The 55532-nt window shown below is 73.7% G+C and carries 54 protein-coding genes (1 of these 54 running past the window's edge); 32 read left to right on the top strand and 22 right to left on the bottom strand.

What is annotated here, in order from left to right:
- Positions 1-315: 315 nt before the first annotated feature.
- The gene (locus tag QMF80_RS04075) at positions 316-537 is read right to left on the bottom strand and encodes a hypothetical protein (RefSeq protein ID WP_283449495.1); all 222 of its coding nucleotides are present in this window, start codon (positions 535-537) and stop codon (positions 316-318) included.
- Between the two features lie 1271 nt (positions 538-1808).
- On the opposite strand from QMF80_RS04075, the gene QMF80_RS04070 reads away from it, so the two are divergent.
- Complete coding sequence (locus tag QMF80_RS04070; RefSeq protein ID WP_283449493.1) at positions 1809-2876, top strand: RNA ligase (ATP); 1068 nt, start codon at positions 1809-1811, stop codon at positions 2874-2876.
- A gap of 73 nt (positions 2877-2949) precedes the next feature.
- Here QMF80_RS04070 and QMF80_RS04065 read toward each other — a convergent pair whose 3' ends face one another.
- A complete protein-coding gene (locus tag QMF80_RS04065; protein WP_283449491.1) occupies positions 2950-3627 on the bottom strand; it encodes an AfsR/SARP family transcriptional regulator in 678 nt (225 codons plus the stop codon).
- 302 nt (positions 3628-3929) lie between these two features.
- On the opposite strand from QMF80_RS04065, the gene QMF80_RS04060 reads away from it, so the two are divergent.
- Both QMF80_RS04060 and QMF80_RS04055 read left to right on the top strand, forming a co-directional pair.
- Complete coding sequence (locus QMF80_RS04060; protein WP_283449489.1) at positions 3930-4328, top strand: hypothetical protein; 399 nt, start codon at positions 3930-3932, stop codon at positions 4326-4328.
- A 21-nt stretch (positions 4329-4349) separates the two neighbouring features.
- Positions 4350-4901, top strand: coding sequence for a hypothetical protein (locus QMF80_RS04055; protein ID WP_283449487.1), 552 nt, complete (start codon positions 4350-4352; stop codon positions 4899-4901).
- Positions 4902-5099: 198 nt separating this feature from the next.
- Here the strand turns inward: QMF80_RS04055 and QMF80_RS04050 are convergent, their stop codons facing one another.
- Positions 5100-6014: a phosphatase domain-containing protein gene (locus tag QMF80_RS04050; RefSeq protein WP_283449486.1), complete on the bottom strand. Its 915-nt coding sequence runs from the start codon at positions 6012-6014 to the stop codon at positions 5100-5102.
- A 3-nt stretch (positions 6015-6017) separates the two neighbouring features.
- Positions 6018-7226 carry an RNA ligase gene (locus QMF80_RS04045; RefSeq protein WP_283449484.1) on the bottom strand — a complete coding sequence of 403 codons (1209 nt, stop codon included), beginning with the start codon at positions 7224-7226 and terminating at the stop codon, positions 6018-6020.
- A 181-nt stretch (positions 7227-7407) separates the two neighbouring features.
- On the opposite strand from QMF80_RS04045, the gene QMF80_RS04040 reads away from it, so the two are divergent.
- Entirely contained in the window at positions 7408-9138 is a 1731-nt protein-coding gene (locus QMF80_RS04040; RefSeq protein WP_283449481.1) for an immunity 49 family protein, read from the top strand.
- 63 nt (positions 9139-9201) lie between these two features.
- Here QMF80_RS04040 and QMF80_RS04035 read toward each other — a convergent pair whose 3' ends face one another.
- A complete protein-coding gene (locus QMF80_RS04035) occupies positions 9202-9579 on the bottom strand; it encodes a DoxX family protein (protein ID WP_283449478.1) in 378 nt (125 codons plus the stop codon).
- 100 nt (positions 9580-9679) lie between these two features.
- On the bottom strand, positions 9680-10270 hold the full coding sequence (locus tag QMF80_RS04030; protein ID WP_283449477.1) for an isochorismatase family protein: 591 nt from the start codon (positions 10268-10270) through the stop codon (positions 9680-9682).
- Between the two features lie 71 nt (positions 10271-10341).
- Here QMF80_RS04030 and QMF80_RS04025 point away from each other — a divergent pair, with 71 nt between their 5' ends.
- Positions 10342-11412, top strand: coding sequence for a GlxA family transcriptional regulator (locus QMF80_RS04025; protein ID WP_283449475.1), 1071 nt, complete (start codon positions 10342-10344; stop codon positions 11410-11412).
- 64 nt (positions 11413-11476) lie between these two features.
- On the opposite strand, the gene QMF80_RS04020 is transcribed toward QMF80_RS04025, so the two are convergent.
- Positions 11477-11920, bottom strand: a complete 444-nt coding sequence (locus QMF80_RS04020; RefSeq protein WP_283449473.1) for a MarR family winged helix-turn-helix transcriptional regulator — start codon at positions 11918-11920, stop codon at positions 11477-11479.
- 164 nt (positions 11921-12084) lie between these two features.
- Here QMF80_RS04020 and QMF80_RS04015 point away from each other — a divergent pair, with 164 nt between their 5' ends.
- Positions 12085-13590: an MFS transporter gene (locus tag QMF80_RS04015; RefSeq protein ID WP_283449471.1), complete on the top strand. Its 1506-nt coding sequence runs from the start codon at positions 12085-12087 to the stop codon at positions 13588-13590.
- Between the two features lie 15 nt (positions 13591-13605).
- On the opposite strand, the gene QMF80_RS04010 is transcribed toward QMF80_RS04015, so the two are convergent.
- Complete coding sequence (locus tag QMF80_RS04010; protein WP_283449469.1) at positions 13606-14274, bottom strand: HutD/Ves family protein; 669 nt, start codon at positions 14272-14274, stop codon at positions 13606-13608.
- Between the two features lie 71 nt (positions 14275-14345).
- Positions 14346-16097, bottom strand: coding sequence for a glycosyl hydrolase family 18 protein (locus QMF80_RS04005; protein ID WP_283449467.1), 1752 nt, complete (start codon positions 16095-16097; stop codon positions 14346-14348).
- A 305-nt stretch (positions 16098-16402) separates the two neighbouring features.
- Between QMF80_RS04005 and QMF80_RS04000 the strand changes: the two genes are divergently transcribed.
- The 7 genes from QMF80_RS04000 (at position 16403) to QMF80_RS03970 (ending at position 21715) form a co-directional block, all read left to right on the top strand.
- On the top strand, positions 16403-17359 hold the full coding sequence (locus QMF80_RS04000) for an ATP-grasp domain-containing protein (protein ID WP_283449465.1): 957 nt from the start codon (positions 16403-16405) through the stop codon (positions 17357-17359).
- Positions 17356-18240, top strand: a complete 885-nt coding sequence (locus QMF80_RS03995) for an ATP-grasp domain-containing protein (protein ID WP_283449464.1) — start codon at positions 17356-17358, stop codon at positions 18238-18240. The genes QMF80_RS04000 and QMF80_RS03995 overlap by 4 nt, the downstream gene beginning before the upstream one ends.
- 40 nt (positions 18241-18280) lie before the next feature.
- Positions 18281-19018 (top strand): SAM-dependent methyltransferase, encoded by a 738-nt coding sequence (locus QMF80_RS03990; protein WP_283449462.1) that lies wholly within the window; start codon positions 18281-18283, stop codon positions 19016-19018.
- A 63-nt stretch (positions 19019-19081) separates the two neighbouring features.
- On the top strand, positions 19082-19447 hold the full coding sequence (locus QMF80_RS03985) for a DUF6204 family protein (RefSeq protein WP_283449461.1): 366 nt from the start codon (positions 19082-19084) through the stop codon (positions 19445-19447).
- A 68-nt stretch (positions 19448-19515) separates the two neighbouring features.
- Positions 19516-19887, top strand: coding sequence for a YbjQ family protein (locus QMF80_RS03980; protein WP_283449459.1), 372 nt, complete (start codon positions 19516-19518; stop codon positions 19885-19887).
- Positions 19888-20051: 164 nt separating this feature from the next.
- A complete protein-coding gene (gene tmpA, locus QMF80_RS03975) occupies positions 20052-21158 on the top strand; it encodes a 2-trimethylaminoethylphosphonate dioxygenase (RefSeq protein WP_283449457.1) in 1107 nt (368 codons plus the stop codon).
- Positions 21155-21715 carry an HD domain-containing protein gene (locus QMF80_RS03970; RefSeq protein WP_283449456.1) on the top strand — a complete coding sequence of 187 codons (561 nt, stop codon included), beginning with the start codon at positions 21155-21157 and terminating at the stop codon, positions 21713-21715. The genes tmpA and QMF80_RS03970 overlap by 4 nt, the downstream gene beginning before the upstream one ends.
- A gap of 12 nt (positions 21716-21727) precedes the next feature.
- On the opposite strand, the gene QMF80_RS03965 is transcribed toward QMF80_RS03970, so the two are convergent.
- The 7 genes from QMF80_RS03965 to QMF80_RS03935 form a co-directional block, all read right to left on the bottom strand.
- Positions 21728-22480: a GntR family transcriptional regulator gene (locus tag QMF80_RS03965; protein ID WP_283449453.1), complete on the bottom strand. Its 753-nt coding sequence runs from the start codon at positions 22478-22480 to the stop codon at positions 21728-21730.
- Positions 22481-22502: 22 nt separating this feature from the next.
- A complete protein-coding gene (locus QMF80_RS03960; RefSeq protein ID WP_283449452.1) occupies positions 22503-23144 on the bottom strand; it encodes an HAD family hydrolase in 642 nt (213 codons plus the stop codon).
- Positions 23141-24262 carry an ABC transporter ATP-binding protein gene (locus QMF80_RS03955; RefSeq protein ID WP_283449450.1) on the bottom strand — a complete coding sequence of 374 codons (1122 nt, stop codon included), beginning with the start codon at positions 24260-24262 and terminating at the stop codon, positions 23141-23143. The genes QMF80_RS03960 and QMF80_RS03955 overlap by 4 nt, the downstream gene beginning before the upstream one ends.
- Positions 24262-25113 (bottom strand): ABC transporter permease, encoded by an 852-nt coding sequence (locus QMF80_RS03950; RefSeq protein ID WP_283449448.1) that lies wholly within the window; start codon positions 25111-25113, stop codon positions 24262-24264. The genes QMF80_RS03955 and QMF80_RS03950 overlap by 1 nt, the downstream gene beginning before the upstream one ends.
- Entirely contained in the window at positions 25101-26012 is a 912-nt protein-coding gene (locus tag QMF80_RS03945) for an ABC transporter permease (RefSeq protein WP_283449613.1), read from the bottom strand. Before QMF80_RS03945 ends, QMF80_RS03950 begins: the two co-directional genes overlap by 13 nt.
- Positions 26013-26103: 91 nt before the next feature.
- Complete coding sequence (locus QMF80_RS03940; RefSeq protein WP_283449447.1) at positions 26104-27261, bottom strand: ABC transporter substrate-binding protein; 1158 nt, start codon at positions 27259-27261, stop codon at positions 26104-26106.
- Between the two features lie 245 nt (positions 27262-27506).
- On the bottom strand, positions 27507-29033 hold the full coding sequence (locus tag QMF80_RS03935; protein WP_283449446.1) for a vWA domain-containing protein: 1527 nt from the start codon (positions 29031-29033) through the stop codon (positions 27507-27509).
- A 302-nt stretch (positions 29034-29335) separates the two neighbouring features.
- On the opposite strand from QMF80_RS03935, the gene QMF80_RS03930 reads away from it, so the two are divergent.
- The 10 genes from QMF80_RS03930 to QMF80_RS03885 all read left to right on the top strand — a co-directional run bounded on the left by QMF80_RS03930 (position 29336) and on the right by QMF80_RS03885 (position 39121).
- Positions 29336-30301: an urea transporter gene (locus QMF80_RS03930; protein WP_502962758.1), complete on the top strand. Its 966-nt coding sequence runs from the start codon at positions 29336-29338 to the stop codon at positions 30299-30301.
- Between the two features lie 79 nt (positions 30302-30380).
- Positions 30381-30686, top strand: coding sequence for an urease subunit gamma (locus tag QMF80_RS03925; protein WP_283449445.1), 306 nt, complete (start codon positions 30381-30383; stop codon positions 30684-30686).
- A gap of 2 nt (positions 30687-30688) precedes the next feature.
- The gene (locus QMF80_RS03920; protein ID WP_283449444.1) at positions 30689-31618 is read left to right on the top strand and encodes a sirohydrochlorin chelatase; all 930 of its coding nucleotides are present in this window, start codon (positions 30689-30691) and stop codon (positions 31616-31618) included.
- Positions 31619-31637: 19 nt separating this feature from the next.
- Positions 31638-32144: an urease subunit beta gene (locus QMF80_RS03915; RefSeq protein ID WP_283449443.1), complete on the top strand. Its 507-nt coding sequence runs from the start codon at positions 31638-31640 to the stop codon at positions 32142-32144.
- A complete protein-coding gene (gene ureC, locus QMF80_RS03910) occupies positions 32144-33868 on the top strand; it encodes an urease subunit alpha (RefSeq protein ID WP_283449442.1) in 1725 nt (574 codons plus the stop codon). Before QMF80_RS03915 ends, ureC begins: the two co-directional genes overlap by 1 nt.
- Positions 33865-34647, top strand: a complete 783-nt coding sequence (locus QMF80_RS03905) for an urease accessory protein UreF (protein WP_283449441.1) — start codon at positions 33865-33867, stop codon at positions 34645-34647. Before ureC ends, QMF80_RS03905 begins: the two co-directional genes overlap by 4 nt.
- A 46-nt stretch (positions 34648-34693) precedes the next feature.
- The gene (gene ureG, locus QMF80_RS03900; RefSeq protein WP_283449440.1) at positions 34694-35317 is read left to right on the top strand and encodes an urease accessory protein UreG; all 624 of its coding nucleotides are present in this window, start codon (positions 34694-34696) and stop codon (positions 35315-35317) included.
- A 104-nt stretch (positions 35318-35421) separates the two neighbouring features.
- The gene (locus QMF80_RS03895) at positions 35422-36339 is read left to right on the top strand and encodes an urease accessory protein UreD (RefSeq protein WP_502962767.1); all 918 of its coding nucleotides are present in this window, start codon (positions 35422-35424) and stop codon (positions 36337-36339) included.
- Positions 36340-36380: 41 nt separating this feature from the next.
- Positions 36381-37790: an ammonium transporter gene (locus QMF80_RS03890; protein WP_283449439.1), complete on the top strand. Its 1410-nt coding sequence runs from the start codon at positions 36381-36383 to the stop codon at positions 37788-37790.
- On the top strand, positions 37787-39121 hold the full coding sequence (locus QMF80_RS03885; RefSeq protein WP_283449438.1) for an ammonium transporter: 1335 nt from the start codon (positions 37787-37789) through the stop codon (positions 39119-39121). Before QMF80_RS03890 ends, QMF80_RS03885 begins: the two co-directional genes overlap by 4 nt.
- Before the next feature lie 120 nt (positions 39122-39241).
- Here QMF80_RS03885 and QMF80_RS03880 read toward each other — a convergent pair whose 3' ends face one another.
- Positions 39242-40810: an IucA/IucC family protein gene (locus tag QMF80_RS03880; protein ID WP_283449437.1), complete on the bottom strand. Its 1569-nt coding sequence runs from the start codon at positions 40808-40810 to the stop codon at positions 39242-39244.
- Positions 40811-41011: 201 nt separating this feature from the next.
- Here QMF80_RS03880 and QMF80_RS03875 point away from each other — a divergent pair, with 201 nt between their 5' ends.
- From QMF80_RS03875 to QMF80_RS03865, 3 genes are all read left to right on the top strand, one after another.
- Positions 41012-42562, top strand: a complete 1551-nt coding sequence (locus tag QMF80_RS03875) for an IucA/IucC family protein (protein ID WP_502962766.1) — start codon at positions 41012-41014, stop codon at positions 42560-42562.
- Positions 42563-42683: 121 nt separating this feature from the next.
- On the top strand, positions 42684-44216 hold the full coding sequence (locus QMF80_RS03870) for an FAD-binding oxidoreductase (RefSeq protein ID WP_283449435.1): 1533 nt from the start codon (positions 42684-42686) through the stop codon (positions 44214-44216).
- A 43-nt stretch (positions 44217-44259) separates the two neighbouring features.
- Positions 44260-45177 carry a hypothetical protein gene (locus QMF80_RS03865; RefSeq protein WP_283449433.1) on the top strand — a complete coding sequence of 306 codons (918 nt, stop codon included), beginning with the start codon at positions 44260-44262 and terminating at the stop codon, positions 45175-45177.
- Here QMF80_RS03865 and QMF80_RS03860 read toward each other — a convergent pair.
- Positions 45137-45517, bottom strand: coding sequence for a hypothetical protein (locus tag QMF80_RS03860; protein WP_283449431.1), 381 nt, complete (start codon positions 45515-45517; stop codon positions 45137-45139). The two genes, QMF80_RS03865 and QMF80_RS03860, sit on opposite strands and share 41 nt — an antisense overlap.
- A gap of 162 nt (positions 45518-45679) precedes the next feature.
- Here QMF80_RS03860 and QMF80_RS03855 point away from each other — a divergent pair, with 162 nt between their 5' ends.
- Entirely contained in the window at positions 45680-46708 is a 1029-nt protein-coding gene (locus tag QMF80_RS03855; RefSeq protein WP_283449429.1) for a phosphotransferase family protein, read from the top strand.
- Positions 46709-46712: 4 nt separating this feature from the next.
- Here the strand turns inward: QMF80_RS03855 and QMF80_RS03850 are convergent, their stop codons facing one another.
- Positions 46713-47297, bottom strand: a complete 585-nt coding sequence (locus QMF80_RS03850; RefSeq protein WP_283449427.1) for a uridine kinase family protein — start codon at positions 47295-47297, stop codon at positions 46713-46715.
- On the bottom strand, positions 47294-48247 hold the full coding sequence (locus tag QMF80_RS03845) for an AEC family transporter (protein ID WP_283449425.1): 954 nt from the start codon (positions 48245-48247) through the stop codon (positions 47294-47296). Before QMF80_RS03845 ends, QMF80_RS03850 begins: the two co-directional genes overlap by 4 nt.
- Before the next feature lie 85 nt (positions 48248-48332).
- On the opposite strand from QMF80_RS03845, the gene QMF80_RS03840 reads away from it, so the two are divergent.
- From QMF80_RS03840 to QMF80_RS03825, 4 genes are all read left to right on the top strand, one after another.
- Positions 48333-49622 (top strand): sensor histidine kinase, encoded by a 1290-nt coding sequence (locus tag QMF80_RS03840; protein WP_283449423.1) that lies wholly within the window; start codon positions 48333-48335, stop codon positions 49620-49622.
- A complete protein-coding gene (locus QMF80_RS03835; RefSeq protein ID WP_283449422.1) occupies positions 49619-50299 on the top strand; it encodes a response regulator in 681 nt (226 codons plus the stop codon). Before QMF80_RS03840 ends, QMF80_RS03835 begins: the two co-directional genes overlap by 4 nt.
- A gap of 181 nt (positions 50300-50480) precedes the next feature.
- A complete protein-coding gene (locus QMF80_RS03830; protein WP_283449420.1) occupies positions 50481-51596 on the top strand; it encodes an alpha/beta hydrolase in 1116 nt (371 codons plus the stop codon).
- Entirely contained in the window at positions 51593-52822 is a 1230-nt protein-coding gene (locus QMF80_RS03825) for an acyltransferase family protein (protein WP_283449419.1), read from the top strand. Before QMF80_RS03830 ends, QMF80_RS03825 begins: the two co-directional genes overlap by 4 nt.
- 35 nt (positions 52823-52857) lie before the next feature.
- Here QMF80_RS03825 and QMF80_RS03820 read toward each other — a convergent pair whose 3' ends face one another.
- Complete coding sequence (locus QMF80_RS03820; protein WP_283449418.1) at positions 52858-53280, bottom strand: DUF350 domain-containing protein; 423 nt, start codon at positions 53278-53280, stop codon at positions 52858-52860.
- 197 nt (positions 53281-53477) lie between these two features.
- Here QMF80_RS03820 and QMF80_RS03815 point away from each other — a divergent pair, with 197 nt between their 5' ends.
- On the top strand, positions 53478-55370 hold the full coding sequence (locus QMF80_RS03815) for an ABC transporter ATP-binding protein (RefSeq protein WP_283449417.1): 1893 nt from the start codon (positions 53478-53480) through the stop codon (positions 55368-55370).
- Here the strand turns inward: QMF80_RS03815 and QMF80_RS03810 are convergent.
- Positions 55301-55532 carry the 3' end of a hypothetical protein gene (locus tag QMF80_RS03810; RefSeq protein ID WP_283449416.1) on the bottom strand. Its footprint extends 320 nt past the window's final position, so the window shows 232 of its 552 coding nt (coding positions 321-552); the start codon falls outside the window, past its right edge; its stop codon occupies positions 55301-55303. The genes QMF80_RS03815 and QMF80_RS03810 overlap by 70 nt on opposite strands.

Below are 55532 nucleotides of genomic sequence, written 5' to 3'. Positions count from 1 at the left end.
CCCGCACTACGCGGTCGTTCCGGCTAGGCCGACGCGGTAAAGGGGTCACGCAGCTGGTCCCCGTCACCGGGGTCGGCGGCTGTCGTGTCCGAAGTGAATGAGTCCTCGGGGCCGAAATCAGGGGCCCTGAAGGGGTTCGTCGTCGCCGGGAGCCGCGTAGCGGGCGTCGTGGCGTGCGTCCGTACCGGTTCCGGCGCGGAGAACAGCGGGGATCCGTCGATGAGGGCGCTGCCTTTCGTGGTGGGGAGGTTGAGGTCGGGGCGGGGACGAGTGGAGGCATGGCTCATCGCCACACCTCCACTCGCTCTCACCGTCTCAAAGAGCGGTCATCTTGGTGTACGGGCTCAGGATCCGCATCCGCGACGAACCGAAATCGACGAGTACCGCGATTCCGTCCTCGATCGCGATGACCCGGCCGAGGCCGTGCTGATCGTGTGTGACCCGGTCGCCTACGACGAACACCCTGAGAGGCGGAGCGGTCGCGGCCTTGAACGGGCTTGCGGGCAGGTGGCGCCGGGTTCCGGCTGACTTTGTCATTGTCACTAGTATGCGCCTGTCGGGCCGCAGTGCCGCCCGGTGCGGTGCTCTCTCTCATTGCGCCCTGATAACGCTGAGGCCGAATTCTTCCGGTTGGACCCGATCGGTCCGTAGCCGCACGCGCCCGCGCGCGCCCGGCCAGGTGCCCGCGCACGTTCCTGCCAGGCGGGCAGGAAGTCCGACGAGCGCCCCGCCGAGGGGCCAACCGCCGGGTTCCTCCGAAGGAGCCGTGAGCGCCTTGCGGACGGCAGGACTCCGGCGAGGGCCGAGGCTGTCCCGGCGATCGGAGCTCCAGTACGCGCGAATGCCGCGACGACGGCCTCCGGCGGGTCCCCGGCCCTCCAGCACCAGGCCGTCTCGTACGGATCATGTCGGTTGCGCCCGCTTCGTCCGATGCCGTGCCCCGCACGGCGGAGGAGCAGCCGAGCACTGGACGCACTCGGGAGCCCGGATCCGCTCGGCCCCCGAGGCCGCCAATGCCCCCCAATTCCTCTGAGGCCTCAGAGGCCTCAGAGGAGGGGGACCCGACGCGGAGTGAGCGAAACGATCGCCGTTCGGCGAGGCGTGGCACCGGGCGGCGCGGGCCAGGCGCGATCCGAAGGAGGCATGGCCTTGGTACGCAGGGCGGCTGCGGGTCGCGAAGGTGTCGGCGTGATCAAGCCCCCACAGCCGCGCCTGCCCCCCTGGGCCCCCAGAACCCCATAACCTCCGCGCAGTGCCGTACGCCCCCCACCCGACCCCCTGGCAGCCTCCTCACGGCTCCCGGCCGGCCGCGCGGCCCCTGGGGAGGCAGTCCGCGCGGCGGGAGGTGCCTGGTACGACCACGCCACGTGCCGCGCCCACTGGTGGACCGCCTTGTGCGCAGGGAACTCCCGGATGCGCTGCCCGCTGCCCGCTGGCCGGCGTACACGCGCGCGCCGCCCCGGAGCTGCGGCTGCGGCTGCGGCGAGGGACGTGGACGCCGGTCCGGTCAGTCCCGGTTCGTCGGACCCGGCTACGACGGGGTGACTGATGTGCGCGCCCCTCCCCGCAGGACGCTCGCCGCGATCGAGCCGTCCGGTGCCCTGACATTGGCGCCGGCGTCGCGACCACCCGCCGAGCCGCCCGCCGAGGCCTAGGCCGTCGAAGACTCCTGCGGTAGCCAAGCCGCGCACGGTCCGGTCGCACCGGGCGCGGCCGGCGAGGTTAGCAGGATCGATATCCGGTGGCCCAAGGTGAATCGGGTCAACGAGAGTGGCTCCCGATGAGCGCCACACCCGAGGAGTCCTGACATGTCGACGCTGCGCGTCACCGCCGAGCCACTGACCGTCCACACCCACCCCAACGCCGACGCGCTGGAGCTGGCTCAGGTGGGCCTCTGTCGCGCCGTGGTCGCCAAGGGCGCCTACCGCACCGGCGAGTTCGCCGTGTACATCCCGGAGCAGGCCGTGCTTCCGACGGATTTGATCGCGGAGCTGGGGCTGACGGGGCGGCTGGCCGGGAGCAGGGCGGACCGGGTGAAGGCGGTCAGGCTGCGGGGAGAGCTGTCGCAGGGCATCGTCTGCCGTCCGGCGGCACTGGCCGATGTGGATCTGGCCCGCGCCGCGGGCGAAGGCACCGACTTCGCCGAACTGCTCGGGATCACCAAATGGGCGCCGCCGATACCGACCACGATGAACGGTGACGTCGAGACCGCACCGGACCTGCTGCCCTGGGTGGACATCGAGAACCTGCAGCGTTACCCGGACATCTTCGAGCCCGGTGAGCCGGTCGTGATCACCGAGAAGCTGCACGGAAGCGCCTGCCTGACCACCTACATCGCCGACGCGGACCGCGTACAGGTCTCCTCGAAGGGCTTCGGCGCCAAGAGCCTGGCCCTGGTGGAGGATGCGCGCAATCTGTACTGGCGGGCGATCCGCTCCCACGACGTGCCCGCCGTCGCGGCCCGCCTGGCCGAGCGGCTGGGCGCGACCCGGGTCGGCATCTTCGGCGAGGTCTACGGAGCGGGCGTCCAGGACCTGACCTACGGGGCGGACGGGCGCAGCGAGCTGCTCGGTTACGCCGTCTTCGACGTGTCGGCGGAGATCGACGGCGAGGTGCGCTGGCTGGACGCCGCCGAACTCCTGACGGACGAACTTCCGCTGGCGCCGCGGCTGTTCGAGGGGCCGTACGACGTCGGCACGGTGCTGGAGCTGGCCTCCGGCCGGGAGACCGTGTCGGGCCGCACCTTGCACCTGCGCGAGGGCGTGGTGATCCGCCCGGCCAGCGAGCGGTACAGCCCGGTGGTGGGCGGTCGCGCCATAGCCAAGGCGGTCAGCCCGGCCTACCTGACCCGCAAGGGCGGCACGGAGTACGAGTAGGCACGGCGCGAGTCGGCGCGTACGAAGCCCCCCTCCCCCGTACGGACGGCCATCCGTGCGGGGGAGGCGCCGGTCAGCGGTGGGCCGTCACCGTGGCGCGCAGTCGCGGGGTCGCGGTGCGGCAGAACCGCGCTATCAGGTCCGACAGTTCCCGGCCCGGATCCACTCCCGGCTCGCGGCGGGTCAGCTCGCGGTAGGTCTTGTACGTCCGCATCGCCTCGATCAGGTTGCCTTCCGCCAAGTGGGCTTCGATCAGAGCCCGTTGGGCGCTCTCCCGCAAGGGCTCCGCACCGACCGCGACCAGGGCGGATTCGACCGCCTCCGCGTGCCGTCCGGCCCGGCCGAGCTGGCGGCTCAGCGCTTCCAGCGCGTGCAGCAGACGCTGACGGACCCGCTCCCGCTCCAGGAGGACCCAGTCGTCGTACCACCCGGGCAGCAGATCCAGCGCGTCCGTACGCCACTTGAGGGCGGACAGGTCCTCACCGGTGGCAGTGCCTCCGATGAGCCGCCCCGCCCATCCGTAGAGCACGTACAGATCGACGACCGCGTGCTCATGCATGGCAAGCGAGCACTTGTCGGAATCGAGCAGGTCGATCCCGGCCGCCTTGAGCCGCCACAGCGCCGAGCGGAGGTTGCCCGCCGCCCGCAGGTCGTCGCCCGAGGGCCACAGCGTGCCCGCGGCATGCCGTCGCTCCACCCGGCCCCCGTGGAGGGCGACGAAGGCCAGCAGTCGCTTGCTCCCCTCCGGCACGTCCAGACGTCTGCGGACACGGCGGGGCGGCGGATGACCGCGTCCGGGGTGCCCACCCGGTCGAAATCGACGGGCCCCGCGAGGACCGCCACCGGGCGGGGCCCGGAGGCGATCTCCTGTGGGAAGCGCGCATTGAGCAGCGTGACGACGCTGCGCCCCACGGCGGCGAGTGCCCGGTATCCAGCCATGCGCCGATACTGCGGCCCGCCCCGTCACGCGGGCGTTGCGGGACGCGCGACGGGCCGGTGACACCGCCCGGCCCACACTCGGTGCGCCTGCCCCTTCGAGAAGGAGAGCCCATCATGAGCAGCCCTCGCACAGCGGCCGACCGGGGTCCGCACGGCACGCGCGGCGGAGGCGGCACCGGATCCGGCGGCGGGAGCGGCGACCGCGGCGGCGGCGCCGGCGACTGCGACTGCGACCTCGGCGCCATCGACGATCTGGCGTGCGCCGCGAAGGGGATCCAGCGCCGGGCCGAGATCACCCAGGAACACCTGCCGCAGCCGCGGGAGTTCCAGGAGAAGTTCAACAGCGTGCGCACGGAGTACGCCGCGGCCCGGCACACGGCCCAGGTGGACCTGGACGCGGCGGCCGGGATCCTCGACCGGGTGCGCGAGCAGAACCGCTGCCGGATCGCCCCGGAGCAGCGGCACTGTCTCCGGGAGGCCGTGGAGGAGGTGTTCGAGGAGGTCCGGGAGTGATCGGACGGCTGGGGCCGCTGTGTGGACGCGTGCGACTGCGCGGCCGACGACGCGGTCGGGGACGCCGACACCGCGGCCACCCTCTCCGCGCGGATCGCCCGGTACACGGCGGACGTGCTCCGGGACACGGCGTGCTTCGTCTCCCTGGACGGGGAGCTGACCGCGCTGCCGCAGCGGACCGCGAAGATCGGGCCGGACGCGGCGCAGCTGCTGACGGACGCCGCGGATCCGGTCGTGAGCCAGGACGTCGTCCGGCTGTACGCGCGGCTGCTGGTGCTGCGCCGCAGGATCCACGACGCGTGGCGTGGCTTCGCGACGGTCACGGCCTATGTGGAGTGCCTGTGCATGGTGCTGCTGTGCGTGCTCAGGGGCTGGCGGGCCATCGCGGTCCTGAAGGGGGCGCGGGCCGAGCTGGTGTGCACGGAGGAGTCACTCAGGGCCGCGTGCCTGCGCAAGCGGAACCAGCTGGTGGAGGAGGTGATGGCGGTGTACTCCCGGCTGTGCCCGCCCTGCCCGCCGGGTCACGGCCAGGGGGCGGAGGAGGAGCCGTGCGAGGACGTCGACCCGGCATGACCGTCGGGCGGCGGGGCGGGCGGGGCGCCCGGAGCGGGCCGAGCAGGCGACGGGCCGCGCCGGGTGCCGGGACCGGGTCCCGAGTCCCGAGTCCCGGTGCCGGGTGACGGGTGACGGACCCGCGTGCCAAGACCCATGCCGGGTCCCGGACACCGCGACCCGGATACCACGACCCGGATGCCAGGTCCCTGGTGCCGGTCAGAAATCGCCGTAGTTGACCTGCCAGGTCGGCAGGCCCATACGGCGCCAGATGGCGACCACGCGGTCCCGGTCGTCGAGCGACACCCGGACCGCGAAGCGGTCGCGCACGTGCCGGTCGAAGAGCTCCGCCTTGACCACGTCGTCCTGGCGGTGGTCGCCGGACGCCCGCATCCACAGCTCGTCGTACGGCACGTCGTGGCGCGCGAGCCATTCCTCCGTCTGCGGGCGGTGCTCCTCGCTGCGCCCGGACAGCAGCACGACGGTGTCGCCGTCCGCCCGCCGGAAAGCGGTCAGGGCGTGCCGGACCGACGGGTTGAGGAGGTCGGTCCCGCAGCGCGAGAAGTCGTACGGGCCGCGGTCCCCCCGCAGGGCGAGCGTGCCGTCGATGTCGCACATGACCGCGGCGGGCAGCGCCGGGTCCGCGACGTACGCCGTCACCTCGGGCTGGTCGTTCAGCCACTCGGCGGTGAGCCGCCAGCCGCCCTTGACGGCCTTCGCGTGCTTCTCGGCGAGGATCCGGATGACCTCCTCACCGACGGGCCGCTCCCGCGCGGCGTCCCGGCGTACGCATTCCTCGGCCGGTACGCCGGTGAAGTCGTGGACGACGAAGGTGGCCCGCCCCGCGACGGCCGCCTTCAGCCGCTTGGGGATGTGCCGCGTCAGGTGCGTGTTGTCGACGACCACGTCGAAGCCACCGTCCACGGCGGCCCGTACCGCGGCGTCCTGGATCGCGAGCACGGTCTGTTCGTGGGCGAACGACCGCTCCCCGTCCGCGGCGGGGACGTCGAGCATGGCCCGCAGGTCGTCCAGGTTGACCCGGCGCATCCGGCCCCCGGACTCCGCCTGGAGCGAGCGCGCGGCGGTCGTCTTGCCCGACGCGGGCAGCCCCGTCATGACGTGTACTACAGGCACTGGTCAGTTCTCCTCATCGGTGCTGAACGGATCGGACACCCGCGGCCGTACCGCCCGCCAGCTGAGGAGGTCGGTCGGCCGGGCGTCGAGCCGCCGGAACAGGGCCGCCCGGACCCCCGGGTCGGTCACCTCCCGGGCGGCGCGGGCGAAGGCGCCCCGGTCGTCGCCGAAGTGCGCGATCTCCCGGAAGGCCTCGTCGATGGCGCGTTCGCGGTCGGCCGCGGCGCGTTCCATCCCCGCGATCATCTCGCGGACCCACTCGTCGAACTCGTCCGGGACCTGTTCGAGGAGCGCGTCGAGCGGCGCGCCGCCGTGGGCCCGGACCTCGGCGAGCGAGCAGCCGAGGCCCTGGGCGACCTGCTGGGCGGGCAGCGCGGCGAAGCGCTGGATGCCGTGGTCGCGCCAGACGTCGCGTTCGGTGACTCCGGTGAGCACCTTGTGCAGCCGTACGTACTCGGCGATCTTGGCCTTCGCCCGGACGCCGGAGGCGTAGCGCAGGACGTAGCCCTCGGCGTCGGTACCGGTGGCGGCTCCGCCACCGGGCAGCGTGCTCGACTCGGTCAGCGCGATCAGCTCGGCCAGCGGCATCGCGGGCCAGACCGTGACGACCGAACCGATCCCCCGCCAGGCGGCCGCGGCGTCCGGGAGCGGCAGTTCGGTGCCGTCGCGGCCCATCGCGGCGAGCAGCACGAGGTCGCGGCGGTCGCCGTAGTCGACGACGATCCGGTTCTGCGGGTAGAGCACCTCGGCCAGGTACGTCACGCCCGGCGCGAGCGCGGAGGTGTCCTTGGTGTCCAGGAGCCGCTGCGCCCAGGTCGCCTGCTCACTGATGAAGGACCCCTTGGACGCGGCCCGCCACGCGCCGGCGTAGTGGAAGACGACCGCGAGGCTGCCGTCGACCTTCTCGTACACCTCGAACGGCTCGTCCGGCAGGGCGGGCGCGTAGGGCTGGCCCGCGGTGTGCTCGCCGACGTTGAAGAACTTCGGCAGGGGCAGCGCGACGATCTCGCCCGTGGCGTCGTCGGCGACCAGGCCGCGGCAGCGCGTGGTGACCCGGTTCCAGACCCGCTCGTACTGGCAGACCCGGGTGTAGGTGTAGATCGACAGCGCGAGTTCGGGGTGCTGCTTGCGCGTCACGTGCCCGGCGTCGAGGGCCGCGGCGAGTTCGTCGGGCGGCATCAGTTCTTTGAGAGTCAGGGGCGCCTGGCTCATGGGATTTCCTCCTGGTAGAGAGCTCCCAGTCTGCCCGGGACCACCACTGACCGGTATTGATTAACTCCCGGCGGGGGCGGGGGCGATGCCCCACCGGTGGCGGATCCGGTGTCAGACCCCGCTCCTATGCTGGCGCTACGGATCGGACGACGGCGTCCGGCGGTACGGCTGGAGGTACGGGGTGCGCATCGAGCGGCATGCGGTCGGGGAGGCGGCGCTGTCCGCCGCGGTGGCGGACTTCGCCCCGCGGATGGCGGGCGACGTGCACCGGATGCAACACGACGAGTTTCCGGGGTACGGCTGGGAGATGATCGCCGAGTCCTTCCTCGACTACCTGGGGGCCCGCTCGGTGGACAACCCGGCGCTGGAGGGCAAGGACTGCAAGCTGGCCTTCGAGTCGGCCGCCGCGGCGGCGCTCGGCGCGTTCACCCTGGACTGGGATCCAGGGCGTGCGGACGGCGTGTTCATCGAGTACACGGGCACCGGGGTCTCGTACGGCGAGGGCGCCGAGGGCCGCCCGGCGACCACGCACGACTGGCTCGGCACCTTCTTCCTGGCGTGCGTGGCCGGTGACACCGACCGGGACGCCGGGCTCTTCCTCTCCGCGGCGGCGCCGCACCGGGGCCGGGCGGAGCGGCCCGATGTGGCCCTGGTGCAGGCCCTGTTGGCGTACGTGTACGGGGAGACGGGGCAGCGGGAGCCCGCCGGCTCGCGGGGGGCGGTCTCCGCGGAACGGCGGAGCGAGGCGATCGGCGTACTGGCCGAGGAACTGGACCCGGGGACGGACATGCCGCACTACCGCGCGGCGCTCGGCACCCTGCGGGCCCTGGCGGCGGGCGACCGGTCCGGGTTCGCCGAGGCGCTGGCTCGGCAGCTGGTGGAGCACCGGGAGCGGTGCGCCGGGTTCGGCGACCCCCGGCCACGCACGCTGCTGCCGCTGGACGCCATCGCCCTGGCCGCGATGGCGCGGTGGTCGAACGACTGGCCGTTGGAGGTCACCTCGGCCTACCTGCCCGCGGCGGCGGTCGGCGGCTTCGCCCCGCCGGCGCCCCGGGTACGGGCCTTCGGCGCCGGCAAGCGGGCGGACGCGCTCGCCGCGCTGGCCGCCGGGCCGCTGGTGGTGGACCGGGCGCGGCAGCCGGAGCCGGAGCCGGGCGACCTCGCGTACGAGGAGTTCCTGGCGCGCAGCGCGGCGGAGTTCGCCGATCCGGGACAGTCGCCCGCGCTCGGCGCGCGGCGGCTGATCCGGGTGATGTCTCATCAGTACCGTCTGTTCCTGAACCGGTTGGCGCTCGACCCCGAGGGGGCGGACGAGCAGGGTCGCGCGGCGCTGCGCCTCGGCGCCGAGGCGGGTTCGGCCGCCGTCCGGCTGGCCTCGGCCGAACCGGACACCGAGGTGAAGGTGACGGTCGGGGGCGTGACCCGCGCGCTGCCCGCGGGGGCCCGGGTCGACCCGGCCCAGTGGGTACGGGCCGCGGCCCTGGCCCTGATCTCGGGGGAGCCCGAGCTGCTGGCCGGGTGCACCCGGGCCGACCCCGCACTCTTCACCCACGGCTACGTCTCGGCGACGGCCGCCTACGGCGCCGCACTGCACGATCACCTGCGCGGGGTGGACCCCCGGCCCGCCGTGCACCGCGCGCTCACGGCCGCCTTCCAGGTGCGGGACACCAATTTCCTCGCACCGCCGGTGGTGCTGCTGTCGCAGCTGGTCGAAGGGGACCGGGAGGGTTTCGCCCTGGCGCTGGCGGACGCGCTGGAGGAGCACCGCGAGTACTACGGGGTCGCGGACAACGGCGCCACGAGCGACTCCGCGGTCAACCTCGACGTGCTGGCGCTGGTGCGGCATGCCCGGCGGCTCGGCTGGGAGGTGCCGGTGCGCTCGCCGTACCTGCCGCCGGGGCTGGCCGGGTAGGACGAAGGCCGCGGCACGCCGGGGAGCCGGAGGAGGCCCGGGGTCGCGGGAGGGGGCCCGGGGTCAGCGGGAGGGGGCTCGGCGGCTCACGTCGCGCGCCCACAGGACGAGGGGGGCCTGGAGCGGCAGACGACCGAGGGCCACGGCCCTGGGCAGGGCGGGTCGGTGACGCCAGTCCCAGGCCATCTTGAGGTTGGCGGGGAAGACCCCGACGAAGAACAGGGCCGAGGCCTGCGCGGCGGCCTTACGGGTCCTGGGGAGCGCGACCCCGGCCGCCAGGGCCAGTTCCACGACCCCGCTGGCCCGCGTCCAGGCCCGGGCGGAACCGGGCAGGGAGCGCGGGACCAGCTTGTCGAAGTTGCCGGGCGCGGCGAAGTGGGCGATGCCCGCACCGGCGAGGAGCCCGGCCAGCAGCAGGGGCGAGCGGTTGGTCGGGCTCATCGGTCCTCCGGGGGACGCACTGGTTACCGCCGGGTAGCGGCCGGGAGCTGCCAGTCTGCGCGACCCGTGCCGCTTCGGCAACGACTTCCGCCCTTCCGGCTCAGCAGGCGGCCAGTACGGCCTCGGTGGTGACCACCTTCGCGAAGCGCATCCGGTGCAGGACGGCGGAGGTGGCGCGGGCGAGGTCCTCCGCGGCGATGCTCTCCCCGTCGGGGCCCACCATGTCGAAGGTGTGCATCGCGTCGGCCGGGAAGACGGCGTCGTAGCCGAGGTTCCCCGCCATCCGCGCGGTGGTCTCGTTGCACACGTTGGTCATGATGCCGATGATCACGACCTGCTTCGCGCCCCGCTCCGTCAGCCAGGCGTGCAGGTCGGGGGTTCCGTAGAAGGCGCTGTTGACGGTCTTGGTGATGTGCAGGTCGGCCCGGACGGCGGCGACGGCGGGCTTGAGCTCGTAGCCCGGGGTGCCCGGCTCCAGGGGGCTCGCCGCGGCGGCGTGCTGGACGACGACGACGGGGCGGCCCGTGGCCTGCCAGGCGTCGGTGAGGGAGGTCATCCGCTTCTCGGCGTCCGGATTGTCCCGGCGGCCCCAGAAGGCGTGGTCCTCGAAGCCCTGTTGTACGTCGATCACGATGAGGACGGCGTCGGGGTCGAGGGTCAGGGGGGCGTCGAAGGCGCTGGTGTTGGTCATGGCTCCATCGTGGTGCGGGCCGGCCGGGGGCGGTGAGGGAGCGGGCCGCCGGTGATCGATAGATTCCTGCCATGCCCGCCGCCCCGCACCCGGCCGTGCCCCCCGGGCCGCCCGCCGCCCTCCCCGCCGCCCCGCCCGCCGACACGTCCCCCGGCCCGCCCGACGCCCCGCTCGCCCTCACTCCTTCCGCGGTTCCCTTCCGGACCGTCGGGTGCCTGCTCTTCGACGGGGTCCGCGCCTTCGACTACGCCGTGATCAGCGAGGTGTGGAGCCGCCGCGCGGAGTTCGAGCTGCGCGTGTGCGGGCCGCGGGCTGCCCGGGTCCGGCTCGGCGGCGGCCTGGAGCGGATCCCCGACCACGGGCTCGAAGCCCTCCTGGACTGCGATCTGATCCTGGTCCCCGGGGTGGAGGAGCCGCTCGCCGCCCGCGATCCGGCGGTCCTGGAGGTCCTGCGCGCCGCGCACGGCCGGGGCATCGCGCTGGCCTCGCTGTGCGCGGGGGCGTTCGTCCTGGCCGAGGCGGGCCTGCTGGAGGGCCGGACCGTCACCACGCACTGGGCGCTCGCGGAGCGGCTGGCCGCCCACTACCCCGGTACCGAGGTCCGCCCGGAGGTGCTGTTCACCGGGGACGGGGAGATCTGGACCTCGGCCGGGGTGGCCGCGGGCATCGACCTCTGCCTGCACCTGGTGCGTTCCGCGCACGGACAGCGGGCCGCCGCCGCGATCGCGCGGGCGATGGTCACCGCGCCCTTCCGGGCGGGCGGCCAGGCCCAGTTCATTCCGTCGCCGGTGCCGAGCGAGCGGGCCGACGGGGTGGCCGATCCGCTGTCCGGGGCCCGCGAGGCGGTGCTGGGCGCGCTGGAGCGTCCGTGGACCGTACGGCGGATGGCCGACGCGGCGCTCATGTCGGAGCGCACCTTCGCGCGCCGATTCGCCCTGGCCACCGGTACGACGCCGCTGCGCTGGCTGCTGGAACAGCGGGTGCTGGCCGCCCAGCAGCTGCTGGAGGGGACGGACCTGCCGGTCGAGGAGGTCGCCACGCGCTGCGGCTTCGGTTCGGCGGTCTCGCTGCGGCCCGCGTTCGTACGGCGCCTCGGCCTGTCCCCGCACGCCTACCGGCAGACCTTCCGGGGCACGCCGTAGCGGCGCCGTAGCCCGCTGCGGCCCGCAACGGCCCCGCGGCAGCCGGCGCCGCGCGGACCGCCGCTCAGAGCCCCTTGCTCTCCATCGTCGGGCGCAGCCGCTCCAGCAGCGCGTAGAGCGTCGCGCTCTCGTCCTCGTCCAGGGTGTCGAGGGCGCCGTGCGTGGCCTGCATCTCCTCGCGCACCCGCCGGATGATCTCCCGGCCGGCTTCGGTGGCCACCACGTTCTTGACCCGGCGGTCGGCCGGGTCCGCCTCGCGCCGGACCAGCGCGCGGGCCTCCAGCCGGTCGACGATCCCGGTCACGTTCGACGCGTCACACACCAGCAGCGTGGCAAGCCCCCGCATCGGGACCGGGGTGTCCAGCTGTGCGAGGGCCTTGGCCTGGGTGGAGGTGAGCCCGTGATGGGAGGCCGCGGCCGCGAAGTCCCGCCATTGGGCGGTGGCGATCGCGGCGAGGAGTTCCAGCAGCTGGAGCTTGGCGGTCGGGTGCGGGGCGGTGGCGCTCATGCCGGGAGTGTACCCATGGTGCTTGAGGTCATCAATCATTTACTTGACGTCCTTAACTATCCAGGTCTACCGTCACCCCCTGAACCAACTGCTTGATGCACTCAAGCATCCGCGCTCTGAAGCACCCCGCAGCAACCTGAAGCCATGAGAAGGTCCCCTCAGCCATGAGCACCCCCGCATCCGCCCCCGCCGCCGGGCACAGGAACGAGACGGTCATCGTCTTCGCCCTGAGCCTCGCCGCCATGGTCGTGTCGATGATGCAGACCCTGCCCGTCCCGATCCTGGGTCTGATCCGGACCGACCTCGGCACGACCACCGCCAACGTGAGCTGGGTGACCACCGCCACCCTGCTGTCCGCGGCGGTCTTCACCCCGCTGCTCGGCCGCTTCGGCGACCAGCACGGCAAGAAGCCGACCCTGATCGCCGTCCTCGGTGTGATGGTCGTCGGTTCCGTCGTCGCCGCGCTGGCCACCTCGCTGCCGCTGCTGATCCTGGGCCGGGTGCTCCAGGGAGCGGCCACCGCGATCTTCCCGCTGGCCCTGTCGGTGCTGCGCGAGGAGGTCCGCCCGGAGAAGCTTCCCGGGGCGATGGCCCTGGTCAGCGGCACCCTCGCGTTCGGCAGCGGGCTGGCGCTCGTGGCGACCGGCCTGCTCACCTCCGGCCCCGACGCCGACTACCGCAACGCGTTCTGGATGGCGACCGGCTTCGCCGTCCTCGCCCTCCTCGCGGTCGCCTTCCTGGTCCCGGCCACCCGCCACAAGACCGGCGGCCGCACGGACATCCTGGGCGCGCTGACCCTCGGCATCGCCCTGCTGCTGCTCCTGCTGCCGATCTCGCAGGGCCACGAGTGGGGCTGGTCCTCGGGCCGCACCCTGGGCAGCTTCGCGGGCGCCGTGGTCATGGGCGGCGTATGGGTCTTCACCGAACTGAAGGTCCGCGAGCCACTGGTCGACATGCGGATGTTCGTGCACCGGCCGGTGCTGATGGCGAACCTCGCGGGCATCCTCGTCGGCTTCGGGATGTTCGCGAACTTCCTGGGCGTCTCCTACCTCGTGCAGATGCCCAAGGCCCTCACCGGCTACGGCTTCGACGCCTCGATCCTGCGCGCCTCGGTCCAGTTCCTGCTGCCCGGTGCGATCGTCTCGCTGCTGGCCTCCCCCGTCGGCGGTCAGCTGGTGCGTCACCGCGGGCCGCGGATCGCGCTCGCCGTGGCCGCCGGACTCGGCGCCGTGGGCTTCGGCTGGCTGGCGCTCGACCACGAGCACACCTTCTCGGTGATCGGCGCGGGCGTCGTCGTCGGCGCGGCCGTCAGCTTCGGTTACGCGGCCATGCCCGCCGTCATCATGGCGAGCGTCCCGCACCACCAGAGCGGCATCGCCAACGGCATCAACTCCATCTCCCGCTCCACCGGCAGCGCGATCGGCAGCGCGATCGTCACCACGATCCTGGCGTCCAAGACGATCGAGCACCTGCCCGCCGGAGTTCCCCCGCTGCCCGCCGAATCGGGATTCACCCTGACCTTCGGCATCGGCGCCGTCGCCTTCGCCCTGGTCGCGATGATCAGCTGGCTCGGTCTGCGCGGCAAGACCGGTCCGCGCGTGGTCGAGGCGAGCGCGCCGCGACCGCAGAGCGTGCCCGCGAAGACGCCCCAGGGCGCCGACGTCGTCTGACCCGCAGCACCCGCATCACCCGCCCGGTGTGAACCGGACCACCGCCGCGCGGCCTTCCGCGCCCAGGTGGAGGACGCCCTGCTCGCCCCCCGTGGCGAGCAGGGCGTCGTACGTTCCCAGCCGGACGGGGCCGCCCGGAGGGTCCCCCGGTACGCAGGCTTCCCCCGACAGGCAGGGCTCCCCCGACAGCCCGGGCCCCTCCGCCAGACCGGGCCCGTCCAGGAGCACCGGCCCGGCCAGGGCGACCACGAGCAGGGCGCCGGCGCCCGGCGGAACCGTGAGGGCGAGGTCGCCCCGTACGACGGACACCTCCGCCCGGACGGCGTCCCTGCGGTACATGACGTTGAAGTTCACGACGGGCCCGGCGATCAGGCGGCAGCCGGTCGGCACGTCCCCGGCGAACCGCTGCGGCACGTAGCGCTCGTCCACCAGACGCCGTACGCCGTCCACCGTGAGGTCCATTCCGGCGCCCTCGGCCAGGGTGAGCGTGCGGTCGACCCCCGGGAAGGCCGAGAAGGGGCCGTCGGCGGCCACCTCCGCGAGGCTGACCCGCCAGGCGAAACCGGCCGCGTCCGGGCCCTCGGGCCGGGCCGCGATCTGCCGGGTCACTCCCCCGCCGTTCTTCCAGGCCTCGGCCGTCCGGTCGGCGGCCCGCAGGACCCGTACCTCACGCTCGCTCGTCATGTGATCAGGATGCCCCGACGGCCGCCCCGCCGCGCTCACCGCGCGCGGCGGGGCCGGGTCCGCCGGACCGGCTAGCCGACCGAGAGGTCGTCGCCGTAGACGGATCCCTGGCCGTACCAGCCGTGCAGGTACACCGTGACCGTGCCGGAGGCCCCCGTGGTGAAGGGGACCGACAGCTTGGCCCAGGCCGCGGAGCTGGTCCACGCGCTGGCCGTGGCGCCGCCGCGCACGCCCAGGTAGGCATAGCTCCCCTGGACCCACCCGCTCAGCGTGTACGTGGTGTTCGGCGTGAGCGTCAGGGTCTGCGCGCACTCGCCGGTCTGCCCGGAGGTGGGCGCGGTCTTCAGGGCGTACGAGCCCCCGTGGGCCGGGGTCGAGACCACCGCACCCCCGCTCTCGCAGCTCCACGGCGCGAGAGCGCCGCTCTCGAAGCCGCCGTTGACGAGCGCTCCACTGCCGCCGCCCGGGCCGGAGACCGTGAGGGTGAAGGTGGTGGAGTGGGTGAGCTGCCCGGCCGTCCCGGTGACTGTGAGGGGGTACGTGCCCGGCGCGGCCGAGGCCGCCGCGGTGACGGTGAGCTGCGCCGAACCGCCCGCCGTGACCGAGCCGGGGCTCAGGGTGGCACTCACCCCGGCCGGCGCTCCGGTCGCGGTCAGGGCCAGGGTCTTCGCGCTGCCCGAGGTGACGGCCGTACTCACCGTGGCCGTGGCGGCGCCGCCCGGGGCGACCGAGGCCGAGCCGGGGGCGACGGCGAGGGAGAAGTCGTCGGCGACGGGGCCGCCGCCGCCGGTGAAGGGCGCGAAGGTGTGGGTGAAGTACCAGGGGTCCTGGGCGATGCCCGAGCAGGTGTCGGAGCCGCCGGTGCCGGGGCAGCCGCCGTTGTCGCGCTGGAGGGCCCAGAAGGAGAGGGTGTTGACGCCCTTGCCGACGGCCCAGTTGTAGACCGCGGTGGCGTCGGCGGTGGTGAAGGTCTCGGCGGCCCCGAAGTCGTCGATGCCGGGCATCTCGGTGACGCCGATGGTGCCCCAGAGCTGGGCGGGGGTCTTCGTCGGGTAAAGGGCGGCGAGCTGGTTGTAGAGACCGGTGGCGGCGGTCTGGGTGTCGGCCGCCATGTTGTGACTGGCGTTGTCGTAGTAGTCGAAGGTCATCAGGTTCACGACGTCGACCTGCGCGCCCGCGGTCTTCGCGCTCTTGAGGACGGCGAGGCCGCTGCTCGCGAGGCCGCTCGTGGTGGTGGGCAGGGTGTAGGAGATCTGCAGGGGGCGACCGCTCGCCGCGGCCCAGTCCTGGACCTTCTTGATGGCCTGGTTACGGCGGTCGATGCCCGCCTTGTTGGTCAGCGAGTTGTCCTCGATGTCCATGTCCAGGCGCGCCATGTCGTAGGTCGTGATGACCTTCTCGTAGGCGGCGGCGATCGAGTCCACATTGGTGCAGCTGTCGGCGATCTCGGTGCCGCCGTTGTCGGCCGCGTACCCGCCGAAGGACGGGATGACGTCGCCGCCGCGCGAGCGGATGGTGGCGAAGTCGGCGCCGAAGACGGAGGCGGAGACCGGCTGGGAGGTCGATCCGTTCCAGTACGGGGTACAGGAGCCCTTGGCCTCGGTCTGCACGAAGGCCATGGTCAGGTACTTGGCGCCGGACTTCTGCGCGAGGTCGGCGGGGCTGTCGTTGGAGTACGCCTCGAAGTACGGCGCGAAGACGTGCGCGGGCAGCGGGGTCGCGGCGGCGTGCGCGGCGGCCTCGGCCCCGAGGACGAGTCCGGCGGAGGCGGTGACCGTGCAGAGGGCGGCCAGTAAGGCGTGGAGGGGCCTGGGGCGTCTCATCGTTGCTCCCGGTGGGGCGTGAGCGAGCGAGTGGGGGACGCCCCATGATTGGTCTGGACCATCACGGGGTCAAGGGTCCAGACCACTTCATTCCCAAGGGTTTGCCGATCGGGCCAACTCACCCGCCGCCAGACCACTTTGCCGGGCGAACCGGGACGCGTGAGCCGGTACCCGGACAGGCTCCCTCCGGGCATCGAGCGCGGAACATGGCACCGATGCCGGGCTCGTGGCGGTTCATGACATCCTATGACGTCACAACTCGCCGGGCCGGACCGGTCGATGTCCGGAGCAGACAGGGAAGGTCGATGAGGCTCTGCTTTCTGGTGGAGGAGCAGTACCGCCATGACGGCATGCCGAACGAGGTGATCGGGCAGCTGACCGCGTGGGGCCACCACGTGGACGTGCTGCGTCCCGGCGGTTCCCTCCTGCGCATGACCGAGGCGGTACGCGCGGGCACCCACGACGCCTGGGTGCTCAAAACCGTCTCCGGCGGCCCCGGGCTCACCCTGCTCGAAGCCGCGGCGGGAGCCGGGATGACCACGGTCAACGACGCCCGCTCGATCCGGGGCGTCCGGGACAAGGCGCTCGCCGCCGCCCTCGGCAGCAGCCGCGGGCTGCCGCTGCCCGCGACGTACGCGGTGGCCCGGCCGGAACTGCTGCTGGAGCTGGCGGACTCGGAGTACCCGCTGGTGGTCAAGCCCGCCGACGGCAGCTCCGGGCGGGGCGTGCACCTGGTGTCCTCGCCGGAGCGGCTGGTCGCACTGCTTCCGGAACTGGCCGGTGAGGGCATGCTGATCGCCCAGCCGTACGTTCCCAACGGGGGCACCGACATCAAGGTGTACAGCGTCCGCGGGGAGCTGTACGCCACCGAGCGCCGCTCGCCGCTGCACCCGGACCACTCGGTACGGGAGCGGCGCGTACCGCTGTCCGCCGAAGTGGCCGCGATCGCCGTACGGGTGGGCGCGGTGTACGGGCTCGACCTGTACGGGGTCGACGTGATCCTCGGGCCGGACGGGCCGGTGGTGGTCGACGTGAACGACTTCCCCAGCTTCCGCCAGGTCCCCGAAGCCGCGGCGCGGGTGGCCCGGGCGGTGCTGGACCTCGCCGGAGCGGGAGCGTCCGTTTCAGCGGGCACAGCGGGCACCACGGCCACGGCGGGAGCGGCCGTCGGGTGCGTGCGGACCGTCGCCATCCCGGCGCAGGTGACCGTGGCGACGGCCGCCGCCGCTTCGGCCCGGGCCGTGGGCGGCGAGACCATATGAGGATCGGGCTGATCACCCCGGAGCCCGGACACCCGCTGCTGGCCGGGGCCACCGGCCTGCTCACGCCCGGACACCGGGTGGAGGCGCTCGACCCGCGGTCCCTGACGGAGCTGCCGGGTCCGCCCGCCGACGTGTACCTGCTCAAGTCCCGTACGCCGCCGGCCCTGGCCCTCGCCCGGGAGGCGGAGCGGCTCGGGGCCCCCGTGGTCAACTCCGCGTCCGCCACCGCGCTGTGCCAGGACCGTACGGCGATGGCGACGCTCGCGCTCGGCGCCGGTCTGCCGTTCGCCCCCACCCATCTCCACGGCTCGCTCGCCGAACTGGCCGCGGGCGCGCCCCTGCCCGGGCCGGTCGTGATCAAGAGCAGGCACAGCCGCCGGGGCGATCTGGTCGCCCGGGTCGATGACGACGCGCGGCTGCGGGCGCTGGCCGCCGAGTGGCCCGGGGAGCCGGTCGTGGTCCAGGAGTTCGCGCCCAACAGCGGCTGGGACCACAAACTGTGGGCGATCGGGGACCAGGTCTTCGCGGCGCTGCGCCGGTCCGAGCTGTCCCCCGGGGGCCGCGGGCCGAACCTGCCGCTCGCGCTCGCCGACCTGCCGCCGGGCTGGGCCGATCTGGTCCGCGGGGTCGGCGAGGTCTTCGGCCTCGACGTCTACGGCGTAGACATCATCGCCGCCGGGGAGCGCGAGGGCAGCGAGGTGCGCGGCGGGGATCCGCTGATCGTGGACATCAACGCCTTCCCCGGCATCCGGGGCCAGGCCGGGGCCCCCGAGGCGCTGGCGGCCCTGGCCCTGCGCCGCGCGGCCGGCCCCCGTCTCGTGCACCGGGCCACCGCCGAAGCCGGAGCCACCGCCGCTCACCCGGCCGCCGCCGCCCGGTAAACCGGATGCGCCCGGCCGGCCCGGATGTGAGGGTGCGGCCATGAATCGCGAAAAGATCTCCCGTGTCGCCCATGCCCACCACCCGGTCAAGGCACCGCTGGACGACGAAGCGGTACGCGCGCTGCTGGAGCACGGCCTCCCGCTCGGCCGGGAGCGGGTGCTCGATCTCGGCTGCGGCCCCGCGGAGTGGCTGCTGCGCGCCCTGTCGGCCCACCCCGGGGTCCGCGCGGAGGGCGTCGACGTGTCCGGGGAGGCCCTGGAGCAGGCCTCCGCGGCGGCCCGCGCCCGGGGCGTCCAGGACCGCCTCGTGCTGCACCAGCGGGAGGCCGCGGCGTTCACCGCCCCGCACTCCTTCGACCTGGTGCTGAGCGTGGGGTCCGCCCACGCCTTCGGCGGGCTGCTGCCGACGCTCGACGCCGCCGCGGCCCACCTCGCCCCGGGCGGCCGGGTGCTGATCGGCGACGGCTTCTGGGACCGGGAGCCGTCGCCGGAGGCCGTCGCCGTGCTGGGCGACTTCGCCGGTCTGGCGGACACCCTGGACCTGGTCACGGCGGCGGGCTGGACCCCGGTGCACGGACACGTCAGTACCCGACGGGAACTGGACGGCTACGAGTGGGCGTGCTGGGGAGCCCTGGCCGCGTGGGCGCTGGACCACCCCGACGACCCGGACAGCGCCCGGGCCCTGGAGACGGCCGCCGAACGCCGCGGCGAGTGGCTGCGCGGCTACCGGGACTGCTTCGGGTTCCTCTCCCTGGTGCTGCGCCGGACCGCCGGGTGAAAAGCCGGACGGCCGGGTGAAAAGGTGGTGCGGCCGCCCGGGGGGCCGGCTTACAGTCGCGGGATGAGTACCCGCACCTTCCGCATCACCGTTCGTGGCTCCTTCGACGGCCTGACCCCGGAGCAGCACGCCGAGCTGCTCGCCCGAGCCCCGGAGCACGACATGCTGCGGGGGGAGTTCACCACCGCGGGCAGCCTCACCTACGACATCGCGGCCCGGCCGTTCTTCACCTTCCGCTTCCTGGAATCGGGCGAGACGGAGGAGGACATCCTGGACGCGGGCGCGCGCGCCGAGCTGGCCGCCGAGGCCTGGCTGGAGGAGCGCGGGTACGGCTTCAAGCGGATCACGTCCCAGTCGCAGGACCTCTCCCTGGCCCCGCTCGCCAAGCGCCAGCGGCGCGCGGCGGCGGCGGCCCTGCCGCGCGACTGACCGTACGCGCCGCCCGGGCGGCCGCTCTCCGGATGCGGACGGGGCCCTGCGGGACCACAGTGACCCGCATGGGTATCGATGACTACGGCGGCGGGACCGGGGCGCAGTCCCCGGTCCTCGTCGTCACGACGAACGACGTCCCCGGCTACCACGTACAGAAGGTGATCGGAGAGGTCTTCGGCCTCACCGTGCGCTCGCGGCACCTGGGCAGCCAGATCGGCGCGGGCCTGAAGTCGATGATCGGCGGCGAGCTGAAGGGCCTGACCAAGACCCTGGTGCAGACGCGCAACCAGGCCATGGACCGGCTGATCGAGCAGGCGCAGGCCCGCGGCGCGAACGCGGTGCTGATGATGCGATTCGACGTGACCGACGCGGCCGATGTGGGGACCGAGGTGTGTGCCTACGGGACGGCCGTGGTCATCGCCCCGCAGCCGCAGTAACCGGACCGGCCCTCCCTCCTCCCTCCTCCCTCCTCGTACGTCCCCTCCCTCGCCCGTCCCGTCGTCCATCCCGTCGCCACCTTGCCGTCATTCACGACTGCCACGCTGCCCGGGAGCCGAGGTTGTATATACAACTTGGGGAGAACGCGACGACGGGAGCCGCGATGACGGCAACGACGATCCCCCACCCTCCCGCGCTGTGGCTGCGCGACAACTGCCCCTGTACCGAGTGCCGTGATCCGCGCAACGGCCAGAAGCTCTTCCAGATCACCGACCTGCCCGCCGACCTGGCCATCGGCTCCGCGCACGAGGCCCGCACCTCCCGGGGCGAGGCCGCCCGCGAGATCGTCTGGGCGCCGGACGGACACCGTTCGTGCTACCCCCTGGCCTGGCTCGACGCGCACTCCCCCGCCTCCGGGGCCGGCCACCCCGGCGACGGGCGGACCGAGGCCGACAAGGAACTGTGGTCCGCCGCCGACCTGCTCGGGCGGCTGCCCGAGGCCCGCTGGGCGGCGTACGGCTCCACGGACGAGGTACGGGCCGGGGCGCTGGAGAGCGTCCAGCGGCTCGGCTTCGTACTGCTGCGCGAGGTGCCGTGCCGGGACCGGCAGGTCCTGGCCGTGGCGCGGACGTTCGGCTTCGTCAGGGAGACGAACTACGGCGAGCTGTTCGAGGTCCGGGTCGAGGCCGACCCCAACAACCTGGCCTTCACCGGAGCCCGGATCACCCCGCACACCGACAACCCCTACCGCGATCCGGTGCCCACGCTCCAGCTGCTGCACTGCCTCGCCAACGAGGCGCGGGGCGGGGACTCCGGGCTCGTCGACGGGTTCCACGGCGCCGCGCTGCTGCGGTCCGAGGACCCGGAGGCCTTCCGGGTCCTGACCCGGTTCCCCGTCGAGTTCGCCTTCGCCGACGCGCGCACCGAACTGCGGGCCCACCGGCCGCTGATCGGAGCCGACGGCCTCGGCCGCATCCGCGAGGTCCGCTTCAACAACCGCTCGACCGCGACCCTGCACCACCCGGCCGAGGTGCTGGAAGCGTTCTACCGCGCCTACCGGAGCTTCGGCGCGGTCCCGCTGCGCCCCGAGCTGCAGCTGGAGTTCCGGCTGGCCCCCGGCGACTGCCTCGTCTTCGACAACACCCGTCTGCTGCACGCCCGTACGGCCTTCGCCGAATCCGGTGCGCGTCACCTCCAGGGGACCTACGCCGACCTCGACGGCCTCGCCTCCACCCTCGCCGTGCTGCGCCGCTCCGGAGGTGCCCGGTGAACCCCGTCGACGAACTGGCCGCGCTCTTCGCGGGCGAGGGCGGCGCCGAGTACCTCGGCGAGGCCGTCACCCAGGCCGGGCACATGCTCCAGGCGGGCGCGCTGGCCGAGGCCGCCGGGGCGCCCGCGCCGCTGGTCGCGGCGGCCCTGCTGCACGACATCGGGCACTTCCACGGGACCGTCACCGGACGCGATCTGATGGAGGGGCACCAGGACAACCGGCACAGCCACACGGGCGCCGACCGGCTGGCCCGGTGGTTCGGGCCGGAGGTCGCCGAACCGGTCCGGCCGCACGTGGCGGCCAAGCGCTACCTGTGCGCCGTCGAGCCGGGCTACTTCGCCCCGCTCTCCGAGGCCTCGGTGCACACCCTGCGGGTCCAGGGCGGCCCGATGATGGTCGAACAGGCCCGCGCCTTCGCTGAGTTGCCCGGCGCGGCCGACGCCGTCGCCGTCCGGCGCTGGGCCGAGCAGGCCAAGGATCCCGGCCTGGCGACCCCGGACTTCGACCACTTCCGGCCGCTGCTGGCATCCCTGCTGCTGGAACGCCGGACGCCCTGACGCGTCGGCCGGTCAGGGACCGAGACGGCGGCCCAGCGCGCTGGCCGCCGTCGTGTGCACCGTGAAGGACACCGTCCCCGGCAGGTACCGGTCCTGCGACCACTCCACCGGCGCCCCCGCCGGGTCGGTGGAGCGCCGCCGCTCCCGCAGCAGCGCCTCCCCGGCCCGGCAGCCCAGCAGCAGCGCGTCGTGCGCGTCCGCGGGCACGAGGTCGATGGTGTGGTGGGCGTCCATGAACAGCACGCCGTGCAGGGCGAGTTCGTCGGAGTACGAGACGGTGTCCGGCGGCATGGCCGCGACCAGCGCGCCGACCGCCTCCGGGTACGTCGTACGTTCCACCATCACCGGGGCCCCGGACAGCGTCCGCAGCCGCCGCACCCGGTAGACCGCGGCCCCGGGGGCGGTCCGCAGGTGTTCGGCCTCTTCGGCGTCGGCCGCGACCCGCTCCACCGCCACCGTCCGTCCGCCCGGCTTCTGGCCCAGCGAGCGTGCCCACCGGGTGAAGCTGCGCAGTTCGGCGGAGCCCTCGCGGCCCGGGGCGGCCAGGACCACCCGGCGGGTGCCCCGGCGGGAGGTGATCAGGCCGTCGGCGCGCAGCGCGGCGAGCGCCTGGCGGACCGTACCCCTGGACACGCCGTGACGGCGGGCGAGTTCGTCCTCCGCGGGCAGCCTGGCCCCGGAGCCGTACTCGCCCGCCGTGATGGCGGTCCGCAGGTCGGCGGCGACGCTTCGGTACAGCGGGGTCCTGCCGGGTGCCTCGTTCACGGCCCCAGCTTGCCATGCCCGTTCACGCGCACAGCGCTCGCAGCAGGGCGGGATCGGCGTCGGCGAGCGATCCGAGGAGGGTCAACCCCGGTGCGGGCAGCAGCGGTTCGGTCGAGGGCACGCCGAGCACCCGGCAGCCCGCGGCGAGCGCGGAGGCCACGCCGGTGGCGCTGTCCTCGACGGCGACGCAGCGCTCCGGTACCGCGCCGAGCGCGTGCGCGGCGGCCAGGTACGGATCGGGGGCGGGCTTGGTCCGTACGGTGTCCTCCGCGCCGAACAGCGCGTCGAACCGGTGCCCGTCCAGGGTCCCCGCCACTCGCTCGACCACGGCCCGCGGCGAGGCGGACACCAGCGCGGTCGGTACGGACTCGGCGCGCAGCGCGGCCAGCAGCCGCAGCGCGCCGGGGCGCGGATCGGCCCCGGCCGCGAGCCGCCCGGCGAACCCGGCGCCCAGTTCGGCGGCGAGTTCCGGTTCGACGGCGTCCAGGTACCGGGCCAGCAGCGCGGCGGTGTCCTCGACGGAGCGCCCGGTCACCGCGGTCCGGCGTACGGGGTCCAGGGCGCGTCCCCGGCGTACGGCGGCGGCCTCGACCACGTCCAGCCATACGCCCTCGGTGTCGACGAGGGTGCCGTCCATGTCGAAGAGGACCGCTTGCAGGCTCATGCGGAGCCGTCCGGCACGGCGAGCAGCACGGGGCGCGGCTGGGGGCGTACGGCGACCCGCGCGCCCGGCACCAGGGCGCCCGCCGCGTGCGTGGGGACGTCCGCCTTGACGTCGGTGACCTCGCCTCGGGCGTCGGTCAGGGCGATCCGGACCCGGACGGTCGGGCCGTGGAAGGCGCTGCCGAGGACCCTGCCGGGGCCGTCGCCCTGGGCGGTGACCTCCAGGCTCTCGGGGCGCAGCAGCGCCTCGACCGGGCCGGGTGCGGGCGCCGGGCCGTCGACGGGGAGCCGGACGCCCAGCACCTCCACGGTGCCGTCGGCGGCGGCCTGCCCGGGGATCCGGTTCATCGCGCCGATGAACCCGGCGACGAAGGCGGTGGCGGGGCGGGCGTACAGCTCGGTGGGGGTGGCGCACTGTTCGAGGCGCCCCCCGCGCATCACGGCGACGCGGTCGGCCATCGAGAGCGCCTCTTCCTGGTCGTGGGTGACGAACACGGTGGTGATCCCCAGCTCCAGTTGGAGCCGCCGGATCTCCTCCCGGAGGGTCACGCGGACCTGGGCGTCGAGGGCGGACAGCGGTTCGTCGAGGAGCAGCAGCCGGGGCCGCAGGGCGAGCGCGCGGGCGAGGGCGACGCGCTGCTGCTGGCCGCCGGAGAGCTGGTGGGGGTAGCGGTCGCCGTGGCCGGGCAGGCCGACCAGTTCGAGGAGTTCCGCGGCGCGGGCGCGCCGTTCGGCGACGCCGGTTCCGCGCATGCGCAGCCCGAAGCCGACGTTGTCGCGGGCGTTCAGGTGCGGGAAGAGGCTGTACGACTGGAAGACCATGGCGGTGTCGCGGCGGTTGGCCGGGACGGGGACGATGTCCTTGCCGTCGAGCAGGACCTGTCCGGCGTCGGGCCGTTCGAATCCGGCGAGGACGCGCAGGGCAGTGGTCTTGCCGCAGCCGGACGGGCCGAGCAGGGCGAGGAGTTCGCCCGGGGCGACGTCCAGGTCGAGGCCGTCGAGGGCCACGGCGGTGCCGAACTCGCGGCGCAGGCCGCGCAGTTCCAGGGAGGCTCCGGCACGGTGGCCGGCTGTGGCGACCGTGCCGGCCGACGTGTCGCTCGCGTTGATCGCGTTCATCAGGGGGTGACTCCTACGGCCTTCGTGCGGGGGGTGCGGTGGTGGCGCTTGCGTCCCGCCACCGTCAGGGCGAGCAGCAGGGCCCAGGTGAGGAGCAGGCTCAGCAGGGAGACGGCGACGGACAGCCGGGCGTCGGAGCCGGAGGCCCGCACGACCCATACGGTGAACGGTTCGAAGCCCAGCAGCTGGGCGACGGTGAACTCTCCCAGGACCAGGGCCAGCGCCAGGAAGGAGGCGTTGAGCAGGGCGCCGCGCAGATTGGGCAGTACGGCCAGGACCAGGGCCCGGGGCCAGGACGCGCCGAGGTCCCGGGCGGCTTCGACCAGGGTTCGTACGTCGACCGCGCGCAGCCCGGCGTCGAGGGCCCGGTAGACGAACGGCAGGGCCATCACCGCGTAGGCGAGGACCAGGATCAGGGGGAAGGCGGGGTTCTGGACGGCCACGAAGGTCTGGTAGAGCGGGGTCGCGGCGAGTTGCTCGGGGCCCCAGCGCAGCACCGTGGTGATCCCGGCGGTCAGCGCGACCGGCGGCACCACCAGGGGCAGCGTGCACACGACCTCCAGCACCGAGCGCAGCCGGGGCGCGCCGAGCCGTACGGCGACGGCGGCCGGGACCGTGACCAGCAGCACCAGGGCCACGGTCGCGGCGGCCAGGCCGATGGAGAGGGTCAGGCTGGCGAGGAAGCCCTCGGCGTGCACGATCTTCGTGTAGGCGGAGAGGGTCCAGCCGTGGCCCGGGATGTCGAGGGTGAAGACGGCGGAGGCCAGCAGCGGGACGAGGAAGTACGTCGCGGCCAGCAGCAGGACGATCGAGCGGCCGGGGCGGGCGCCCGCCGGGATCAGGCGAGCCATCGGGTGCTCCTTCGCTGGAGGGGCAGGTGGACGGCCATCACCAGGGCGGCGACCAGCACCATGTCCAGGCTGAGCGCGAGCGCCACGTTCTCCTGGCCGATCAGTACGTTCCCGGAGAGGGCGTCGGCGATCTGCATGGTGACCAGGGGGACGGAGCTGCCGACCATCGCGGCGGCGGTGGCGTAGGCGGCGAAGGCGCTGCCGAAGAGCAGGACGAACCCGGCGAGCAGGGTGGGCAGCAGTACGGGGATCCCGATGTGCCGCCAGTAGCGCCAGGTGGAGGCGCCGCAGTCCTGGGCGGCCTCGCGCCACTGGGGGCGCAGCCCGTCCAGGGCGGGGGCCACGGTGAGCACCATGAGGGGGACCAGGAAGTAGAGGTAGGTCAGGGACAGGCCCCAGAAGCCGTACAGGGACCAGCCGTGGGCGTCGAGGCCGAGGCCGGTGGTGAGGACGCCCGCGTTGCCGAGGGTGGCGACGAAGGCGAAGGCCAGCGGGACGCCGCCGAAGTTGGCGAGCACCCCGGAGGCGGTCAGTACGGCTTCGCGCAGCGCGCGGCTGCGGGAGCTGACGACGGCCTGGGCGACGAGCAGCCCGAGCAGGGCGCCCGCGGCGGCCGTGAGCGCGGACAGTTTCACGCTGCCGAGGAGGGCGGTGCGGTAGGCGCCGTCGACCGAGCGGGCGAGGTTGTCCGCGCCGTACGAGGAGGTACCGGCGACCGGGTCCTCGACGGTGAAGGCGCCGAAGGCCATGGCCAGGGACGGGAGCCCGAAGGCGACGGCGACCAGGAGCAGCAGCGGGAGGGCGGCGAGCCAGGCGCCCGGGCGGCGGCGGGCCCACCCGGTCCGGCGCGCGGGGCCGGGAGCGGGAGCCGACCCGGCCGCGGAGCGGGACGCGGGCAGGGCCCGCGCGGGGGCCGGGGCGGGGGCCGCCGCCGCGCCGGGCACCGAGCCGGGCGCGGGGGCGGTCTGTGCGTGGGGGGTCATCGGCGCGTCAGCCGGAGATCGCCTTGGCCCAGCCGCCGGCCAGGGTTTCCTTGGCCTTGGCGGTCTGTTCCTGGGTCGGGAACTTCGGGGTGCCGGTGACCGCGGGCAGGGCGGCGGCCGCGGCCTTGTCGAGGGTGCCGTCGGCCTGCATGGCGGGCATCAGGACGGGCCGGGCGTGTCCCTTGAGCCACAGGTTCTGGCCCTCGACGCTGTAGAGGTACTCCTGCCACAGGCGGGCGGCCGCGGGGTGCGGGGCGTCCTTGTTGATGGCCTGGGAGTAGTACTGGGCGAACGTGCCGTCGGCGGGGACGGCGACCTTCCAGTCGATGCCCTTGGGCTTGAACTGCTCGGCGTACCCGGCGTTCAGGTAGTCCCAGTCGATGCTGATGGGCGTCTCGCCCTTCTCGACGGTGGCCGGGGTGGACTCGACGGGATTGTAGTTGCCGCTCTTCTTGAGCTTGCCGAAGAAGTCGAGGCCGGGCTGGATGTCGTCGAACGAACCGCCGCTGGCGAGGGATGCCGCGTAGACCCCCGCGAAGGCGGAACCGGACTTGGTGGGGTTGCCGTTGAGGGCGACCTGGCCCTTGTACTCGGGCTTGAGGAGGTCCGCGAAGGTCTCGGGGCAGACCTTGACGCGCTTGGCGTCGCAGCCGATGGAGACGTAGCCGCCGTAGTCGTTGGCCCAGCGCGCCCGCGGGTCGCGCTGGGTCTCGGGGATCTTGTCGAAGGCGGCGACCTTGTAGGGCGCGAGGATGCCCTCCGCGGCGGCGGACTGGGCGAAGGCGGCGCCCAGGTCGAGGACGTCCGGGGCGCGGTCCTGGCCCTTGCGGGACTTCACCGCGTTGATCTCGTCCTGGCTGGAACCGTCCGGGTTCTCGACCTTGACCTGGATCCCGTACTTCTGGGTGAAGCCGTCGATCAGGGAGCCGTAGTTGGCCCAGTCGCGCGGGAGGGCGATGGCGTTGAGCGTGCCCTCCTTCTTCGCGGCGGCGACCAGCGCGTCCATGCCGCCGAGGTCGGTGACCGTGGCGGCGGTGGCGATGTCCTTGCCGTTCGCGCTGGTGGCGGCCACCTTGTCGGGGGCGGCGCCGCATGCCGTGAGGGCGAGGGCGGAGAGGGTGAGACCGGCGGCGAGCGCGATGGTCCGGGTGTGAGCGGTGATCACGTGGGGGCTCCAAGTTGTATGGACAACTGACTCCATTACCGGAGTCCCCGGTGTCGTCCCGGTGAATGGCGGGCGGCATCCGGACAGCGAGTGGCGGTCAGTTCCGGCCATTCGCCTCCGGAGACGCCCCGGGCCCGGTCCGCGGCGGGTGCGGGCACCCCCGGCGGGGACCGGGCCGGGGGCCCCTTCCCTGCCCCGGCCCCCGTCAGCCCCTCAGCCCCTCAGCCCCTCAGCTCCTCAGCTCCTCAGCTCCTCAGCCGCGACGCCTGCCGAATGGTGTCCGCGAGCCCGCGCACGTCCGCGTCCTGCGTCATGGCCGCCACCGCGGAGGCGCGCTCGGCCAGCCGGTCGAGCGGGAGCGCTCCGGGCACCGGCTCCCAGCCGCCTCCGCGCTCGCGCAGCGCAGAGGCGAAGTACGCCGCCACGGCGGTCAGCTGGAACCGGGCGTCGGCCTCGCCCCACACGCGGCCGGTCAGCGCGGCCGCCTCCACGGAGGCCGATTCCTCGTGCGGGGCCCGGGTGGCCGGGTCGAGCCAGCGCACGGTGGCCGTCGCCACGTGTCCGGCGGCGCCGGGGCGCGTACGGACCGCGTACAGGGCGGTGACGCTGTGCCCGGGGCCCACCTCGCCGCCGTCCACCGCGTCGTCGCGGAAGTCGTCGTCGGCGACGCGCCGGTCCTCGTAGCCGATCAGCCGGAAGCTCTCCACGGTCCGCGGGTCGAAGGCGACCTGCGCCTTGGCGTCGCGGGCGCGCAGGTCGATCTGGGCGGGCAGGTCGTCGCAGAAGACCCTGCGCGCCTGGTCGAGGTCGGAGACGTAGGTGGTGTGGCCGTCACCGCGGTCGGCGAGGGTCTCCATCAGCGTGTCGCCGTAGTCGCTGCCGACGCCCACGCCGAACAGGGTGATGCCCTTGTCCTCGCGGGCTGTGGCGACCCGTTCCAGGATCCCGTCGGCCGAGGTGTCGCCGGAGTTGGCGAGGCCGTCGGAGAGGACCACGACCCGGTTGGTGGCGTCTTCGCGCAGGCCCTTGACCGCCACCTCGTAACCGCGGGTCACGCCGGCCTCGACATTGGTCGAATCGGTGGGCAGCAGGCCCGATATGACCTCGTGGACGCGTTCGCGCCGACCGCCGAGCCGGGTCATCGGGATCCGGGTCTCGGCCTGGTCGCTGAAGGTGACCACCGCGATCGAATCGTCGTCGCGCAGCCGGTCCGTCATCAGCTCCAAGGAGCTGCGGACCAGGTCCAGGCGCCCGGGCTCGGCCATGGAGCCGGAGATGTCCACGACGAAGGTGAGGGCGGCGGGCTTGCGGGCCGCCTCCGTCGCGGGGGCCTTGGTGGTGAGCCCGACGCGCATCAGCGACCAGCCGTCGTCCGAGGTGCGGGCGCCGTCGACGGCCACGGAGAAACCGTTGCCGCCCGGCTGGCGGTAGTCCTGGCGGAAGCTGTTGACGAACTCCTCCGGGCGGACGGTATTCGGGTCGGGCAGTCGGCCCGAGCCGATCGTGCGGCGGGCGAAGCCGTAGCTCGCGGTGTCCACGTCCAGGGCGAAGGTGGAGCGGTAGTCGGTGGGCGGGCCGCTGCGCCGCACCCCGCCGTCGGGGGCCCCGTGCACCGGGCCGCTCCGGCTCTTGCCGTCGTACCGCGCGCCGCCGCCCGCGCCGCCGCCCGCGGCGCCGCCCGCGGTGCCGCCCGCGGTGCAGCCGGTCAGCAGGAGGCCGCCCGCCGCGAACGCGGCCATCACCTTTCCGTACTTCTTCGCACGAGGTCGCATGCCGATCTCCTCACGTAGCAGCCGGTACTGCTGAATGTGACGTCCCGGCAGGCCTCCTGGACGAGTCGGGGGCGTTGCGAATGCGTCTCGAAGCGACAACGGCAGGCGGAATATCAAGGTCTGGGCTCGATTCGGGCACGAAGGCCCAACGGACCACAACCCGCGGCCCTTCGCATGATTGAGCGGAAATCCTATGTACGCGGCCGAGCCTGACGGGCAGGCGCGAAAATCCACCACGATCCGCCACGGAACACCGTTGCGCGCTCAATCGAATTGCCCCGATTCGCGGCTACTGTCGGCGCATGAACGGTTCCCTCACCGATTCCCGGAGACAAGCTCCCGCGCAGCCCGCGAGCTTTATTCAGGAAGTATTACGAGGTGTCGCCCAAGTGGATTTCATGCCCAATGCGATCACCGGCATCGTCTTCCTCGCCGCACTGGCCGCGGCGGGCTGGCAATTCGCGCTCTACGGGCTCCTCGGCAGCGTGGTCGGTACGGCCACCGCCTACGCCTTCGCCCTCGACCGGTCCCTGGTCTCCGCCGGACTGCGCGGCTTCAACGGCACCTTGGTCTCCCTCGCGTTCGCCGTGTTCCTGGGCGCCGGACACCTGTCGACCGTCCTGCTGGCGATCGGCGCCAGCGTCACCGTCGTCGTCGTCACCTCGGCGCTGGCCACCGTCCTCGGCACCTGGAACATCCCCACCTTCACGATGCCGTTCTGCATCATGGCGAGCGTCATGACGGTCGCCGCGCCCAGCTTCTCCCGGGTGTGGCACCAGGGGCCGGCCCTCGCGGGGCTGCCCGAGGCCGCCTCCGGCGCCACCTCGCTGACCTGGGAACAGCTCTGGCACGGGTTCTTCGCCGACTTCGGCCAGATCTTCTTCATGCCGCAGTGGTACGTCGGCCTGATCTTCCTCGCCGGGATCACCCTCGCGAGCAGGCTCGCGGGAGCGATGGCCTGCGTGGGCAGCGCGGTGGCCATCTTCGTGGCCTGGGGCATGGGTTCGCCCACCGAGGGCATCGCGGAGGGCCTGATGGGCTACAACAGCGTGCTCGTCGCGATGGCCCTGTGCGGGGTGTTCCTCGTCAGCGGTACCTGGAGTTTCGCGTACGCCGTGCTCGGCGCCGCCGCCGCGACCGGCCTGACGGCCGCCATGACCGCGTTCTTCGCTCCCTTCGGCGGCCACACCTTCACCTGGCCGTTCGTCCTGACCTCGCTGGTGTTCGTCGCCGCGGTACCGGCCATTCCCCGGCTGCGGCGTACCTGAACTCCCCCTGGAACGGCCGCCGATGGGACCGGCACGCCCCGGCCCCCGGATCCCCAACCCGCTCGAAAGTGAGTGACCGATGAATCTCGCCCCCCGTGAGATGGACAAGCTCTGGATCTACGTCGTGGCCGATCTGGCCCGCAAGCGGCGCGACCGGGGCGTCAAGCTCAACTACAGCGAGGCCTGCGCCCTGATCAGTGAGGCCATCCTCGAAAGCGCCCGGGACGGCAGGACCGTCGCGGAGTGCATGGAACTCGGCAAGCAGATCATCGCCGCGGGCGACGTCCTGCCCGGGGTGCGGGAGATGCTCCCGCTGCTCCAGGTCGAGGCCGCCTTCGTGGACGGCACCAAGCTGGTCTCCTGCCACGACCCCGTCGGGGCCTGAGCGTGGCCGCGGTCGCACCCGAGCAGACCGGGCACACCCGACACGCCGGACACGCCGAGCAGGCCGAGCACGCCGGGAACGCCAAGCACGCCGGACGCACCCCGCGCGCGGGCCGGTCCGGTGCGGAGCCCCCCGTCACGGTCGTCCTGGCCGCGGGCCACGAGGGCGGGGCCGCCGTCGGCGGGGTGAGCACCGGGCGGCCGCTGGCCGAGGCGGTCGGCGCGGCGCTGGACGGGTCCCCGGACCCGGTGTGCGTCGTCCCCATGACCCTGGGGCGCGACCCGAAGCTGATCGCCGACTGCGCCCGCGCGCTGCGCTGGCTCGGCCGCGGCGAGGGCGCCGGGAGCGGCGGGCACGGGGGCCACGGCGGGCACGGCGGTCCGGGGAGCGCGGGCGGCGGCCGGCTGGTCCTGGCGCCGCCCTTCGCCACCGCCGACCACCTCACCGCGTGGCTGCGTACGGCCGCCCTCAAGGCGGTGCGGTCGGCGCCGGAGACCTCGGCGGTGCTCGTCACGGCGCCCGCCTCGAGGCCCTTCGAGGACGCGGACCTCTTCCGGGTGGCCCGGCTGGTGCGCCAGTACGGGCGGCACCGCTGGGTCGAGGTGGCCTTCGACGGGGGCGACCCGGACGTCGCCGAGGGCGTCGAGCGGTGCCTGCGGCTCGGGGCCCGCCATGTCGGCCTGGTCCGGGCTGCGTTCGGCCCGCTGGACGGCGTACCGGAAGGCGTCCTGGACACCGGGCCGCTGCTGACCGGGGCGGCGGTCGACGAGGTGCTGCGGTCCCGGGTCGCGCAGGCGCTGCACCGGCTGACCCGTGGTGACGACGGCATCGGCGCCGGGCTGGACGCCGAGCACGGGCACGGCTACGCGCACACGCACGGCCCGGGCGACGGCCACTCCCACCCCCACGGCCACGACCACTCCCCCCACTGAACTGAAGGGACGTACCACCATGTCCGGTGGCGCCACCTACCTCTACGGCGAAGGCACCGTGGAGATCAACGCAGGCCGCCGCAAAGCCACGGTCACCGTGTCCAACACCGGTGACCGGGCCGTCCAGGTCGGTTCGCACTACCACTTCTTCGAGGCCAACCGGGCCCTCGACTTCGACCGCAACGCCGCCTACGGCATGCACCTGGACCTGCCCGCGGGCACCGCTGTGCGCTTCGAGCCGGGCGACACCCGCGAGGTGGAACTGACCGCCTACAGCGGGCACGGCCGCCTGATCGGCTTCAGCTCCCTCGTCGACGGCGGTCTCGGTTCCACCGACACCCGCAACCGCGCGCTGCGCCGGGCGGTGGAACTCGGCTTCCTGGGCGCCCGGATCGAGGAACCCGAGCGGCCCGAGGCCCCCGCCCCCGCTGCCGCCCCCGGTGGCGACAGCGGCAGCAGCAGCAGCGACGGCGACGGCGACGGTCACAAGAAGAAGCACAAGAGCCACAAGAAGGGCGAGAACTGATGGCCGTCCTGAGTCGCAAGCAGTACGCCGACCTGTTCGGGCCGACCGTAGGGGACCGCTTCCACCTGGCGGACACCAACCTGGTCGTCGAGGTCGAGAAGGACCACAACGAGGGGCACTACGGGGACGAGGCCGTCTACGGCGGCGGCAAGGGGATCCGTGACGGGATGGCCCAGGACCCGCAGGCCACCAACCAGCAGGGCGCCCTGGACCTGGTCATCACCAACGTGGTGGTGATGGACCCGGTGCTCGGTGTGGTCAAGGGCGACCTCGGCGTCAAGGACGGCCTGATCGCGGGCCTGGGCAAGGCGGGCAATCCGCACACCCAGTCCGGGGTGCACCCCAAGCTGGTGATCGGCCCGGGCACCGAGGTGATCTCGGGCGAGCACCTGATCGCCACGGCGGGCGGGATCGACACCCACATCCACTTCATCGCGCCGCAACAGGCCGAGCACGGCCTCTCCAACGGCATCACCACGATGATCGGCGGCGGCACCGGCCCCTCCGACGGCACCAACGGCACCACCTGCACCCCCGGCCCCTGGAACATCGGCCGGATGTACCAGGCCGTCGAGGACCTCCCGGTCAACGTCGGACTGCTGGGCAAGGGCAACGGCTCCCTGCCCGAGGCCCTCGTCGAGCAGGTCGAGGCGGGGGTCTGCGGTCTGAAGGTGCACGAGGACTGGGGCACGACCCCGGCCGCCCTGAGCAAGGCCCTCGACGTCGCCGACGAGTACGACGTCCAGGTCGCGGTGCACACGGACACCCTGAACGAGTCCGGCTTCTTCGAGGACACCCGCTCCGCCATCGACGGGCGCACCATCCACACCTTCCACACCGAGGGCGCGGGCGGCGGCCACGCCCCGGACATCATGCGGATCGCGGGCGAGCCCAACGTACTGCCCTCCTCCACCAACCCGACGCTGCCGTACACCGTCAACTCGGTGGACGAGCTGCTCGACATGGTGATGGTCTGCCACCACCTCTCGCACGACATCCCCGAGGACGTCTCCTTCGCCGACTCGCGCGTGCGGGCCGAGACGATCGCGGCCGAGACCGTGCTGCACGACGAGGGGGTCATCTCGATCTTCTCCTCGGACTCGCAGGCCATGGGCCGGATCGGCGAGTCCTGGACCCGCGCGTTCCAGACCGCGCACCACTGCAAGGACCAGCGCGGCAAGCTCGCCGGGGACACCGAGCGCAACGACAACTTCCGGGTCAAGCGCTACCTCGCCAAGATGACCATCAACCCGGCCCTCGCCACCGGCACGGCCGACCACATCGGTTCGCTGGAGAGCGGCAAGCTCGCCGACATCGTGCTGTGGCCGATCCACTCCTTCGCCGCGAAGCCGAAGATGGTCATCAAGGGCGGCCTGATCAACTGGGCGCTGATGGGCGACCCCAACGCCTCGCTGCCGACCCCGCAGCCGGTCTACTACCGCCCGATGTACGGGGCGTACGGCAAGGCGCGGCAGGCCACCCGGGTCTCCTTCATGTCACAGGCCGCGATCGCGCTCGGGGTGCCGGAGCGGCTGGGGCTGGACAGCATGGTGCTGCCGGTGCGGCACTGCCGCACGGTGGGCAAGCAGCACATGTTGCACAACGACGCGATGCCCGTGATCACGGTCGACCCGGAGACGTACAAGGTCAGTCTGGACGGGGTCCCGGCCACCATCGAACCGGCCCGTGAACTGCCCCTGAACCACCTGTTCTACCTGGTATGAGCCCTGCCTCGACGACCGGCGGCGACCGCGGGGGCGACCACGAGGGCGGCGGTCACGACCACGGCATCGGGGCCGCCGCCCTGCTGGTCAGTCTCCAGCTGACCGACTCGTCCTTCCCCAGCGGCTTCTACACGCTCTCGCACGGCCTGGAGGGCTACGCCCAGGCCAGGGCGGTCACCGCCGAGGGCGTCCCGGAGCTACTGGCCGACCTGCTCCGGCACTCGGTGGGGCCCTCCGACGCCACCGCGCTGGCCCTGGCCCACCGGGCCGCGTCGGCCGGTGACTGGGCGGGGCTCGCCGAGACCGACGGCAGGCTGTACGCCGCGAAGCTCAACGAGGGGCTGCGCCGCGCGGCCACCCGCACCGGGCACCAGCTGCTGGACATCGCCCGCGAGTGCCTCCCCCGGAATCCGGCCGGGGAGACCCCCGGGGGCGAGGCGCTGGAGCGGTACGCGGAGCTGGTCGCCGCCAAACACGCGCCGGGGACGCAGGCGGTGGCCGCCGGAGTCGCGTACGCGGCGGCCTCGGTCCCGGTCCGGGCCGCCGTGGTCAGTGACCTGTTCGCGTTCTCGGCGAGTTTCACCGGGGCCGCGCTGCGGCTGCGGCTCACCGATCACCGCCGGGCCCAGGTCGTGCTCCGCGCCGTCGCTCCCGTCATCGAGGAGGTGGCGGAGTCGGCCCTGCGGCGCGAACTCGCCGACCTCGGCGGATGCGTGCCGCTGGCCGATGTGATGTCGGCCCGGCACGAGCGGGCCGAGGCGCGCCTGTTCGCCACCTGATTCCTGATCCCCGTTCCCCCTCTTCCTGCGGAAAGGCAATGAGGCCATGAGAGACGACCACGTCCTGCGGGTCGGTGTCGGCGGTCCCGTCGGCTCCGGCAAGACCGCGCTGATCGAGGCGCTGGTACCGGTGCTCATCGCGCGCGGCCGCCGCCCCGCGGTGATCACCAACGACATCTACACGCAGGAGGACGCCCAGCAGGTCCGCCGCACCCTGGCAGGAGTACTGGATCCCGAGCGGGTGGTCGGCGTGGAGACCGGCGCCTGCCCGCACACCGCCGTGCGCGACGACCCGACGATGAACCTGGCGGCGGGCGCCGAGATGCTGGAGCGGTTCCCCGATGTGGACACGCTGCTGTACGAGTCGGGCGGGGACAACCTGACGCTGACCTTCAGCCCGGTGCTGGTGGACCTCTTCCTGTTCGTGCTGGACACGGCCGAGGGCGAGAAGATGCCCCGCAAACGCGGGCCGGGCATCACCGAGTCCGACCTGCTGGTCATCAACAAGATCGACATCGCCCAGTACGTGCGCGCCGACCTGGGCGTGATGGAGCGCGACGCCCATCACGTGCGCCAGGGCCGCCCGGTGGTGCTCACCAACTGCCTGACCGGACAGGGCCTGGAGGAGATCGCGACCTTCGTCGAGTCCTTCCGCCGGGTGCCCGCGTGAGCCTGGTGGCCGACCCGCCCCCGGCCGTGCCGACGTCCCAGGCGTCCCCGGCTCCTCCGGCGTCCCCGGCGCACCGGGCCCCGGCCGCCTGGGTGCCGGGGCGGCTGGAACCCGCGCACTACGAGCCGCCCCGCGTGCCCCCGGAGGTGCGCCGCCACTCCGCGGTCCCGGACACGCTCGGGGTCGGCCGCCCCGGCAAGGTGGGCCTGCTGGAGCTCGGGTTCGAGCGGCGCGGCGGCCGGACCGAACTGGTGCGGCACTACCAGAAGTCCCCGCTCCAGATCATGCGCCCGCTGTACTTCGACCCGCACCGCCCGGACCTGCCGGTCACCTTCCTGATGTCGACCGGCGGCGGTGTGATCCAGGCCGACCGGCTGCGCCTGGACCTCGACTTCGGGCCCGGCACCGCGGCCCACGTCACCACGCAGGCCGCCACGAAGATCTACCGGATGGAATACGACTACGCCGTCCAGCAGACCTTCCTGAGCGCCGGGGCCGAGGCGTACGTCGAGTACCTGCCGGATCCGGTGATCCCGTACGTCGACTCGCGGTTCTACCAGCGCACCGTGATCACCGCCGACCCCTCGGCCACCGTCCTGGCGAGCGAGACCGTACTGGCCGGGCGGCTCGCCCGCGGCGAGCGGCACGCGTACGCCGTCTTCGCCTCGGATTTCGAGGTGCGGCGGCCCGGCGGCGACCTGGTGGCGCTGGACACCGTACGACTGGAGCCCGGCGGGGCGGGGGTGAGCGGACCGGCCGTGCTGGGCGGGCACGCGGTGATGGCCTGCTTCTTCGTCCTGACCCCGCTGGCCCCGGCCCGCGAGGTCGCGGACCTGCTGCACGCGGCCCTGGCGGACAGCGGGCTGCTGTACGGGGTCAGCGTGCTGCCCCGGGAGTGCGGGGCCTGGGTGCGGATCCTGGGCGAGCGGAGCGAGCCGGTCACCCGGGCGCTCGCCGGGGTCTGGAACTCCGTACGCCTGCGGCTCACCGGCGCTCCCGCGCCCGCCCTGCGCAAGACCTGACCCGGCCGGACCCGACCCGACCCGAAGGAGTCCGCTCCCCCATGCCCCCTGGCTACGACACGGGCAATACCGCCTGGATGATGGCGAGCACCGCGATGGTGCTGCTGATGACGCCCGGCCTCGCGTTCTTCTACGGCGGGATGGTCAAGACCACACACGTGCTGGTGATGCTCAAGATGAGCTTCGCCTGTCTGTCGCTGGTGACCGTGCTGTGGCTCGCGGTCGGTTACTCCCTCGCCTTCGGCACGGACGCGGGCGGCGGCCTGATCGGGGACCTCGACCACGCGTTCTTCCGCGGGGTGGGGACGACCACCCTGCACGGCTCCATCCCGACCGTGATCTTCGCCTGCTTCCAGATGTCGTTCGCGATCATCACGGTGGCGCTGATCAGCGGGTCGATCGCGGGCCGGGCCACCATGAGGGGCTGGCTCGTCTTCGTCGTCGTCTGGACCCTGCTGGTCTACGTGCCCACCGCGCACTGGGTGTTCGCGCCCGACGGATGGATCGCGCGGTCCCTGGGCGCGCTGGACTACGCGGGCGGTCTGCCGGTGGAACTCAGCTCGGGTGCCTCGGGCCTGGCGGTGGCCATCGTGCTGCGCAAGCGCCGGGACTTCGAGCGCGAACCGATCCGCCCGCACAACCTGCCGCTCGTGGTGATCGGGCTGGCGCTGCTGTGGTTCGGCTGGTTCGGCTTCAACGCCGGATCGGCGCTCCAGGTCGAGGGCAGCGCTCCCACCACGTTCTTCAACACGCAGCTCGCCGCGGCGGGCGCCATGATCGGCTGGCCGATCATCGAGAAGTGGCGGCTGGGACATGTGGAGATGCTCGGCGTGGCCTCGGCGGCCGTCGCGGGCATGGTCTCCATCACCCCGGCCTGCGGCGAGGTCTCGCCGGTCGGCGCCCTGATCATCGGCTTCGTCGCCGGAGTGGTCTGCTGCTTCGCGATCAACATGAAGTACCGGATCGGCGTGGACGACACCCTCGACGTGGTCGGCGTGCACGGCTGGGGCGGCATCGTCGGCGTCCTGTCGGTCGGCTTCCTCGCGACCGCGGCGATGAGCGGCAAGAAGGGCCTCTTCTACGGCGGCGGCTTCGACCAGCTCTGGCGCCAGGCGGTCGGCGTGCTAGCTGTCGGGTCGTTCGCCTTCGCCATGACCTGGATCATCGCGAAGGTCATCGACAAGGCAGTCGGTTTCCGCACCTCGGAGGAGTACGAGAACGTCCCCGGGCGCGAGGAGGAGGTGGCCTACGACTCCGAGACCCTCGACCAGATCCGGGACCGGATGGGCGACCGGCCGCAGGAACCCGGCGGAGCCGGGTCCGGAGCCGGGTCCGGAGCCGGACTCGCCGTCGGGGCCGTCCCGGGCACGGCGCGCGACACGGCGTCGCAGGACGCCGCACTACTGGCCGAGGTCCTCTCGGTCCTGGACCGACGGGAGCGGGACAAGTGACGACGGTCGGAGACTCGGGCAACGCGTCGTGGCTGCTGATGGCCACCGCACTGGTCCTGCTGATGGCTCCCGGACTGGCCTTCTTCTACGGCGGGATGGTCCGCACCGGACAGATCATCGCCATGCTCAAGATGTGCTTCTTCTGCGTGGTCATCGTCACGGTGCTGTGGTTCGCGGTCGGGTACTCGCTGGCCTTCGGGCCGGACGCGGCCGGGCTCGGCATGATCGGCACCCTCGACCACGCCTTCCTGAGCGGCATCGGCATCGACTCGCTGACCGGTGACGTGCCGACCGTGAGCTTCGCGGTCTTCCACATGTCCTTCGCCATCGTCACCGTGGCCCTGATCAGCGGCTCCGTCGCGGGCCGGGCCAGCATGAACGGCTGGATCGCCTTCGTCTGCGTCTGGACCCTGCTGGTGTACATCCCCATGGCGCACTGGGTGTTCGATCCGCAGGGCTGGGTGGCCAGGCAGCTCGGGGCGGTCGACTTCTCCGGCGGCACGGTGGTCGAGATCGGCTCCGGCGCGGCCGGACTGGCGCTCGCGACCGTCGCGGGCAAACGCGCCGACTTCGAGCGCCAGGGCATCCGCCCGCACAACCTGCCGCTGGTCGTCATCGGCCTGTCCCTGATCTGGTTCGGCTGGTTCGGCTTCAACACCGGCTCCTCGCTGGGCACTCCGGGCGGGGCCGCGATGGCCTTCCTCAACAGCCAGCTCGCGGCGGGCGCCGCGATGGCGGGCTGGGCCGTGACCAGCTGGTGGCGGACCCGGCGGGTCGGGCTGCTGGACATGTGCATGGGAGCGGTGACCGGCCTGGTCGCCACCACCCCGCTGGCCGGTGGCATCACCCCGGTGTGGGCCACGGTCACCGGCTTCGTCGCGGGGCTGACCTGTGCGGTCGCGATCAGCTGGAAGTACCGGCTCGGGGTCGACGACACCCTTGACGTGGTCGGCATCCACGGCTGGGGCGGGATCGTCGGCATGGTCATGGCGGGCCTGACCGCGACGGGCGCGCTCACCGGCAAGAAGGGCCTGTTCTACGGCGGTTCGTGGGACCTGCTCGGCAAGCAGCTCACCGCGGTGGTGGTGCTCGGCCTGTTCGCCTTCGTCATGACCGCCCTCATCGGCAAGGCCATCGAGGCCACGATCGGGCTGCGCCAGCCCGGCGGCCTGGTCGAGCACGAACAGGCATACGCCGAGGCCCTGTCCGACCACCTCAAGCAGCTGTCCGGGGACGATTCCGCGGCCCCGCCGCTGGAGGAGCCGCAGAGCCCGTCCGCGGTGGTCGCCCGGCTGCGTGAGGTCCTGCTGGCCAGCCGGCAGGACGGCTGAGCGCTCCCGGCGGGCGGGCCGGAACCGGCGGGCGGGACCCGGGTCCGGGCCGGCAGTTCAGGTCGATCAGCCACTGGTTGCAGTTGATCGACGTGGGCCGCTCGGCCGGACGGCCCCCGCTCAGGGCCCGTCCGGTCCGCGCAGCGGGTTCGGCAGCGGGAGGTAGCGGGCGGCGGCGCCGTCGGCGCGGGTCCAGCGCAGCAGCAGGTTCGTCTTGCCCGGCAGGGCCGGGGCGCTCAACAGCTCGCGGACCTCTGGCAGCCCGTACGCCGTGTCGTAGCGGCGGAACTCCTCCCGGGCGGCGGGCCACAGCCCGTCGGCGACGCGCGGGTGACGGTCGGCGAGGGTCTCGGCGATCTCGCTGAGGTGATTGACGACCAGGCAGTACACCAGCCGCTGCCAGCCCTGCTCCCGGCTGGTCCCCGGCAGCGTTTTGACGCCCTCCGCGTCCCGGAAGAGGGCCTGTACCGGCGTCCCCGAGGCATCGACCGCGATCAGGGTGTTCTGCAGATGGGCTTCCAGCACGATCCCGTGGCGGTCGAAGAGTTCGAGCACCGGGGGCACCACCTGCCGCAGGTACGCCCGCCACCAGGCGGCCGGGTCGGCGGTCCGGTCCAGCGGGCCGGGCTCGGAGCCCTCCGCGAGCGCGGCGGCCAGCAGCGGGGTGGCGCCAGGCAGCAGGTGCGCGCGCAGCCCGTCGCGGACCAGGACGGCCAGTTCCTCGAAGGCGAAGGCGGCGGTCCGGTAGCCCCGGTCGCCCAGCCAGGCGGCCGTGGTCCCGGTGCGGGCCCGCACCGCCCCGAAGGCGGCGGCGACGGCGGCGTCGGTACGGCGCAGGCCCAGCAGGTCGTGCCGCCACAGCCGCCGCACGTCATTGGTGATCCGGACGTCGAGGCTGAACTTGGCGAACAGGTCGGCGCCCGGGCCGGGCGCGTACACGGTCCGCACGGAAGCGGTGGGCCACACCGGGCGGCGCCCCGGGCCCAGCCGCAGCAGCCTGCCGTCGGCGAACGCGGCCCGCGGTTCCGGGCGCGCGCAGGTCAGCTCCAGCTGCCAGGGGTGGGCGGGCAGCAGGACGTACCCGGGAGGCGCCGCGGGCGCCCCGGCGGCCTCGGCCAGTGCCTCGAACAGGGCGTCGGCGGGCGCTCCGCCCTCCCCCGCCACCTGATCCGCGCGCAGCCCGAGGAAGGCGAGCGGGAAACAGGCGTGCGCCTCGGGGGCGAAGGGCAGCCAGCCGCGGGCGGGGGCGCCGCCGCGGGCCTTGGGCGCGGGGTGGTAGGGGTGCCCCATCAGCAGCGCCTGCTCGGAGCGGACGTACGGGTCCCGCGGCGGGACGGCCGCCGCCCGGGCCTTGAGCAGCGCGCCGACGGCGGCGCGGCTGTCGGCGATCTCGGCGGGGAGCTCGTCGTTCGACACACCCGTGTACTGGCGCAGCTCGTCGGAAGTGAGCTTGATCAGGTCGGTGAGGCCGAGCGGCTGCCAGCCGTCGGGCGCACGCAGCTCGGGGCGGGTGGGGCGGCGCCCGGCGTGCACCCGCAGCAGCCGCCCGCTCCCGCGCAGCCGGTGCACGCCGTCGCCCTGGGGGTCGGCGGCCTCGCGGAGCAGACAGTTCAGGAGCGGCGCCGCGGCGTACTCGTCCGCGGTGGCGGTGGCGGTGCCTACGGCGGCAGCGGTGAGATGCAAGTCCACGGATTCCCTCTAGGTCCGGCAGTGATCTTCAGTATCCGCGATCCGAGCGGCGGCCGGGATGTTCGGGTGATGATGGTCCGGCAATCGGGTAACCCGATGTCTGGAAGTGCCGATCTGCAGATCTACCGACGCACCGCTCAGCCGACGGTCCCACGACCCGACGATCCGGTGCTCCGATGATGTGCTGGAAGGAGTACCGCCCTGTACCGCAGTGGCCATGCCCCCGGATCCGCCGCCGAGGAAGCCGTCGCCGCCCGGCTGGACGGCGTACGCCCGGGACTCGCCGCCGCCTACGCGGCCGCGCTGCCGGGCGCCCGCGCGGCCGTGCTGACCCGGCTGTGGCGGGCGTTCGCCTTCGAACCGCTGCCCTGGGTGGTGCGGCGCTCGGTGGCCGGGGACACGATGACCCTGCTGCTCGCCGGCGGTGCCCGGCTGCGCGGGCCGCTGCCCGACCCCTACGCGCGGACCTCCTACGTGCGCGAACTGGAGCTCGGCGGCCGGGCGTACGCGGGGCCCGCGGCCCTGACGCGGGCGCTCGGGATCGCCAACGGCACGGAGTTCGCGGCCGAGCTGGACGGCAGTACGGCGTCCCTCGCGCTCTCCCGGGCGGGCGGGGCGGCCTTCGCGGACCCGGCTCCGCCCGTCGCGGACTGGGAGTGGGAGCAGCGGGTGACCGACGGGCACCCCTACCACCCCAACTGCCGCTCCCGCCCCGGTTTCTCGGTGGCCGAGCAGCTCGCGTACGCCCCCGAGCACCGGTCGGTGGTCGCGCTCGGCCTGCGGGCCGTACGGGCGGACGCCTGCCTGGTGACGGGCGAGTGGCCCGCGGCGTTGCGGGACGGGGGACGGATCCTGATCCCGGTGCACCCGTGGCAGGCGGAGCACGTGCCCGGGCTCCCGGGGGTGACGGTGCCGAGCGGGGACGCGCACGCCGCGCATCCGCTGATGGCGCTGCGCACCCTGGCCCCCGTCGCGGGCGGCCCGCACGTGAAGACCGCCCTGAGCACCCGGCTGACCTCCTCCGTCCGCGACATCTCCGGGTACTCGATCGAGACGGCGGCGGCGGTGTCGGCCTTCGCGGACGCGCTGGCCGCCCGGCTCGACGGGCGGCTGCACGTCACCCGGACCCTGGGCGCGGCCACCGCGCACAGCCCGGACCTGGCGGCGGTGCTGCGCGAGCCGCCGCAGCGGTACGCGGACGCGGCCGCGGGCGAGCGGGTGGTGGCGGTGGGAGCCCTCGGGGACACGCAGTGGGCCCGGTCCGCCGCGTGGCGGGCGGCCTTCGCGCGGCTCGCGCTCTCGGTGTGCCTGCGCGTGCTCGATCTGGGCGTGGCCCTGGAGGCCCACGGCCAGAACCTGCTGGTGGTGCTCTCGCCCGCCGGGGAGCCGCTGCGGCTGGTCTACCGCGATCTGGCCGACATCCGGATCAGCCCGGCCCGGCTGGCCCGGCACGGGATCGCGGCGCCGCCGCTGGTGGGGCGGCTGGTCACGGACGACGAGGACCTGCTCCGCCGCAAACTGTTCGGCTCCCTGGTCACGGGCGCGCTGGGCGCGCTGGCGGGTTCGGCCGAAGCGCTGGGCGAGGACCTGGCCGCCGCGGCGCCCGCGCTGGAGCGCACCCCGGACACCCTGGCCCTGCTGACGGAGCCGCTGCCCGCGAAGGCGCTCACGCTGATGCGGCTGAGCCCGGACGTCCCGGGTGACCAGTGGACCACTCTGGGGCGGCTGCCGGGACTCGCGCCGCCGTCCTGAGCCGGGCCCGCTGTCCCGAGGCCCCCGGCGGGCGCCGGGCGGTGGGCCGTTCGGGGGGAGCCGGGCCGGTGCCCGGCCCTGTCCCCGGGGGGATCGGCGCGCGCGATGGCAGTAGTGGGGCATGAGCCTCGATCGCCGTCACGTCCTGGCCGGTGCGTCCGCAGCCGTTCTCGCCTCCGTCGGCGCGATCCGGCCACCGCGGAACGGGGGAAGGCGACGGGCCGCGGGCTTCGGGGCGCTCGCCCGGTCACTGGACGGGCGGGTGGTCCTTCCCGGGGACCCGGACTACGGCGAGGCCCGCCGGCTCTTCCAGCCGCGCTACGACCCGGTCGCGCCCGGCGCCGTCGCCTACCCGGCGCACGCGCGGGACGTAGCCACCTGCGTGGACTTCGCCCGCCGCGAGGAGGTCGCGGTGGTGCCGCGCGGAGGCGGGCACAGTTACGCCGGGTACTCGACCGGGCCCGGCCTGGTGATCGACGTGGGCCTGATGGCGGAGATCGGGACCGGGACCGGTGAGGTCCGGGTGGGCGCCGGAGCCCGGCTCGGCGACCTCAACGCGCGGCTCGCCGGGCAGGGCCTCGCCCTCCCCACCGGGCTGTGCCCCTCCGTGGGCATCGCCGGGCTCACCCTCGGCGGGGGGCTCGGGGTCTCCAGCCGGGCCTTCGGGACCACGAGCGACCAGCTCGTCGGGGCGCGGATCGTCACCCCGGACGGGGCCGTGCGCGAGGTGGACGCCCGGACGGACCCCGACCTGTTCTGGGCGCTGCGCGGGGGCGGCGGCGGGAACTTCGGAGTGGTCACCGAGTTCCGCTTCCGCGCCCACCCGGCGGCTGACTGCGCCTTCGCCGAACTGCACTGGCCGTGGGCGGACTCCGCGGCGGTGCTGCGCGGCTGGCAGCGGTGGCTGGACGGGCTGCCGGACCCGTTCTGGAGCCAGGTCGAGTTCCTGGCGGAGCCCGGTACGGCGCCGGGTCCACCGGCGGTGCGGGTGCTGTCCCTGGACGGGCGCGGGGCGCTGGAGGAGCAGCTGACCCGGCTGTCCGACGCGGTCGGGAGCCGCCCCCGGGACAGCCTTGTCGAGACCGGGGGGTACGGCGAGGCGATGCGGACGCTGTCGGGCTGCCGGGGCGAGTCCGATGCGCGGTGCCGTCTGCCGGGCCGGCTGCCGGGGCACGACCCGCGCGGGCGGCTCGGCCGGGACGACTACGCGGCGCGCTCGGACTTCTGGCCCGCGGGCGGCCTGCCCGACGACGCGGCCGGGGCGGTGCTGGACGGCGTACGCCGCTACGCCTCGGCCGTACCGCCGGGGGGCCGGGGCGTGGTGCAGTTCGACGGGGTGTGCGGGGGCGCGCTGAACCGGGTGGGGCCGGGGTCGTCGGCGTTCGTCCACCGGGGGGCGGGTTTCCTGGGCCAGTACCTCGCGTACTGGCCCGAGTCGGCCGCCCCGGCGCAGACGGGCCGTCACCGGGCCTGGCTGGACGGGCTCTGGCAGCGGCTGCGGCCGTGGGCGAGCGGCCGCGCCTACCAGAACTACACGGACCCGCGGCTCGGAACCTGGCGCGAGGCGTACTACGGCGGCAATCTCGCTCGTTTGACAGAGGTCAAACGAGCATACGACCCCGGACGGCTCTTCGACTTCGCGCAGGCGGTCTAGCCCGTGCGGAGCCCGGAACCGACAACGAGAAGAGGACTTCAGCATGCGGTGTGAGTCGACGCTGCGCCGGACGCTTGTCGTGGTGGCCGCGGCCACCGTGGTGCTGGTCATCGGGCAGGTGCCCGCCGGGGCCGGGAGCGCCACCGAGACCCCGCTGGGCGACCACTGGTCGGCTCCCGAGGCGGAGGCCTTCTGGACCACCGAGCGGATGGCGTCCGCCCGGGCCGTGGACCCCGATCCGGACGTGGCGCGGGCGGCGGCCGGACCCGGTGTCGGGCAGGACTTCGACGGCATCCCGGTGGTCGGGCGGCTGTTCGTCATGAAGGACGGCGGGGCGTACTTCTGCACCGCGAGCGTGGTCGCCTCCCCCGGTCACGACCTGGTGCTCGGGGCGGCGCACTGCCTGATGGGGGCCGATACCCGGCAGGTGGCGTTCGTACCGCACTACACGGCCGGGAACCCGCGCCCGTACGGGATGTTCCCCGTGCTGAAGGTGTGGGTCGATCCGCGCTACCAGCAGCAGGGACCGGACCTGGCGGCCACGCTCGACGTGGCCTTCGCGCGGGTCGGGCCGAACGACAAGAACATCGCGGTGCAGGACCAGGTTGGCGGGAACCGGCTGATCACGGGCGACGGATACGAGCACGACGCGATCCGGCTGATCGGCTATCCGGCGTCGGCCGCGCGGCCCCGGGTGTGCGTGAACCGGACGACCCGGTTCACCAGTGACGATCCCGCCAGTCCCGGATCGTTCCTGCAGATCAACTGCACCGGGTATCCCGGCGGGACGAGCGGGGGCCCGTTCCTGAAGAACTACGACCCGGGCACCCGCACCGGGGAGGTGGTCGGGGTGATCGGGGGCTGGAAGACCGGCGGCCCGGGGCCGGACACCTCGTACAGCTCCTACTTCGGTACGGACGTCAGGAACCTGTACCGCTCGGCGGTCGACGCGGCGCGATGAGCCCGTACGGGCACCGGGTGCGGCGGGGGTTGCCGACGCTGCGCGGGGTCGGCGGCACGCCCGCCGCGATCAGGTCGTCCGCGGGCGGCAGTTCGAGACGCCGCCGCAGGTCCGCGAGGGCGGCGTGCACGGGGGCGAGGATGACCTCGGCCCGGGGGTGGACGTTCGCCAGGGCGTGCGCGGTGGTCTCGATGGTCTCGGCGGCGTCCTCGGCGGCGGTCCGGCTCCAGCCGCCGAGGAAGGCCGCGTCGTAGAGGTGACAGGCGGCGTCCGCCGCGGCGTCCGCCCGCTCGCCGACGCCGGGCGCCGCGACGGCGGGCAGTTCCAGGCCAGGTTTCATACCGGGGTCAACGATGGTCACCCGCCCGGGGGAACGCGAAATCCGGTGGCGGGCGGACGGCGCGGGTGATGGGGTGCGGGTGACGGGTGCGGGTGACGGGTGCGGGTGACGGGTGCGCGGGCCGCGGTACGGACGGGCGGCGACGGTCTCAGAAGGGGTGCGATGCGAGGACGACTGCCGTACGGGGACGCTCTGCGGGCCGCTCTGGGGGCGCCGGGCCGGGCGCGGCGACTGGAGAGCAGCCCGCGTTCGCGGGTGTGGCGGGTGGAACTGGCCGGGGGGCCCGCGGTCCTCAAGCAGCTCGTCGCCGGGCCGGGGGCGCGGGACCGCTACGACCGTGAGGTCACCGCGCTGCGGCTGGCCGGGCGGCGGGCCACGGGGCCGGTGGTGCCGGCCCTGCTCGGTACGGACCCGGACGAGCTGGTCCTCGTACTGGAACACCTGGAGCACGGGCGGCCCGGCCCGGAGTGGATCGTGCCGTACGCGGCCGCGCTGGCCCGGCTGCACGCCTGCGCGCCCGAGGACCCGGGGGCGCTGCCGAGGTGGCGGGGGCCGGGGGCGGCCGACATCGCGGCGTTCCTGGGGTTCGCCGAGCGGCTGGGGGCCGCCGTACCGGCCGGGGCGGAGGGGGAGATGGGGGCGCTGGTGGAGCGGCTCGGGGCGGCCGTGCCGGATGCGCTGCTGCACGGCGATCCGTGTCCCGGCAACGATCTGCACACCCCGGCGGGGATCCGGTTCGTGGACTTCGAGCAGGCCTGCGTGGGCAGTGGCCTGGCCGAACTGGCCTATCTGCGGATCGGGTTCCCCACCTGCGCGTGCGTGACCTCGGCGGCCGGGCCGCTGCGGGCGCGGGCCGAGGAGGCGTACCGGGCGGTGTGGCGCGCGGAGCGGGGCGAAGACGTGCCGGAGGGCCTCGCCGACGCGTGCGCGGGGTGGGTGCTGCGGGGGGACGCGCTGGTACCGAAGGCCCGGCGGGACAGCGGGGACCAGCTGGCCCGGGCGGCCCGCCGCGACTGGACCTGGGGCACCACCACGGCCCGGGCCCGCCTGGCCCACCGCCTGGAGGTGCTGGCCTCGCTGGGCGCGGAGCACCCGGAACTGTCCGGCCTCGGCGAACTGGCGGCCCGGATGCGCAGCCGCATGCACGACCGCTGGCCCCGCCTGGCCCCCGTACCGTCGGTCCGCCCCTGACCGGTCAGGCCGCCTCTCTCGGACCCCCCTCGGCCCGCTCGCAGACGGCCGCCCAGACGGCTCGGGCCAGGGCCAGGGGGTCCGTGCCGCCGTCGACGACGAGGTCGCAGCCGGCGCGCAGGGCCTCGACGTGACGCTCGTGCGCGGCCCGGCGGTGGTCGAGGTAGTTCGCCAGGAGGACGTCGAGGGGGAACCCGTCGCGCAGGCACTTGCGCTGGATCTTGCGGACCAGACGGAGGTCGGCGGCCAGGTCGACGAAGACGTCGAAGCGCGTGCCGGTCGGTCGCGGGGCGACGTGCCGGGCGAACAGGCCCTCGACGACGACCACGGGGGCGGACGCCAGGGCGTGGGCGGTGTCGGCGTCGAGGCGGTCGGTGTCGAGGGAGCGGGGGTCGCCGACGTCCAGGCGGAGGGTGCCCGTCGCGTCGGGGCGCCGGATGCCACGCCCGGGGGTGTCGGCGTAGTAGTAGTCGTCGCCGTGCAGGATGCGCACGGGCCCCTCGGGGGCGGCGGCCGCCAGCGCGGCGGCCAGGGTGGTTTTGCCCGCGCCCGCGCCGCCCGTCAGGGTCAGGAGCAGCGGCGGGGTCATGCCGCCCACTGGATCCACAGCGGGAGCAGGAACAGGGCCGCTACCGAGCTCTTGATGACCAGGGCGGCGGAGAGGTCCACGCCGATGCCGTAGCGCTGGGCGAAGATGAAGAGGTTCTGCGGGGTGGGCATCGCGGCGATCAGGACCAGGTACTTCAGCCAGTCCCCGGTGACTCCGAACAGGCCGCCGCAGACGGCCCAGGCCAGCAGCGGGAAGGCCACGCACTTGAAGGCGATCAGGGCCAGCTCCTCCCGGGTCGTGCCCCGGAGGTCGAGACCGAGGCCGCCGAGGTGGAGGCCCAGGGCGAAGAGGGCGACCGGCGAGGCGCTGTCCCCGACGAAGGAGAAGCCGTCGAGGACCACCTTCGGGACCGGCAGCGACAGCAGGTTCAGCGCGATGCCCGCGTTGCAGGCGAGGACGAGCGGGGTGGTGAGCGAGGCGCCGACGGCGCGGGCCAGCCGGACCGGCTTGGAGCCGAGGGTGTCGGGGTCGTCCTCGGCGCGGCCCAGTTCCATGATGGAGATGACCACCAGCGACAGCACGCAGACCTGGAAGAGCAGCACCGGGAAGATCGGCGCCGCGTTCCCGAACAGGGTGATGAAGACCGGTACGGCGAAGTACGCCGTATTGACCTGTACGCCCGCCATGATCCGCAGCGCCACCCCGCGCGGCTCCCGCACCCCCGAGGCGCGGGCGGCCAGTCCGATCAGCAGGACGGCGAGCGCGGCGGTGGCCGCGTAGCCCGAGAGCGCCCGCCAGTTGAACAGCGCGCCCAGGTCGCTCGCGTAGATGTTGCCGAACAGGTAGCAGGGCACGGCGAAGAGGAACGCGTAGTCCGCGAAGGCCTTGGAGGCCTCGGCCGGTACGACCTTGCGCTTCGCGAGCAGCGCCCCGCAGCCGAACGCCAGCAGCACCGGCAGCAGTTTTTCCAGCGTGGCCACCGAACCCATGCCCCGCCCCCGACGCTTCGCGTGCTGTCCCTGGCGGCGTCGTCCCCCGGCGCCCCGGAGACCCTATCGCTACGCTGGACGGATCATGCAAAACGAAGATGGCTCCCCCCGCCGCGGGCTGACCGCGGTCCTGCGGACCCCCGCCAGGGCCGCGGAGCCGCTGTTCGCCCAGGCCCCGAAGGTCTGGCAGCGCCGACTGCCGTACGCGGTCGTCGCCGCGGCCGTGCTCAGTCTGCTGCCGGTGACGATCACGGTGCTCACCAACGACTACAAGGCGGGCGGCGGCTGGGCGGGCGCGCTCGGTGTGGCACAGACCGTACCGCTGCTGCTGGCGCCGACCCGGCCGCTGATCGCGTGGGCCGTCGTCCTCCTCGCGGACACCGTCGGCGCGTTCGTGCTGATCCACGCGGACCGGATCACCGGGCAGCCCTGGCCGTGGACCCCGATGGTCATCGTCGGCTACCTCCTGCTGATGGCCGCGCTGGGGCTGCGCGAGTCGATCCGGACGCTGGTCGCGGTGTGGCTGGCGACCGGGGCGGTCGGGGCGCTGATCGGGTTCTCCCAGCCCGACGGGGTGACGAACACGCACGCGCTGCTGTTCGTCCTGGCCGGGGTGATGCTGGTGGTCACCGGGGCGCTGCGGGGGGTGGGTGACGCGCAGCGCCGGGTCGCCGAGCAGGAGAGCATCAGCGAGGGCGAACGGGCCCAGCGCACCCTGCTGGAGGAACGGGCCAGGATCGCCCGGGAGTTGCACGACGTGGTCGCGCACCACATGTCGGTGATCACGGTGCAGGCCGACTCGGCGCCGTACCGGCTGCCGGGCCTGCCGGAGGAGGTACGGCAGGAGTTCGGCTCGATCGCGGCGAGCGCGCGGGAGTCGCTGAGCGAGATGCGGCGGCTGCTGGTGGTGCTTCGCGGTGACGGGCCGGACGGCGAGCGGGCCCCGCAGCCGGGGCTCGCGCGCTTGCAGCAGCTGGTGGAGGCGACCGTACGGGCCGGCCTGCCGGTGGAGTTGTCGCTGGCCGAGGGTGCGGCGCGGGCGGCGGAGGCGGTGCCCGCGGTGGACCTGTCGGCGTACCGGATCGTGCAGGAGGCGCTGGCGAACGTGGTGCGGCACGCGCCGGGGGCCACGACCCGGGTGTCGGTGCGCCACGACGTCAGGGGCGCGGGCGAGGTGCTGGTGCTCGTGGTCAACGGGCGGGCCCGCGGCGCGGCGGTTGACCTGGAGAGTTCGGGTACGGGCCACGGTCTGGTGGGGATGCGCGAACGCGTACGGTTGACCGGCGGGACGCTGGATACCGGTCCGCTGCCCGACGGCGGCTTTCGCGTTGCCGCCCGCCTTCCGCTGCGCTCCCCCACCGAGGACTCCAGTTGACCATCCGCGTGATCATCGTCGACGACCAGGCCATGGTGCGGGCGGGGTTCGCCGCGCTGTTGTCGGCGCAGGCCGACATCGACGTGGTGGGCGAGGCGCCCGACGGCCGCAAGGGCATCGAGGTGTCCCGGACCACCCACCCCGATGTGGTGCTGATGGACGTGCGGATGCCGGAGATGGACGGGCTGACGGCGGCCCGGGCGCTGCTGGAGCCCGCGCCCGGGGTGACGCACCGGCCGAAGGTGCTGATGCTGACCACCTTCGACATCGACGACTACGTGTACGAGGCGCTGCGCGCGGGCGCCTCCGGGTTCCTGCTGAAGGACGCGCCGCCCGCCGACCTGATCGCGGCGGTCCGGGTGGTGGCCGCGGGCGAGGCGCTGCTGGCGCCTTCGGTGACCCGGCGGCTGATCGCGGACTTCGTGCAGCGGCGGCCCGCGCCCCGCAAGGATCCGGCGCTGCGGCTCAACGGGCTGACCCCGCGTGAGACCGAGGTACTGGAACTGATCGCGCGCGGGCTGTCGAACCAGCAGATCGCCGGGCACCTGGTGCTGGCCGAGCAGACGGTCAAGACCCACATCGGGCGGGTCCTGGGCAAGCTGGACCTGCGGGACCGGGCGCAGGCCGTGATCTTCGCGTACGAGGCGGGGCTGGTGCGGCCGGGCGACAGCGCCTGAGCCCGTTACCGCCCTGGAGCGGGCCGCTCGCGCACCCCTGGGACCTCCTCGATCCCCACGGTCTCCTCCACCCCCTACCGGGGTATGACATCGCACTTGGCTCCCTGGTGCGATGTCCGGTTCGGCACCTTCTTCCTACCTTCCTCCTCGACACGGAACATCGAGGGAAGGGGGAAGGGGCATGCGCCGCTTCCGGAGGACGCTGGCGACCGCGGCACTGACGGTGGCCGTCATCACGGGGACCGCGGGCTGGGCGTCCGCCGACGCGCAGCAGGCGGTCACCGGGCCGCCGCCGGGCACCGCCGCCTGGCTGGCCGACCGGGCTCCGGCCGCGGGTACCGGTACGGCTCCGGCCGCGGGTACGGGTACGGGTACGGCCGCTGTAGCGGTGGCGGTGTCGGTGCGGGGGCTGCCGGATCCGGTGAGCGCCTCGCCGCGCGAGGTGGCCGCGTTCTTCGCCGCCCTGGACCCGCGGGAGGCGCAGGCGCTGGTCCGCCGCCACCCGACGGTGGTCGGCAATCTGGACGGCGTACCCGTGGCCCTCCGGTACCAGGCCAACCGGCTCGCGGTCCTGGCGACCGGTGAGGCCCGTTACGCCTCCCTCGCCGGGGCGGGCCGCCAGATCCTGGCCTTCGACCCGCGCGGGCGCGGCCAGGTCGCCGAGGTGTTCGGCGACCTGGGCGGCGCGGAGCACGTCGCCGTGGTCGTGCCGGGTTCGGACAACGACGCGACGACCTACGACCGTACGAGGAAGCCCTCCAGCGGACCGGGCGGGATGGCCCGGGCGCTGCGCGACTCCGCGGGCCCGGCGACCGCCGTGGTGGCGTGGACGGGCTACACCACTCCCGTCGGGGTGGGTCTCGACGCGGCCCAGGGGCGGCTCGCCCGGGCCGGGGCGGACCGGCTGACCCGCTTCCTCGGCGGCCTCGACGCGGTCGGCGCGCGGCGGCCCTCGCTGTTCTGCCACAGCTACGGCTCGGTGGTGTGCGGGCTGGCCGCCCGGGACACCGACGCGCGGGACATCGTCGTCCTGGGCTCCCCCGGCATGCGGGCGGACACCGCGGCCGACCTGCACACCCGTGCCCGGGTCTGGGCCGCGAAGGACCCGACCGACTGGATCGACGACGTGCCCGACGTGGAGTTCGCCGGGCTCGGCCACGGCGCCGATCCCACCTCGCCCGCCTTCGGCGCCCGCCGGATCCCGGCGGACGACGCGGAGGGCCACACCGGCTACTTCGTGCCCGGCACCCGGTCCCTGGCGGCCTTCACCTCCATCGCGACGGGAGCGGCCCGATGAGCCTCGACGCGACGTCCCGCACACTCGCTCCGCTGCGCCGGACGACCGCCCGGATCGAGCGGGACACCCCCGCCCACCGGGACCGCGCGATCGACGCGCTGCGCGCGTTCGCGCTGCTCGCCGTGCCCACCGGGCACTGGCTGCTCGGCGGGTTCACCCTCGACGGGGCGGGCGCGCTGCACAACGCGAGCCCGCTGTCCGCCTTCGCCGCGCTCGCGCCCGCCAGTTGGGTGCTCCAGATGCTCGGCATCTTCTTCCTGGTCGGCGGTTACGCCTCGGTGCTCTCCTACGAGCGCCGCCCCGGCTCGGCGGCCGACTGGCTGCGGGGCCGGATCGCCCGGCTGGGCCGTCCGGTGCTGGGGGTCACCGCCGTGTGGGCGGTGGGGGCGCCGCTGCTGTACGCGGCCGGGGTGCCGGTGACCACGCTGCGGACCGGGGCGACGCTGGTGATCCAGCCGCTGTGGTTCGTCGGGGTGTACGCGGTGGTCACCGCGCTGACCCCGTACTGCGTGCGCGCGGCGCGGCGGCTCGGCGGGTGGGCGGCGGCGCCGCTGCTCGGCTCGGTCGCCCTGGTGGACTTCCTGCGCTACGGACCGTACGCGGACGCCGTGCCGTCCTGGCTGGCGCTGGTGAACATCCTGCCGGGCTGGCTGTTCGCCTATCAGCTCGGTGTCTCGTGGGGCGAGGGCCGGATCGGGCGGCGCGGGGCCTGGCTGCTGTGCGCGGGCGGGACGGCGCTGTTCGCGGCGCTGCTGGTGGCCTTCCACTACCCGGCGTCGATGGTCGGCGTACCGGGCGCCACCCGTACCAACTCGCACCCGCCGTCGCTGCTGGTCCTGGCCCTGGCCTCGGCGCAGTCCGGGGCGGCGATCCTGGTCCGCGACCGGCTCGCGCGGCTGCTGGCCCGCCCGGCCCTGTGGGCTCCGGTGGTCGTCGTCAACCTGTGCGCGATGACGATCCTGTGCTGGCACCAGACGGCGATGCTGGCGGCGGCCGTGCCCGCGGCGGCCCTGGACGGGCTGCCGGGGCTGACCACGGCCCCCGACACCCTGTTGTGGCTCGGGCAGCGGCTGGCCTGGCTGCCGGTGTTCGCCGCCCTGCTCGTCCTGATCGCCCGGTACACGAGGCGGTTCGAGGCCCCGTGGACCAGGACGACGGTGGTGCGGCGCACGGCGGCGGGACTGCTGTCGGCGGGATTCGCCGTCTTCGCCCTCGGTCTCGCGTAGCGCGTACCGCGCCGCACCCCGGGATCAGGAACGGGTCAGGAGATGGAGGCGGCCACGATCGCGGCGACGGCGAGGTTGCACGAGGCCGTGACCCAGACCGCCGGGTGCGGCTCCGGGTCGACCACGATCGCGCCCAGCCTGCCCGGGGTGAACAGGTCCAGGACCAGGAAGGCCAGCCCCATCAGGATCAGACCGAGCAGGCCGAAGGCGGCGGTGTTCAGCAGCCCCTTGCCGAAGTCGTCGTACGTGGTCCAGATCGAGGTGAAGACGATTCCGCCGACGCCGAGCAGGGCCGAGCTGAGCTGCAGCGCGGCATTGCGGTTGCGCTCCTCCCAGATCTGCTTGCGCAGCGCGCCGGGCGTCAGCACGTCCACGAGGACGATGCCGAGGATCAGCAGCACCAGGCCGAGCGCGCCGTAGGCGGTGGTGCGGCCGAGTCCGTTGAGGATGTCGCTCATTGAGAAGCCTGTCTCCGCGTGGGTGGAAGGGGATGCAAGGGCCTACGGGGGAATGGTGAACCTATCGCACGGGCGTTCCGGAGGGGAGCGCCGGGACAGGAGGAGGGGAGCGCCGCTCCACTGGGAGTCGATCGAACGGACTCCGTACTCCAGTCCCCCTTGACCTCAGGTTTGATTGAGGTCTTACCGTTCCTTGTATGTCTATGGAAATGACCGCCTGGTCCTCGCTGCACAACGCGCTCAACGCCCAGCAGGAACGCCGCGCGCCCACCCGCGAGAGCCTGCGCCGGGTCGCCGTCTTCGCCCGTCCGCACCGTCGCGGACTGCTCCTCTTCCTCCTGCTCAGCATCGTCACCGCGCTCCTCGCGGTGGCCACGCCGGTGCTCGCCAGCCGGGTGGTCGAAGCCATCGTCCGCGGTAAGGACAGCGGTACGGTCACCCGGCTCGCCCTGCTCATCGCGCTGATCGCGGTGGTCGAGGCGGGTCTGGGCCTGCTCACGCGCAAGCTGTCGGCCACCCTCGGCGAGGGGCTGATCCTCGATCTGCGCACCTCGGTCTTCGACCACGTGCAGCGGATGCCGGTGGCCTTCTTCACCCGGACCCGGACCGGGGCCCTGGTCAGCAGGCTCAACAACGATGTGATCGGCGCGCAGCGGGCGTTCAGCAACACCCTGTCCGGGGTGGTCGCCAACACGGTGACCCTGCTGCTGACCCTTGCCGTGATGCTGAGCATCTCCTGGCAGATCACCCTGCTCGCGCTGGTGCTGCTGCCGATGTTCGTGATCCCGGCGCGGCGTACGGGCGCCCGGATGGCGCGGATGCAGCGTGAGGCCGCGGCCCTGAACGCCTCGATGGGCACGCAGATGACCGAGCGGTTCTCGGCGCCGGGCGCGACGCTCGTCAAGCTGTTCGGCCGGCCCGCCGACGAATCGGCGGAGTTCGCGGCCCGGGCGGCCCGGGTGCGGGACATCGGGATCCGGACCGCCGTGGCGCAGTCCGCCTTCATCACCGCGCTGACCCTGGTCTCGGCGCTCGCGCTGGCCCTGGTCTACGGGCTGGGCGGGTACTACGCGCTGCGCGGCACCCTGGACGCCGGTTCCGTGGTGGCGCTGGCCCTGCTGCTGACCCGGCTGTACGCGCCGCTGACCTCGCTGGCCGGGGCCCGGGTCGAGGTGATGAGCGCACTGGTGAGCTTCGAGCGGGTCTTCGAGATCCTCGACCTGAAGCCGCTGATCGCGCAGAAGCCGGACGCCCGCCGGGTGCCGGAGGGACCGGTGACGGTGGAGTTCGACGCGGTCTCCTTCGGCTACCCGGCCGCCGACAAGGTCTCGCTGGCCTCGCTGGAGGAAGTGGCGACCCTGGACGCGCGGGGCGGTACGCAGGTGCTGCACGAGGTCTCGTTCCGCGCCGAGGCCGGGCAGATGATCGCACTGGTCGGTTCGTCCGGCGCGGGCAAGTCCACCATCGCGCAGTTGCTCCCCCGGCTGTACGACGCCGACGCGGGCGCGGTGCGGCTGAACGGGGTCGACGTACGCGACCTGACCGCCGACTCGATCCGCGAGACCCTCGGCATGGTCACCCAGGACGGGCACCTCTTCCACGAGTCGGTGCGCGCGAACCTGCTGCTCGCCCGGCCGGAGGCCGATGAGGAGGACATCTGGGAGGCCCTGCGCCGCTCGCGGCTGGACGGCCTGGTCGCCTCGCTGCCGGACGGGCTGGACACGGTGGTCGGCGAACGCGGCTACCGGCTCTCCGGCGGCGAGCGCCAGCGGCTGACCATCGCCCGGCTGCTGCTGGCCCGCCAGCGGGTGGTGATCCTCGACGAGGCGACCGCCCACCTGGACTCCACCTCGGAGGCGGCTGTGCAGGAGGCCCTGGGCGAGGCGCTCGCCGGGCGGACGGCCGTGGTGATCGCGCACCGGCTGTCGACCGTGCAGGCGGCGGACCTGATCCTGGTCGTCGAGGAGGGCCGGATCGTGGAACGGGGCACCCACGCGGAACTGCTGGCCGTGGGCGGACGCTACGAGGAGCTGTACCGGACCCAGTTCGCGACGAAGAGCGCCACCCCGGACGGAGCCGTCACGGGCTGATGACGCGCGCGGGCCCGCCCGGGGCCGTCGGTGGCGAGCGGGAAGGCCGGGAGCCGGACGCACCCGCCCGCCCCGCGCAGCCTGATCAGCCACGGGGCGTGGGGGTCGCAGCCGCCCTCCAGCGCCTCGGCGTCGCCGACGGAGGGGGCGGCCGTCCTGGTG

Source organism: Streptomyces sp. G-G2 (genome assembly GCF_030063135.1).
Taxonomy (GTDB): Bacteria; Actinomycetota; Actinomycetes; order Streptomycetales; family Streptomycetaceae; genus Streptomyces.
Note: the sequence above shows the minus strand (reverse complement) of the source record. Positions and strands in the feature narration are given on the sequence as shown.

Bases quoted from the DNA above. Each gene is read 5' to 3' on its own strand.
- ureC (WP_283449442.1), top strand. From the start codon at position 32,144: ATGGCCGTCCTGAGTCGCAAGCAGTACGCCGACCTGTTCGGGCCGACC.
- QMF80_RS03890 (WP_283449439.1), top strand. From the start codon at position 36,381: ATGCCCCCTGGCTACGACACGGGCAATACCGCCTGGATGATGGCGAGC.
- QMF80_RS04020 (WP_283449473.1), bottom strand. From the start codon at position 11,920: ATGAGCGCCACCGCCCCGCACCCGACCGCCAAGCTCCAGCTGCTGGAA.
- QMF80_RS03845 (WP_283449425.1), bottom strand. From the start codon at position 48,247: ATGGGTTCGGTGGCCACGCTGGAAAAACTGCTGCCGGTGCTGCTGGCG.
- QMF80_RS03935 (WP_283449446.1), bottom strand. From the start codon at position 29,033: ATGCGACCTCGTGCGAAGAAGTACGGAAAGGTGATGGCCGCGTTCGCG.
- QMF80_RS03850 (WP_283449427.1), bottom strand. From the start codon at position 47,297: ATGACCCCGCCGCTGCTCCTGACCCTGACGGGCGGCGCGGGCGCGGGC.
- QMF80_RS03870 (WP_283449435.1), top strand. From the start codon at position 42,684: ATGAGCCTCGATCGCCGTCACGTCCTGGCCGGTGCGTCCGCAGCCGTT.
- QMF80_RS03990 (WP_283449462.1), top strand. From the start codon at position 18,281: ATGAATCGCGAAAAGATCTCCCGTGTCGCCCATGCCCACCACCCGGTC.
- QMF80_RS03995 (WP_283449464.1), top strand. From the start codon at position 17,356: ATGAGGATCGGGCTGATCACCCCGGAGCCCGGACACCCGCTGCTGGCC.
- QMF80_RS04000 (WP_283449465.1), top strand. From the start codon at position 16,403: ATGAGGCTCTGCTTTCTGGTGGAGGAGCAGTACCGCCATGACGGCATG.
- QMF80_RS03915 (WP_283449443.1), top strand. From the start codon at position 31,638: ATGTCCGGTGGCGCCACCTACCTCTACGGCGAAGGCACCGTGGAGATC.
- QMF80_RS03840 (WP_283449423.1), top strand. From the start codon at position 48,333: ATGCAAAACGAAGATGGCTCCCCCCGCCGCGGGCTGACCGCGGTCCTG.
- QMF80_RS03980 (WP_283449459.1), top strand. From the start codon at position 19,516: ATGGGTATCGATGACTACGGCGGCGGGACCGGGGCGCAGTCCCCGGTC.
- QMF80_RS03860 (WP_283449431.1), bottom strand. From the start codon at position 45,517: ATGAAACCTGGCCTGGAACTGCCCGCCGTCGCGGCGCCCGGCGTCGGC.
- QMF80_RS03950 (WP_283449448.1), bottom strand. From the start codon at position 25,113: ATGGCTCGCCTGATCCCGGCGGGCGCCCGCCCCGGCCGCTCGATCGTC.
- QMF80_RS04015 (WP_283449471.1), top strand. From the start codon at position 12,085: ATGAGCACCCCCGCATCCGCCCCCGCCGCCGGGCACAGGAACGAGACG.
- QMF80_RS04060 (WP_283449489.1), top strand. From the start codon at position 3,930: ATGAGCAGCCCTCGCACAGCGGCCGACCGGGGTCCGCACGGCACGCGC.
- QMF80_RS03855 (WP_283449429.1), top strand. From the start codon at position 45,680: ATGCGAGGACGACTGCCGTACGGGGACGCTCTGCGGGCCGCTCTGGGG.
- QMF80_RS03865 (WP_283449433.1), top strand. From the start codon at position 44,260: ATGCGGTGTGAGTCGACGCTGCGCCGGACGCTTGTCGTGGTGGCCGCG.
- QMF80_RS04070 (WP_283449493.1), top strand. From the start codon at position 1,809: ATGTCGACGCTGCGCGTCACCGCCGAGCCACTGACCGTCCACACCCAC.
- QMF80_RS04075 (WP_283449495.1), bottom strand. From the start codon at position 537: ATGACAAAGTCAGCCGGAACCCGGCGCCACCTGCCCGCAAGCCCGTTC.
- QMF80_RS04025 (WP_283449475.1), top strand. From the start codon at position 10,342: ATGCCCGCCGCCCCGCACCCGGCCGTGCCCCCCGGGCCGCCCGCCGCC.
- QMF80_RS03820 (WP_283449418.1), bottom strand. From the start codon at position 53,280: ATGAGCGACATCCTCAACGGACTCGGCCGCACCACCGCCTACGGCGCG.
- QMF80_RS04010 (WP_283449469.1), bottom strand. From the start codon at position 14,274: ATGACGAGCGAGCGTGAGGTACGGGTCCTGCGGGCCGCCGACCGGACG.
- QMF80_RS03985 (WP_283449461.1), top strand. From the start codon at position 19,082: ATGAGTACCCGCACCTTCCGCATCACCGTTCGTGGCTCCTTCGACGGC.
- QMF80_RS04005 (WP_283449467.1), bottom strand. From the start codon at position 16,097: ATGAGACGCCCCAGGCCCCTCCACGCCTTACTGGCCGCCCTCTGCACG.
- QMF80_RS03955 (WP_283449450.1), bottom strand. From the start codon at position 24,262: ATGAACGCGATCAACGCGAGCGACACGTCGGCCGGCACGGTCGCCACA.
- QMF80_RS04045 (WP_283449484.1), bottom strand. From the start codon at position 7,226: ATGAGCCAGGCGCCCCTGACTCTCAAAGAACTGATGCCGCCCGACGAA.
- QMF80_RS03905 (WP_283449441.1), top strand. From the start codon at position 33,865: ATGAGCCCTGCCTCGACGACCGGCGGCGACCGCGGGGGCGACCACGAG.
- QMF80_RS04035 (WP_283449478.1), bottom strand. From the start codon at position 9,579: ATGAGCCCGACCAACCGCTCGCCCCTGCTGCTGGCCGGGCTCCTCGCC.
- QMF80_RS03825 (WP_283449419.1), top strand. From the start codon at position 51,593: ATGAGCCTCGACGCGACGTCCCGCACACTCGCTCCGCTGCGCCGGACG.
- QMF80_RS03930 (WP_502962758.1), top strand. From the start codon at position 29,336: ATGAACGGTTCCCTCACCGATTCCCGGAGACAAGCTCCCGCGCAGCCC.
- tmpA (WP_283449457.1), top strand. From the start codon at position 20,052: ATGACGGCAACGACGATCCCCCACCCTCCCGCGCTGTGGCTGCGCGAC.
- QMF80_RS03925 (WP_283449445.1), top strand. From the start codon at position 30,381: ATGAATCTCGCCCCCCGTGAGATGGACAAGCTCTGGATCTACGTCGTG.
- QMF80_RS03960 (WP_283449452.1), bottom strand. From the start codon at position 23,144: ATGAGCCTGCAAGCGGTCCTCTTCGACATGGACGGCACCCTCGTCGAC.
- QMF80_RS03830 (WP_283449420.1), top strand. From the start codon at position 50,481: ATGCGCCGCTTCCGGAGGACGCTGGCGACCGCGGCACTGACGGTGGCC.
- QMF80_RS04030 (WP_283449477.1), bottom strand. From the start codon at position 10,270: ATGACCAACACCAGCGCCTTCGACGCCCCCCTGACCCTCGACCCCGAC.
- ureG (WP_283449440.1), top strand. From the start codon at position 34,694: ATGAGAGACGACCACGTCCTGCGGGTCGGTGTCGGCGGTCCCGTCGGC.
- QMF80_RS03815 (WP_283449417.1), top strand. From the start codon at position 53,478: ATGTCTATGGAAATGACCGCCTGGTCCTCGCTGCACAACGCGCTCAAC.